Annotated in this window: 49 protein-coding genes (2 of these 49 cut by a window edge); 21 read left to right on the top strand and 28 right to left on the bottom strand. The window is 29.2% G+C overall.

Going from position 1 to position 57,671, the window contains the following annotated elements; all coding sequences use genetic code 11:
- On the top strand, positions 1–410 hold the 3' portion of the coding sequence (locus tag KFW21_04565; protein ID MDK2818703.1) for a glycerol-3-phosphate acyltransferase. The gene continues 247 nt to the left of window position 1, outside the view; only the last 410 of its 657 coding nucleotides appear in the window; the start codon falls outside the window, past its left edge; it ends in the stop codon at positions 408–410.
- 71 nt (positions 411–481) lie between these two features.
- A complete protein-coding gene (locus KFW21_04560) occupies positions 482–877 on the top strand; it encodes a hypothetical protein (GenBank protein ID MDK2818702.1) in 396 nt (131 codons plus the stop codon).
- Between the two features lie 72 nt (positions 878–949).
- Here KFW21_04560 and KFW21_04555 read toward each other — a convergent pair whose 3' ends face one another.
- The 3 genes from KFW21_04555 to KFW21_04545 all read right to left on the bottom strand — a co-directional run bounded on the left by KFW21_04555 (position 950) and on the right by KFW21_04545 (position 3,476).
- A complete protein-coding gene (locus KFW21_04555; protein ID MDK2818701.1) occupies positions 950–1,792 on the bottom strand; it encodes a hypothetical protein in 843 nt (280 codons plus the stop codon).
- A gap of 72 nt (positions 1,793–1,864) precedes the next feature.
- Positions 1,865–2,530 carry a hypothetical protein gene (locus tag KFW21_04550; protein ID MDK2818700.1) on the bottom strand — a complete coding sequence of 222 codons (666 nt, stop codon included), beginning with the start codon at positions 2,528–2,530 and terminating at the stop codon, positions 1,865–1,867.
- A gap of 1 nt (position 2,531) precedes the next feature.
- A complete protein-coding gene (locus tag KFW21_04545; protein MDK2818699.1) occupies positions 2,532–3,476 on the bottom strand; it encodes a hypothetical protein in 945 nt (314 codons plus the stop codon).
- A 165-nt stretch (positions 3,477–3,641) separates the two neighbouring features.
- On the opposite strand from KFW21_04545, the gene ychF reads away from it, so the two are divergent.
- From ychF to KFW21_04530, 3 genes are read left to right on the top strand one after another with little or no spacing between them, the layout of a single operon-like run.
- Positions 3,642–4,742 carry a redox-regulated ATPase YchF gene (ychF, locus tag KFW21_04540; protein MDK2818698.1) on the top strand — a complete coding sequence of 367 codons (1,101 nt, stop codon included), beginning with the start codon at positions 3,642–3,644 and terminating at the stop codon, positions 4,740–4,742.
- Between the two features lie 43 nt (positions 4,743–4,785).
- Entirely contained in the window at positions 4,786–6,327 is a 1,542-nt protein-coding gene (locus tag KFW21_04535; protein MDK2818697.1) for a hypothetical protein, read from the top strand.
- Between the two features lie 15 nt (positions 6,328–6,342).
- Positions 6,343–7,419: a UDP-N-acetylglucosamine--N-acetylmuramyl-(pentapeptide) pyrophosphoryl-undecaprenol N-acetylglucosamine transferase gene (locus KFW21_04530; GenBank protein MDK2818696.1), complete on the top strand. Its 1,077-nt coding sequence runs from the start codon at positions 6,343–6,345 to the stop codon at positions 7,417–7,419.
- Between the two features lie 27 nt (positions 7,420–7,446).
- Here KFW21_04530 and KFW21_04525 read toward each other — a convergent pair whose 3' ends face one another.
- Complete coding sequence (locus tag KFW21_04525; GenBank protein ID MDK2818695.1) at positions 7,447–10,233, bottom strand: tetratricopeptide repeat protein; 2,787 nt, start codon at positions 10,231–10,233, stop codon at positions 7,447–7,449.
- Positions 10,234–10,335: 102 nt separating this feature from the next.
- Between KFW21_04525 and ligA the strand changes: the two genes are divergently transcribed.
- A complete protein-coding gene (ligA, locus tag KFW21_04520) occupies positions 10,336–12,618 on the top strand; it encodes an NAD-dependent DNA ligase LigA (GenBank protein MDK2818694.1) in 2,283 nt (760 codons plus the stop codon).
- Between the two features lie 42 nt (positions 12,619–12,660).
- Here the strand turns inward: ligA and KFW21_04515 are convergent, their stop codons facing one another.
- Complete coding sequence (locus tag KFW21_04515) at positions 12,661–14,085, bottom strand: hypothetical protein (protein MDK2818693.1); 1,425 nt, start codon at positions 14,083–14,085, stop codon at positions 12,661–12,663.
- A 169-nt stretch (positions 14,086–14,254) separates the two neighbouring features.
- Here KFW21_04515 and murB point away from each other — a divergent pair, with 169 nt between their 5' ends.
- A complete protein-coding gene (gene murB, locus KFW21_04510; protein MDK2818692.1) occupies positions 14,255–15,178 on the top strand; it encodes a UDP-N-acetylmuramate dehydrogenase in 924 nt (307 codons plus the stop codon).
- On the opposite strand, the gene KFW21_04505 is transcribed toward murB, so the two are convergent.
- Both KFW21_04505 and KFW21_04500 read right to left on the bottom strand, forming a co-directional pair.
- Positions 15,175–15,780, bottom strand: a complete 606-nt coding sequence (locus KFW21_04505) for a hypothetical protein (GenBank protein MDK2818691.1) — start codon at positions 15,778–15,780, stop codon at positions 15,175–15,177. The genes murB and KFW21_04505 overlap by 4 nt on opposite strands.
- A 157-nt stretch (positions 15,781–15,937) precedes the next feature.
- The gene (locus tag KFW21_04500) at positions 15,938–17,569 is read right to left on the bottom strand and encodes a DEAD/DEAH box helicase (protein MDK2818690.1); all 1,632 of its coding nucleotides are present in this window, start codon (positions 17,567–17,569) and stop codon (positions 15,938–15,940) included.
- A gap of 395 nt (positions 17,570–17,964) precedes the next feature.
- Between KFW21_04500 and KFW21_04495 the strand changes: the two genes are divergently transcribed.
- The 4 genes from KFW21_04495 to KFW21_04480 all read left to right on the top strand — a co-directional run bounded on the left by KFW21_04495 (position 17,965) and on the right by KFW21_04480 (position 21,483).
- Positions 17,965–18,588, top strand: coding sequence for an ankyrin repeat domain-containing protein (locus tag KFW21_04495; GenBank protein MDK2818689.1), 624 nt, complete (start codon positions 17,965–17,967; stop codon positions 18,586–18,588).
- Positions 18,589–18,702: 114 nt separating this feature from the next.
- Positions 18,703–19,833: an ankyrin repeat domain-containing protein gene (locus KFW21_04490; GenBank protein MDK2818688.1), complete on the top strand. Its 1,131-nt coding sequence runs from the start codon at positions 18,703–18,705 to the stop codon at positions 19,831–19,833.
- Positions 19,834–20,029: 196 nt separating this feature from the next.
- Positions 20,030–21,181 (top strand): methionine adenosyltransferase, encoded by a 1,152-nt coding sequence (gene metK, locus KFW21_04485; protein ID MDK2818687.1) that lies wholly within the window; start codon positions 20,030–20,032, stop codon positions 21,179–21,181.
- 164 nt (positions 21,182–21,345) lie between these two features.
- Positions 21,346–21,483, top strand: coding sequence for a hypothetical protein (locus KFW21_04480; protein MDK2818686.1), 138 nt, complete (start codon positions 21,346–21,348; stop codon positions 21,481–21,483).
- 192 nt (positions 21,484–21,675) lie between these two features.
- Here KFW21_04480 and KFW21_04475 read toward each other — a convergent pair whose 3' ends face one another.
- The 8 genes from KFW21_04475 to carA are packed head-to-tail and all read right to left on the bottom strand — an operon-like array spanning position 21,676 to position 31,046.
- The gene (locus KFW21_04475; protein ID MDK2818685.1) at positions 21,676–22,293 is read right to left on the bottom strand and encodes an orotate phosphoribosyltransferase; all 618 of its coding nucleotides are present in this window, start codon (positions 22,291–22,293) and stop codon (positions 21,676–21,678) included.
- Complete coding sequence (locus tag KFW21_04470; GenBank protein ID MDK2818684.1) at positions 22,286–23,482, bottom strand: amidohydrolase family protein; 1,197 nt, start codon at positions 23,480–23,482, stop codon at positions 22,286–22,288. The genes KFW21_04475 and KFW21_04470 overlap by 8 nt, the downstream gene beginning before the upstream one ends.
- Positions 23,479–24,186 carry an orotidine-5'-phosphate decarboxylase gene (gene pyrF / locus KFW21_04465; GenBank protein ID MDK2818683.1) on the bottom strand — a complete coding sequence of 236 codons (708 nt, stop codon included), beginning with the start codon at positions 24,184–24,186 and terminating at the stop codon, positions 23,479–23,481. Before pyrF ends, KFW21_04470 begins: the two co-directional genes overlap by 4 nt.
- Positions 24,187–24,205: 19 nt before the next feature.
- Complete coding sequence (locus KFW21_04460; protein MDK2818682.1) at positions 24,206–25,120, bottom strand: dihydroorotate dehydrogenase; 915 nt, start codon at positions 25,118–25,120, stop codon at positions 24,206–24,208.
- Positions 25,113–25,871: a hypothetical protein gene (locus KFW21_04455; GenBank protein MDK2818681.1), complete on the bottom strand. Its 759-nt coding sequence runs from the start codon at positions 25,869–25,871 to the stop codon at positions 25,113–25,115. The genes KFW21_04460 and KFW21_04455 overlap by 8 nt, the downstream gene beginning before the upstream one ends.
- The gene (gene pyrB, locus KFW21_04450; GenBank protein MDK2818680.1) at positions 25,871–26,761 is read right to left on the bottom strand and encodes an aspartate carbamoyltransferase; all 891 of its coding nucleotides are present in this window, start codon (positions 26,759–26,761) and stop codon (positions 25,871–25,873) included. Before pyrB ends, KFW21_04455 begins: the two co-directional genes overlap by 1 nt.
- Positions 26,761–29,958 carry a carbamoyl-phosphate synthase (glutamine-hydrolyzing) large subunit gene (gene carB / locus KFW21_04445; GenBank protein ID MDK2818679.1) on the bottom strand — a complete coding sequence of 1,066 codons (3,198 nt, stop codon included), beginning with the start codon at positions 29,956–29,958 and terminating at the stop codon, positions 26,761–26,763. The genes pyrB and carB overlap by 1 nt, the downstream gene beginning before the upstream one ends.
- Positions 29,958–31,046 carry a glutamine-hydrolyzing carbamoyl-phosphate synthase small subunit gene (carA, locus tag KFW21_04440; GenBank protein MDK2818678.1) on the bottom strand — a complete coding sequence of 363 codons (1,089 nt, stop codon included), beginning with the start codon at positions 31,044–31,046 and terminating at the stop codon, positions 29,958–29,960. Before carA ends, carB begins: the two co-directional genes overlap by 1 nt.
- A 304-nt stretch (positions 31,047–31,350) precedes the next feature.
- On the opposite strand from carA, the gene KFW21_04435 reads away from it, so the two are divergent.
- Both KFW21_04435 and KFW21_04430 read left to right on the top strand, forming a co-directional pair.
- Complete coding sequence (locus tag KFW21_04435; GenBank protein ID MDK2818677.1) at positions 31,351–32,160, top strand: hypothetical protein; 810 nt, start codon at positions 31,351–31,353, stop codon at positions 32,158–32,160.
- 10 nt (positions 32,161–32,170) lie between these two features.
- Positions 32,171–32,560, top strand: a complete 390-nt coding sequence (locus KFW21_04430) for a hypothetical protein (protein MDK2818676.1) — start codon at positions 32,171–32,173, stop codon at positions 32,558–32,560.
- Positions 32,561–32,633: 73 nt separating this feature from the next.
- Here the strand turns inward: KFW21_04430 and KFW21_04425 are convergent, their stop codons facing one another.
- Complete coding sequence (locus KFW21_04425; protein ID MDK2818675.1) at positions 32,634–33,113, bottom strand: hypothetical protein; 480 nt, start codon at positions 33,111–33,113, stop codon at positions 32,634–32,636.
- A 180-nt stretch (positions 33,114–33,293) separates the two neighbouring features.
- Here KFW21_04425 and KFW21_04420 point away from each other — a divergent pair, with 180 nt between their 5' ends.
- Complete coding sequence (locus KFW21_04420; protein ID MDK2818674.1) at positions 33,294–33,599, top strand: hypothetical protein; 306 nt, start codon at positions 33,294–33,296, stop codon at positions 33,597–33,599.
- A gap of 65 nt (positions 33,600–33,664) precedes the next feature.
- Here KFW21_04420 and KFW21_04415 read toward each other — a convergent pair whose 3' ends face one another.
- Complete coding sequence (locus KFW21_04415) at positions 33,665–34,606, bottom strand: L-lactate dehydrogenase (GenBank protein ID MDK2818673.1); 942 nt, start codon at positions 34,604–34,606, stop codon at positions 33,665–33,667.
- A 181-nt stretch (positions 34,607–34,787) separates the two neighbouring features.
- Here KFW21_04415 and KFW21_04410 point away from each other — a divergent pair, with 181 nt between their 5' ends.
- Entirely contained in the window at positions 34,788–35,717 is a 930-nt protein-coding gene (locus KFW21_04410; GenBank protein ID MDK2818672.1) for a hypothetical protein, read from the top strand.
- Positions 35,718–35,817: 100 nt separating this feature from the next.
- Here the strand turns inward: KFW21_04410 and KFW21_04405 are convergent, their stop codons facing one another.
- The 5 genes from KFW21_04405 to sufB form a co-directional block, all read right to left on the bottom strand.
- Complete coding sequence (locus KFW21_04405; GenBank protein ID MDK2818671.1) at positions 35,818–36,309, bottom strand: SUF system NifU family Fe-S cluster assembly protein; 492 nt, start codon at positions 36,307–36,309, stop codon at positions 35,818–35,820.
- Entirely contained in the window at positions 36,290–37,540 is a 1,251-nt protein-coding gene (locus tag KFW21_04400; GenBank protein MDK2818670.1) for an aminotransferase class V-fold PLP-dependent enzyme, read from the bottom strand. Before KFW21_04400 ends, KFW21_04405 begins: the two co-directional genes overlap by 20 nt.
- Positions 37,541–37,667: 127 nt before the next feature.
- Positions 37,668–38,780, bottom strand: a complete 1,113-nt coding sequence (locus KFW21_04395; protein ID MDK2818669.1) for a SufD family Fe-S cluster assembly protein — start codon at positions 38,778–38,780, stop codon at positions 37,668–37,670.
- Positions 38,780–39,550, bottom strand: a complete 771-nt coding sequence (sufC, locus tag KFW21_04390; protein MDK2818668.1) for a Fe-S cluster assembly ATPase SufC — start codon at positions 39,548–39,550, stop codon at positions 38,780–38,782. The genes KFW21_04395 and sufC overlap by 1 nt, the downstream gene beginning before the upstream one ends.
- A gap of 38 nt (positions 39,551–39,588) precedes the next feature.
- Positions 39,589–41,034, bottom strand: a complete 1,446-nt coding sequence (gene sufB, locus KFW21_04385) for a Fe-S cluster assembly protein SufB (protein ID MDK2818667.1) — start codon at positions 41,032–41,034, stop codon at positions 39,589–39,591.
- Between the two features lie 222 nt (positions 41,035–41,256).
- Between sufB and KFW21_04380 the strand changes: the two genes are divergently transcribed.
- Positions 41,257–42,183, top strand: a complete 927-nt coding sequence (locus KFW21_04380) for a hypothetical protein (protein MDK2818666.1) — start codon at positions 41,257–41,259, stop codon at positions 42,181–42,183.
- Positions 42,184–42,504: 321 nt separating this feature from the next.
- Here KFW21_04380 and KFW21_04375 read toward each other — a convergent pair whose 3' ends face one another.
- The 5 genes from KFW21_04375 to KFW21_04355 form a co-directional block, all read right to left on the bottom strand.
- Entirely contained in the window at positions 42,505–42,654 is a 150-nt protein-coding gene (locus tag KFW21_04375) for a hypothetical protein (protein ID MDK2818665.1), read from the bottom strand.
- 113 nt (positions 42,655–42,767) lie between these two features.
- Positions 42,768–43,283 (bottom strand): peptide-methionine (S)-S-oxide reductase MsrA, encoded by a 516-nt coding sequence (gene msrA, locus KFW21_04370; protein ID MDK2818664.1) that lies wholly within the window; start codon positions 43,281–43,283, stop codon positions 42,768–42,770.
- A 38-nt stretch (positions 43,284–43,321) separates the two neighbouring features.
- Complete coding sequence (locus KFW21_04365; GenBank protein MDK2818663.1) at positions 43,322–44,074, bottom strand: nitroreductase family protein; 753 nt, start codon at positions 44,072–44,074, stop codon at positions 43,322–43,324.
- Positions 44,075–44,093: 19 nt separating this feature from the next.
- Positions 44,094–45,422, bottom strand: coding sequence for a CoA-disulfide reductase (locus KFW21_04360; GenBank protein MDK2818662.1), 1,329 nt, complete (start codon positions 45,420–45,422; stop codon positions 44,094–44,096).
- A gap of 19 nt (positions 45,423–45,441) precedes the next feature.
- Positions 45,442–46,833: a cation:dicarboxylase symporter family transporter gene (locus tag KFW21_04355; GenBank protein MDK2818661.1), complete on the bottom strand. Its 1,392-nt coding sequence runs from the start codon at positions 46,831–46,833 to the stop codon at positions 45,442–45,444.
- A 387-nt stretch (positions 46,834–47,220) separates the two neighbouring features.
- On the opposite strand from KFW21_04355, the gene KFW21_04350 reads away from it, so the two are divergent.
- A complete protein-coding gene (locus tag KFW21_04350) occupies positions 47,221–48,198 on the top strand; it encodes a TDT family transporter (protein MDK2818660.1) in 978 nt (325 codons plus the stop codon).
- A gap of 113 nt (positions 48,199–48,311) precedes the next feature.
- On the opposite strand, the gene KFW21_04345 is transcribed toward KFW21_04350, so the two are convergent.
- Positions 48,312–50,036 carry a phosphoenolpyruvate carboxykinase gene (locus tag KFW21_04345; protein ID MDK2818659.1) on the bottom strand — a complete coding sequence of 575 codons (1,725 nt, stop codon included), beginning with the start codon at positions 50,034–50,036 and terminating at the stop codon, positions 48,312–48,314.
- 280 nt (positions 50,037–50,316) lie between these two features.
- Here KFW21_04345 and KFW21_04340 point away from each other — a divergent pair, with 280 nt between their 5' ends.
- The 4 genes from KFW21_04340 to KFW21_04325 form a co-directional block, all read left to right on the top strand.
- Positions 50,317–52,458, top strand: a complete 2,142-nt coding sequence (locus KFW21_04340) for a hypothetical protein (GenBank protein ID MDK2818658.1) — start codon at positions 50,317–50,319, stop codon at positions 52,456–52,458.
- A gap of 9 nt (positions 52,459–52,467) precedes the next feature.
- Positions 52,468–54,723, top strand: a complete 2,256-nt coding sequence (locus KFW21_04335; protein MDK2818657.1) for a hypothetical protein — start codon at positions 52,468–52,470, stop codon at positions 54,721–54,723.
- 326 nt (positions 54,724–55,049) lie between these two features.
- A complete protein-coding gene (locus tag KFW21_04330; GenBank protein ID MDK2818656.1) occupies positions 55,050–56,432 on the top strand; it encodes a hypothetical protein in 1,383 nt (460 codons plus the stop codon).
- Positions 56,433–56,518: 86 nt separating this feature from the next.
- On the top strand, positions 56,519–57,671 hold the 5' portion of the coding sequence (locus KFW21_04325) for a hypothetical protein (protein ID MDK2818655.1). It continues 593 nt past the right edge of the window; only the first 1,153 of its 1,746 coding nucleotides appear in the window; the start codon lies at positions 56,519–56,521; its stop codon lies beyond the right edge, outside the window.

Here is a 57,671-nt window from a genome sequence, read left to right as displayed (position 1 = left end):
TATCTCGTGAATTAGATGCATCTTTATTTGATATCATGGAAATTTTTATAGGTTTGTTTGCGATAGCAGGACATATTTTTTCTCCTTTCTTGGGATTTAAAGGTGGTAAAGGTGTTGCTACAGCATTGGGAGTTGTTTTTGCTTGGAATTATATGGTTGCATTAATCATCGTAGGAATTTTTTCCGTGGTGTTCTTCACTTTTGGTAAAAAAATAGTAGGACGAGCATCTATCTGTGCTACGATGTTCTTTCCTTTTATAACTTATCTAATTCCTAATACAACTAAACCTTTGCAGATAGCTGCTATTATTATATGTATTATCATCGTTCTGACACATAAAAAAAATATCAAAGATTGGTATACAGGTCAAGATCTAGTACAAAAAAATAAAAAAAGAGCAATCAAATAAAAAATAATACACAAGAACATGAAAGAACATTTATTAGTTTTTTTGAAGAAAATCACCCTTTATTACAAGAGATGCCAAAAGAATTTAGACAATTATGGTTTAATAGTTACAAGTCTGTCGCTACTAAAGATATGTTATTTCTTCAAATGGAAAGGATTTATAAAAATTCCATCACTAAAAAAGGAGAATTTGTAGATTTATTAACATTTGAAATTACAGATATTCAGGTACTATTAGAGTGGGAAGAAGATTTTCCTGATAAATCTTTTGTTGCCTCTGATCCTTATTATATTTTTTATGATGGTCTTGATGACAACAAACAAGGTCTATTCTCTATAGGAGATTTGGATTTGAAAACAATGGATTTTACGCCAGAATTAGAAGTGTTTATTACTATAAAAGAAGATCATATCGCTATTGATTTTGACAATGGGGAAGCTCTAGAGTTATGGACAAAAATGAAATAATTTTTATAAAAAAAAAGACTAGTGGAAAAAACTAGTCTTTTTTGTTTGCTTAGGAGTTGAACTTATATAAAATTATAGAATACTAGTGAATTGATTGTTCCAAAGTCGTATTTTTTGAAACACTTCAATATTACTTGAAGTGTTTTCTAATTCTTGAAATATCTCTAATACTTGAGGCATTGTTAGATTAAATTTTTTAAGATTTTTTTGTTGAGATTGTTTGTCTAATTTGGTAGAAATATCTGCTAAATTCTCACCTACTTTCCAAGCAATTTTTTGAGATAAAGGTAATGTTGGTTTACTATCCTGATAAAGTTTTAAGGCTGCTATAGAATAGCGAAAAGAATCGTAATAGAATTGTTTTTGTGCCTCAAGATCACTTAAAAGCCATAGTGATTGCATACGATAAAAGATACCATCTTCTTTCATATCATTAAACAATAATTGAGATTTTTGTCTCAATTCAGTAATAGAAATCCAAGATTTTTTGAACAATTCATCTCTATTTTGACGAAGATCTTGTTCCGTTTTACCTAGTATAGTTAATAAAATAGTGAATTTATCATGCCAAATATCTTGTTCATCTTGAAAATTATCTTGAATTTTTCTTTGTAATTGAATAGAAAATTTATTTAGTAATTGTTCTATAATATTAGAAATGTGTTTTTCTTGAGTAGCTGGATGATTGTCTAGAGGAAGATTTTGAGCTAATTTGGAAATAGTATTTTCAAATATTGTTTCCTTATGATTTACAGATCGTTGTAAACTGAAAAGAGCTTCTGAAAGCTGTTTGATTTTTGATGATAATCGAATATAATAAATAAATAAAATGATTATAATCACACTAATTATAATAAAAATAAAAGGGTAATAAGATGTTGGAATCAATTTTACTAGTTGAGCTAGGTTTTTCATAATGTATCCATAATTGAGAATTTAACACATAAGATGTGTATTATAATAGTATATATTAAATATATAAAAATTTCAATAATTTTTATATTGATGAGTAATATCCCAATTTGGGTATTTTTTTAAAATATTTTCTATGATAGTAATATCTTCTACATAGTCTATACTTAAAGAGGTATATATATCAGAAGTATAAGGACTAATAGGTTCTTCTATATAGAATAAATTACGATTATTATAGATATATTGAGTAACATGTTCTAATTCATCTACAGTAGAAGCTTGTTGATAGCTTCTTTCTAATGTTTTGAAATTAATAATTTCAACCCCTGTTCCAAAAGTATTTTTTAAAAAATGGCTCAGATCACATTTTTTCTTATGGTGATATACAATTAACAAATCAGCTAAATAGGGGCTGAGAAGAGGATTGTCGCCTGTAACTCTCATTATTAAATCGTGAGAACCGAAATGTTTGGCAGCATGATAATAACGATGGAGAACATTAGTCTCATCTCCTCCAAAAATAGGAATATTAATATGATATTTAATTAAAAATTGTGTATATTGTGATATTTCATTTTCTGGTACTAATAATGCTAATATATAAGGATGTTTGATTTGTTGCATTCGTTGGATAACGCGTATAATTAATGGAATATCTAAAATATCTGTAAATGCTTTGTTAGGGAATCGTGAGGATAAAAGACGACTTTGTATTCCTATAAATATTTTTTCTTGCATTTTAAATTTTCTTAATAAATTCTATAAATAGAGGATCTGTTGTTTGTAATTCAATACCTAATCGTATCGTAGGATGTAATAAATTAATATACTGAGCTATTGTTTTTTTATTGATAGGGGTATATTGACGACCATGTATTAATTGAGATCGAAAATCATAAATTTGATTAAAGGTATTCTGAAGCTCATTCAAAGAATATAAAGAATGCTGTTTTTTTAGTTTGATCATCATATGACGGATCAAGGTCAGCTTACTAACAAATTGTCTATTCATGGGCATTTTACTATCATGCTTACTAGGATTGTGTACTAATAAAATTTCTGCAGAAATGCAGTATTGTAGAAATTTTTGTGTGAGATCAGTAAATTCATTAGTAAGTCTTAAACTTTTAGCTAGTTGTACAAAATGAGGAATATTATTATGTTGGGTTAAAATACCGTCCCAATAAGAGGCTTGTAATTTAATATCATTGATATCATCAATTAATAATGATGGATTAAGAATTAATTGTGCTGCTTTGGGTAGTTCTTTTTTTAAGGCTCTTAAAATTTCTCTAGAGCTAATGTTATTTATATCACAGATGAATCCACCAGGATTTTGGAGATAACTATTATCAGAAATATACCCGCACAAAAATCCATAATCCACCAATCCATGTTCAAAAGGAAGTTTTTTGTCACAAGTAGCAATTACCCATATTTTGCTAATTTCTCTAATAAATTGCTCTTCTAATGCACCTTCTGCACTAAAATTACCAAGAGGGTAAAGAGTATACAAAATGCGTCGACGCTCTTTGTCTGAAAGTTTGTCGCTTAATATTTTGATACTTTTTTCAAAGATTGGTAGTTCATCAGAAGATAGATTTCTTAATGTAATATTAAATAAGTGAGATAAAGTGATAGGTTGACAAAGAGATCTAAAATAAAATGTTGGATATAAAAGCATGAGATCTCCTAAATGTGATTGTTTAGTAATTATATAATGAATAATCTTGTATTTATTATACTTCGAACTGATTTTTTTATCAAATTTTAAGATGTATTTTTGCTTATATTTATTGTGTATGTTATAATAATGGAAATACAATAAACTCATACTGGAGGTTTGATTATGGGATTTTCTTGTGGAATCGTCGGTTTGCCAAATGTTGGTAAATCAACACTTTTTAATGCACTAACAAAAGCTGGAATAGAAAGTGCAAATTATCCTTTTTGTACTATTGATCCTAATATTGGTATCGTTAATGTTCCTGATAAAAGATTGTCAGTGCTTTCAGAAATCTCTGGTTCTAAAAAACTAATCCCAACAACAGTAGAGTTTGTTGATATTGCAGGTCTTGTAAAGGGAGCTTCTAAAGGTGAGGGATTAGGTAATCAATTCCTTTCTAATATTCGTGATACGGATGCAATTATTATGATGACACGTTTGTTTCAAGACGAAGATGTAATGCATGTTATTGGTAGTATAGACCCTGTTAGGGATATTGAAATAGTCTTAGATGAATTAGCACTAAAAGATCTTGAAACAATTCTTAATATCAAATCCAAACAAGAGCGACAAGCTCGTACAGGAATTAAAGAAGCTAAGATATTATTTGAATTAATGGTCGCTTTGGAACAAATTATCACAGAAGGTAAAATGATTTATCAAGCTGAACTTACTCCAGCTCAACGCATATTGACAGACGGATATCGTTTTCTTACAGACAAACCTATTCTTATTGTTGCTAATGTATCAGAAAGTGAAGTCAATGATCCTAACCAAAATATATATTGGACACCCCTCAATCAAAAAGCTCTTCAATTGGGAGCTGGTGTTTTACATTTGTCTGCTCAAATAGAACAAGAAATTTCAGAATTAGAAGATGATGAAGCCAAAGAATATATTGCAGAATTAGGTTGGGAAGATAGCGGTCTTAATAGACTTATTAAAGCTGGTTATGAATTATTAGGCTTGATTACTTATCTCACTACTGGCGAAATAGAAACTAGAGCATGGACTCTTCATCAAGGAATGTTAGCACCTGAAGCAGCAGGGATAATACATACTGATATGCAAAAAGGTTTTATTCGTATGGAAACTGTGTCTTATCAAGATCTTGTTGCCGTAGGAGCTTGGTCAAAAGCGAGAGAAAAAGGTGTGCTTCGTCAAGAAGGGAAAGAGTATATTGTTCAAGATGGGGATGTTGTGCATTTTTTATTTAATAATTAATGTTGATAATATTTTTTATTAATAAATATATAGAGGATATTAGATGGATATAATACTTGTTGCAATTTCTTTACTTACAGTTGTGCTAACAATGTCTATAGGTTATTTAATTATCCAAACATTTTTCCCTAATAAAGATCATAGGATTGAAATTTCAGATGCTTTTAATGAGACTGATTATGATAAAGTAGTTCAACTAACAGAAGGTAAAGAGCATACTTTTAGTCACTCTTCTCTTAGTGCTTATATCCATGCAGCTCAGGCAAGATCAAAATTAGCTATGTTTGAAGAAGCGATTAAATGGTGGGAAATAGCATTAATAAGATTGGAATTAAGTACAAATGATAAAATATTTGTAGAACTAGAAATTGGCGATTGTTTTTTAGCGATTAATGATCTTAAACAATCAGAAATGCATTATAGAATAGCAACAGCTTTAGATAAAAAACATGAAAAAGCAAATCATAAATTAGCTTATATTTTTTATTGTAACAATATTTTTGATATGTGTCGTAAAATATTAATACCTGTTCTCAAAAACAATCCTGCCTTGATTGATAGTAGAAAACTTTATGCAGAATGTTTGGCTTCTTTAGGTTTGTATGCCAAAGCGATTCGTCATTATAATTTGTTAGAAAGAAAGCAAGAGAATATAATTACTTATAATTATGCAAAAACATTAACAAACTTGAAAGTTTGGGATAAAGCATATGATGTTTACACGCTCTTATTAGAAAAAACACAAGACCAACATATAAAAGAATTTATTATTTGTGAATTAGTTTCTATTTGTATTTCTATGAAAAAATATCATGAAAGTTTAGGAATGATAGATTCTTATCTTAATCAAGTAAATGAATCTGAGACTAAATTGAACTTAAAATATATGCGTGCTTCTATATTTTCTTTGAGAGGAGATCATATCATTGCATTACGAGAATATAAAACACTGCATCAAGAAAATCCACTCTATAAAGATCTTGATAATATTATGCTCAATAATGAAAAATGGCTGGATTATCCGTTTTTAAGTAATTACTACACTTCTAATGAAAGTTTATTTGAATCACTTATTACTAGATTAGCTATTCCTGGATTAACTATTTTTAGAAGAACGGCTAGCTATGTAATGGGTGTTTTAGATAATAAAGTCTGTGTTTTTTATAGAGAAATGAGAGAAATTAATGATCATTTTTTAAAAGAAATAGATACTCAAATTATCCAAAATCTTTCTCATATTGAAGAGGTCGAAATTTGGTCTTTAGAAGGTAAGAAAGAGAGACACGCACAGATGAGTTATGAATATAGAATTGTATTCAAATCTGATGATGAATTTTTGGTGCAAGTTAATTTGGCAGTAGCTACAATTGATCATATAGAAGGTGGACAAGCAATGAATTTTGTGGAAGGCATGAGAAATCTTCCTGAAATAATTCCTAAGATTGAATCAGATACAGATTTAAAATTTGAACCTGATGTAGAACCTGTAATTGATCAAAATATAGATCCTATAGTAGAAAATATTTTAAATAAACAAAATAATTTTTTAGATGATGAGTTATTATCAAAAGCATTAGAACAATAATCAAAGGATACAATGATGAAAGTATTAATTGGTGGTGGTGGTACTGGAGGGCATTTGGTACCAGGAATTGCTTTGTATAAAGAATTTGCAAAACATAATGTAGAGCTACTTTATGTATTAAGTGATAGAGACAAAGCTTATGATATATTTGAATTATTAAAATCTGATGAGCGTATTTGTGTTTCATTAACAGGAATCTCTCGTAGATTATCTATTAGTACAATCAAACAATTATTTTCTATTTTTAATGCTTGGAGACAGGTTTTTAAAAAGATCAAACAATTTAATCCTGATTTTATGGTAATTACTGGTGGTTATTTATCTAATATTGTTGCATTATCAGCTTTGTTAATGAGAAAGCCTTTGTACATTTTGGAACAAAATAGTGTTGCAGGAATTACTAATAGATTTTGGGCTCATTTCGCGAAAAATATTTTTACTACTTTTCCTTCTCCTAAATTTATCCCACTACACAAAGAAATATATACTGGGAATCCTCTATTATATAAAGAATTATTAAGCCTTGAAGAATCTTGTGCTTTATTAGAATTATCATCTTCAACAAAACCGATCATAGGTATTTCTGGAGGATCTCAAGGATCTCAGATAATTAATAATCTAGTATTAAAAATTATCCCCTTTTTAATAGAAAAGGGGTATCAGATTGTATGGAGTTTGGGAACCAAAGAGTATGAGAGATTTGATAAAGAAAATTTATTATCTAGTCTTGATCCCTATCAAGAGAATATTAAAATATATCGTTTTATTACTAGAATGGATGCTTTTTGGTCTGCATCGAGATTGGTTTTAGCTAGGTCAGGAGCTGGTACAGTATCAGAGTCACTATTATTTAGGACGCCAAGTTTATTTATTCCTATTTTTCAATCACCAGATAATCATCAATATCTTAACGCTAAATTTCTTAAAGATATGTCTTGTGCAGAAATATTAGAAGAACCCACACTTACAGAACAAAAATTATTAGAAATAATTATAATGATGATGTCTAATCAAGAATACTATCATAATAATTTTTTTATAAGAGAAGAAGATCCCGCATCAACTATTGTATCTTTTTTATTATTACAATAGTTCTTATTCCTATTTTTCACGATCAATTTATTTCCATTTCTTACTTTCTTTACTATCAGAATATTGTTCTAACAGTCTTGTCTTAAATTTCTCAGCATTTTCATAATCTTCTAAGACTATATAAGTTTGGATGATATTATCTAAAGCTCTTGGATAATATAGTTCATCATAATGGGTAATAATATTAATATATAATTGTAGTTGTTCTGTATATTTTTTTTGATCGGATAACAATTTGGTAGCTTCAAATAAAGCATCTGCTCCATGAACAGGATCTTTTAGTGCATGGATATCTTTAAATACTATTATTGCTTCTTCAATTAAATTTTCTTTAATCATTTTATATCCTAATTTGTAGAGATATTTTGCTTTTAATCGAGAATCTTTGGTATAGGAGATGATTTGGTAAAATTCATCAATAGAACTATTATTATCAAATTGATTAGCAAAAAATAAACGAGCCTGTTCTGCTTCCAAAGAATCTGGATAATTTTGAATTAATTGTATACGGAGTTGTGTACTAATAGAACTATTATTAGTATTTTCAAGTATTGCTAATCTGGACATGATATCAGGAACACCAAAATGTTTTGGATATGTAGTAAGGAATAAGTTGAAAATTTCTTTTGTTTGACTACTACCAGAGTAATCTAAACTCCACGCTTCTCTTAATAGAGCATCAGATATAACAGATTTATTTTTGGTAAACATTCGTGTTTTGTTATAATATACAGCTGCTTGGTCATATTGTTTTTTGCTAAAATAACCATCTGCAAGTTTGAAGTATAAATCCACAATAAATTTACTTTGAGGAAAATTTTTAATCATATATTCTATTGTTTTATCAGCCTTTTTTGTGTTTTGTATCTCGAGATAACTAAATGCAATTTCTGCCCACAATACTTCTTCAAGATCACTGATTTCGTTAGAATTTTTGATAGCATTAAGATATTTTTCATATTTTTGAACAGCTTCATCATGACGATTTAAAGCTCTAAGTGTAGACGCTTCTGTAAGAAAGAGTTCTACTTTACGATTTTTATTATCAGTAAGTTTTAATGATTCTTGAAATAAGGAAAGTGCTTGATCAAATTCACCTATTCTAAAAAAGCTGCGTGCTTGTAATTCTTTAAATTCTGAGACGATTTCTCGATTATTGACTGTAAGAGGAATATCGTTAATATCTAAAAGAGCATTGAAGTTTTCTGCTTTGAATTCTAGTTTGACAATAGCAAGTTGAGCATCTTGATAAAATTTAGAATTTGGAAAATTAGTAACTAATTGTTTGAAAATTTCTAAAGCTTGAGTATTAAGACGAAGATTATATCTATTCGCAGCAGAATAATAAAGAGCTTGATCACTCTCTTTGGCTATTGGCCAAACTTTCCATACACGATCAAAATATTCTAAAGAACGCTTGGGTTCGTTTATATTATAACTTCTTCCTAAGGCGATAAGTGCTTGTCGTTTTAGGTATTCATTAGGAGAATTATTAATAATTTCTTGAAAATAACCACGAGCTTTTGCTTGATTATCTATATTAGCGTAAGCATGTCCTAAAAAAATCATAATTTCGTCTTTTTTAGGACTTTGTGGTTCTCGAATAAGATAATCATCAAATATTTGAATACTTTTTTTGAATTCTTTATCAAGAAGATAAGATCGACCTACCCAATATAAAGATTCGTTAGCATAGGCACTATAAGGAAATGAAGATTGAATACGGTCTGCAGTGCGTCTTGTCGCTAAGGTGTTTGTTGTTAAAAAATGTATTTCAGCTATTTTGAGTAAAGCAATAGCTTTTCGAGATCCTATATAACCACTTTCTTGTAAATAATAGATAAGAGCATCATCATAATTTTTGAGAATAATATTTATATTAGCTAATTCTGTTGACGCTCTTTCAAAATAAGATGAATTTTGATGATATTTCACGATAGTGGAGAATAATTTTTGAGATTCTATGTATTTTTTTTGGTATTTATATAATAATGCTGATTTGAAAATACTTTCATCTTGAAATTTGTTATTTATTTTAGTAATAGGTAAAAAATAAGAAAGTGCTTGTTCGTAATTTTTTTCTTGAAGTTCTATTTCTCCCATGAGACGCTGAAGAGCAATATTAGTACTGTTTGATAAAACAGTCGAAGCATAAGCTTTTGCTTTAACTATTTTATCATTAACAATATCATTTAGTGCCATAAAATATTGAAGCTCATTAAGATAAAGAGAATTTGGATATAATTGTTCAAAACTTTGTAGTAGATTACTTGCTTGTTTATAATTTTGAGAAAGAATAGTATGATAGATATATTTCATATGAGCTATTTCTTTATAGGGTGATCCTATAGGAGAATCATGAATTTTTTTGATAAAATTCAAAGCCAATGTATTATTACGAGCATCGATATTAAGTTGATATAGATCAAGAAAAGCTCTATGTTGAATCTCGATATTTTTTGAATCTATTAATGTAAGAAGTAGTTCATTTGCTTGGGGTATCTCACCTTTTTGTAAGTAAGTATTAGCTTTTAACCAAGTTATTTCGTTGGTATAAATATGATTAGGATATTTTCTTTGAAATGTAGCGATTTCTTTAAGAGTAAAAGAATAGCGTTTTTGTTGAAACAGTTGTATAATTTGTTGAAAGCTATATCGTTGAGATAAGGATGATTTGTTATTTGTAAATAATATGCTTGTATGTAATACTTCTAAAGGATCAGAAAGTCTAAGAGATATTTCTGATGAATTGATCTCATAAGATTGAGCAAAAATAACGAAGGGAAAAAAAAATATTAAACAAAATTTATACATAGTTATTTATTCTAACTGATTTTATTACTTTTTTCAAGATTTTACTATATAATACCGAAAATTAAGAATTATAAGTATGAATTTAATGGCAAGGAGAACAAGATGAGTGTTGAACACTTAAAAGAACTGAGAGTTATCATAGAGTATCATAATAGGGCTTATTATCAAAATAATAATCCTGAAATAACTGATGCTGAATATGATATATTATTTAGAGAACTTTTAGATTTAGAGCAGCAATATCCAGAAGAATTTTCTTTAGATTCTCCTGTATTAAAAGTGGGAGCTCCAGCTCTTGCAGAATTTAAATCTTATAAACATCAATATAAAATGTATAGTTTAAATAATGTTATGTCAAAAAACGAATTTTTATCATTTTTTCATACTATAATGACAGTTCCTGTTGTATCTTTAGCAACTCCAAGTATTGTCTTGGAGTATAAATTTGATGGATTAGCAATAGAATTAGTTTATAAAGATAGAGTTCTTGTAGAAGCATCAACACGAGGAGATGGAGAAATTGGAGAATTAGTAACTGAGAATATTAGAACAATACGAAATATTCCTTTGCGTCTTGATGATCAAGCTCCAAATGATCTTGTTATTTATGGTGAAATCATTATATTTAAAGATGATTTTAAAGAATTAAATAAAAATAAAATGATCAAAGGTGAAAAAGTATTTGCAAATCCTAGAAATGCAGCAGCAGGAAGTGTTCGACTTTTAGATTCAAAACAATCGGCTACTAGAAAATTACAATTTTATGCTTATGATTGTAAAACTAAAGATACAAACTCTTCATTAATATTAATGAATCTTCATACACATAGAATGGATTATTTAACAGAGCTTGGATTCTCAATTTCTCCAGAAAGAAAAATAATTCATGCTGGAAATATTCACGAAGCAGAGATTTTTTATAATGAAATTGTACAAAAAAGAGATCAATTACCTTTTGAAATAGATGGCTTAGTAGCAAAAGTTATAATGGATGAAATCAAAGATGTGTTGGGTTATTCAGATAGAGCACCAAAATGGGCTATAGCTTGGAAATTTGAAGCTGAAGAAATACAAACTATCTTGTTAGGTATAGAATATGAAGTAGGACGAACAGGAGCAATAACGCCAGTAGCTATTTTACAACCAGTTGAATTAGCGGGTGTTGTTATTTCAAGAGCTTCATTACATAATTTTGATTATATTAAAGATAATGATTTTCGTATAAATGATACAGTTATTATTAAAAGAGCTGGCGATGTGATTCCTTTTGTTGTGAAATTTGTATTGGAACAGAGACCTACTAATGCTCAAATGATTGTAGAACCTGAATCATGTCCTATTTGTAAAGCAAAGACAGTTAGGGATAAAATCATTGGTGATGAACAAGCAAGAGTGTTAAGATGTTCAAACATTACATGTGTGGGTATTTTGAAAGCTCGTTTGAAATATTTTGTATCAAAATCTGGGTTAAATATAGATGGATTTGGTGATAAAATTGTAGAAGTATTATTTGATAAAGGTTTTTTAGGTTCTTCTGAAAATGATTATATAGATTCTTTTGCAAATATTTTTAAACTAGAACAACATAAAGAAGAGTTATTTCAATTAGAAGGTTTTGGAGAAAAGAGTATTACTCAATTATTGATAAATATTGATGCTAAAAAATCTGTAGATTTAGTAATCTTTATTCAAGCTTTTGGTATCAAAGGAATAGGATCTATATCTGCTAATAAATTAGCAAAATATTTTAAAAATCTAGATAATTTGATTATCGCTTATCTTCAAGAAGGTGATGAGAATAAAAAATTGCAAATAATATTAGAAATAAGAAATTCTATAGAAGAAACATTAAAAACAAAAGATAAAATAACTATAGAAAAAATTAATCAAGATATAAACTTGAAAGTAAGTAAAAAACTATTAGATGAAAAATTATCTTTTTTGAGATCACAAGAGCTTCTTGCTGTACAATCATTAATACTAGGTGTCAGTGCAACGGAAGAGTTAATTAAATTTTTATCACACACACGCTATCATCAAGAATTAAAATATCTTTTTGATACAGATTTTAAAATAGTATATGGAGATAAATTAAAATTGTTTTTAGGTTATAATATATTTAGCGGTAAAAAAGTGTTAATGACAGGTAAGTCTCAATTTTTATATTCAAGACAAGAAATACTAGAATTCTTCGATAGTTTGTCCATTCAGATGCTACCAGGAGTAACTAAAAAATTAGATTATCTTATTGTAGGAGAAAATCCTGGAGCTGAAAAGGTTAAAAAAGCAATAGAATTGAATATAATAATTTTACAAGAAAAAGAATTTTTTGATAAATTAGATCCACATATTTTAGAGCTATATAAAAGTTCTAAGAATTTATAATATAGAATAAAAAACACTCTTTTTATAAGAGTGTTTTTTATTCTATAAAACTGTTATTTTTTGAATAGTTTTGTAACTTTTCTCACCATCATTAATTTCTAAAATAATATCGATAGGCGTTACTGAAGAAGGAAGTGATATTCGAGTATTAATATTTAGAGAATTTTCGATAATTGATCCTAATTTAGGATTAACACTCCAAAAATAAGATAAATTATTACCAAGTGAAGTAGATCCAGATATATTAAAAAAAGTATTTGCTGTTACAGTGGTAGAAGTTAGAGTGATTTTAGCTTCTGGTAGAGTGTGATTATCTGAATTGTTTTCTTTTTGTGAATATTTAAGAATAGTTAATTCATCAGTAAGTGTATCAACATAAGAAAGAAAAGGAATTCCATTTATACTTGTAAGATTAATATTAATTAGGTTATATGAGCCGATACTAGTAACTCCTAAAATTTCTAATGTTTTAAAATTATCGCTTGTTTTTAATACTTGTAATGTATTTTGTGTAGTTTTTAAAGCTAAAAAATAACTATTAGCATTTTCACCTTTTGTAATTATACCTTCTGATCCTTGTATTTTTTCTTTAACAGTTACTTCGTTTATGATTTGACCTGAATTATTGAGTGTTATTTTTACAATAGACATATTTTGACCATCAGGATTGTGTGTTGCCCATACATCGAATCCTTCAGATAAGCTATATTTTATTGTTCTAGGATTACTTGAATAAATTATAGTTCCATCAGAATTAACATTATCTGTAAAATTAAATGTTTTAAATAAAGAGCTATTAAAAAAAAGTGCTATAATTTTATTATTGATATCTATAATTTTATAAGTATTATTTTCATCTATAATAATATTTCTATGAGGAATAACTCCAGTTGGATTGATATTGTAATTACTAAGTCTTTTTTGAGTTGCAGACATAGGATGGGGGAGTATTAGAGTTCCACTACTGGAATTTTCATAATTGAAAATAATAGGATTGCTAGTAATAAGTTTGTCAGTACTATATGTATTTAGATCAGATGTACTCCAATTATTGTTTAAAATATACGATTTGAATTGATAAAATGTACTTGTTGGATCAAATTCAGTTACTCCAATTATTTTTGTCCCAGTATTGTTAGCTTCTGTATAAGAAATTTGTATTGTATCAGAAATAGATAGCGGTATAGAAGTAATATTATGTTGTTTTGTAATATTATTTTTAGAATTATGTATTAATAAACTCAATTGATTTCGTTGATTTTTATATGTATAGATTAAGTTATCCGTATTAACAAATATCGTGTAAGGTACCGTTTTATTTATTTGTATGGGAATAGATACTAAAGAAGTCCATATTGCTGAGTCTAATGTAAGTACTGGTGGTGTTGGTGCCATATAGTCACTAAATTTATTTAAATAACAACCAGAAAAAATTAAAAAAGATAATAACAAAATATTTTTTTTCATATGTAAAAGATCCTTTTAATTTTTAGTAAGATAGAATGTATATTATAATATATTTGCACGATAAATAGAAGTATATTATAATATATAATATCTTCGGATATATTAGAGAAAGTATTTATACAATTGTTTTAAATTATAGAGGTAAGTAGTGTTTTATTCAAATAATAATATGTTATTACAAGAAAAATATGATCATATTGAATATAAAAAAAATCAATACTTATCAGATTACACAACAATGCAAGTTGGTGGAAAAGTAGAATTGATGCTGTATCCTGCTTTAGTCTCTGAAATGATTGAATTGTTGAAAGATTTGGAACAAACAAATATTCCTTATTTTATATTAGGTAAAGGTTCTAATATTATTGCAAATGATGATGGGGTGGATTTACTTTTTATTAACACTCAAAAACTTAATCGTATTTATATAGATGAAAAAGATAACATGAAAATCATAGTAGAAGCAGGTGTAAGCTTATTTGATTTGAGTGTTTTTGCCTTGAAGCATTCTTTAACAGGATTAGAATTTGCGTCTGGTATTCCTGGAACTGTAGGTGGTGCTGTTTTTATGAATGCAGGAGCTTATGGTGGTGAAATGAAAGATGTCTTACATTCTTCTACCATATTTCATAAAATAAAAGGTATGTCAATTCTTACTAATGAAGAGCATCAATTTGCTTATAGAACTAGTTCTATTGCTAAAAATCAATCAGTAGTCCTCTCTTCTGTTTTTCAATTACAAAAATCACATGCTGATATTATTAAGAAAAAAATGGATGATTATAGAGAGCAAAGAGAAAGCAAGCAACCTCTAGAATTCCCTAGTGCTGGAAGTATTTTTAAAAGACCTGAAGGATATTTTACTGGCAAATTAATTATGGATGCAGGTTTACAGGGGATGAAAATAGGTGGGGTTTCTATTTCTTTAAAGCATGCAGGTTTTATTATAAATGATGGTCAAAATGCTAAAGCTCAAGATATTTTAGATTTGATCACATATATTCAAAAAGAAATATGGAAAAATTTTCAAATTGTATTAGAACCAGAAGTGAAATTTTTAGAAAAAAATGGAGAATTTAGAAAATTTTCTTAAGATTCTGTGTTTTCTAAAAAGTTGGTATATTTATCTCGAAAATTAATAAGTAAGGTTTCTGCTTCTTGATATCTTTGTTGTGACATATGATGAGTTGCTAATTTCAAAGCGATGTTAGTACCATAATGAAAATTATCATTAGTGATTTCTTCTGTTTGAAAATTTTTAAAATCTTGTTCTAATTCATTGAAATTACCAGCATCTGCTAATATTTGTTCAAATGTTTTAAGAGTAAATATATCGCTAGGATTTATTTTACTAAGTAATTCTGCACAAATTTGACATTGTTCTTTTGCTAAAGCTAATTGATTTAGTTGTAAGAATACATCTGCTAAAAGCTCGTGTACTTGTATATTATTAGGATCAGTTATTTCAAGATTTACTAAAAAAGAAAGAGCTTTATCAAATTCATTATTATGAATAAGTTTTATAGCTATATCTAAAAATTGATTGAAATTTTCTAAAGGAATAATTTTGGCTTGAGGAAGAACAAAAGATGTATTTATAATAGTTGTTTCTTGAAAAGGAGAAATTGTATTTTTTATAAATATAGGAGAAGTTGACACTTTTGTAGGATTTGTATTTTTATAAATTTTGCCCATAAAATAAGCCTCTTAATAATAATAAATATTTAATTAAGTATCGGAATAAAAATTATAATAATAATATTTTTATTAAAAAATTACATATACTATATAAAACACAAAAAAAGAGTTGAAATTTTTCAACTCTTTTTTTGTTTAAATATTTTTTATAAAATTATTTTTTATTTGCAGGTTCTACATTTACAGAGATACCACTAACTCTAGTTTTTTGAATAGTTCTATAAACTTCTTCTGATTTAGCATCAGATACTTCGAAGAATGTAAATTTATCAAAAATATTAATTTTACCAATATCTGATCCTTGAAGACCACATTCACGAACGAGTGCTTGAACAATTTCACGAGGAGTTGTTCTGTTATCACGCCCTACATTCATAAAGAAACGAACCATACCGTGTTCTGCTCCTGTATTATCAAAAGATGCATTAGAAGAAGAAGAAGATGAAGAAGATTTCTTTTTGGAATCAGCTGAACCACTTTTGGCAACTGTTTTCATTTTAAGAAGAATAGCTGCAAGAGTTGTTGCATCTAAATTAGCGATAGTACTCCAATTATTAATTTTTTCAATATAGGTATTAATATCATCACTTTCAGCTAATTTTACTAATTGTTCTATCATTCGTTTATTTTGAATTTCTTCAACATCTTTTGGAGATGGCATACGCATCATAGTTGGTTCTACTTTAGTTAATCGTTGTACAATTTTTAATTGAAAACGATCTCTACGACCTATAAAAGCATAACTTTTACCTTCTCTTCCAGCACGGCCAGTACGTCCAATGCGGTGAACATATTGCTCAGGATCTTGTGGAAAATCATAGTTGATAACTAAATCAATATCATCTACATCTAACCCTCTAGCTGCAACATCTGTTGCAACAAGAACAGTAATAGTTCCTTGACGGAATTTGTGTAATACAGAATCTCTTTGAGCTTGTTTCATATCTCCATGAAGACCATCAGCAAAAATACCATGAGATTGTAAAGCAGAAACGACTTCATCTGTTTTTCTTTTGGTGTTACAAAAAATAATACCAAGACGAGGATTTTCAATAGTGAAAATTCGTAATGTTGCTTCTAATTTCTGACTTTCATTAATATCAAGTGAAAATTGTTCTACTTTTGGAGCGGACATTTCCGCATTACTTGTTTTAATATTTATAGGATTTTTTTGAAATCTTTTAGCAATTTCTAAAATTGGTTTAGGCATTGTTGCAGAGAACATGACAGTTTGTCTATCTGTTGGAGAGGTAGATAAAATAGTTTTCATATCATCTACAAATCCCATATCTAACATTCTATCAGCTTCATCCAATATTACCATTTTAATAGCACTTAAAGAAATAGTTCGTCTATTAATATGATCTAAAATACGACCAGGTGTTCCCACAACGATATGAGCACCTCTTTTTAGAGATTTGATTTGTCTGTCTATAGATGTTCCACCATAAACAGGAACGATTTTTAATCTATTAGTATGTTTACCAATTTTACCAATTTCATCGGCGACTTGGTTTGCTAATTCTCTTGTTGGACACATAATAAGAACTTGCGTATCATCATTGTTGACATCAATAGTCATAAGAGCAGGTATTCCAAAAGCAATTGTTTTGCCTGAACCTGTGTGAGCTTGACCAACGACATCGTTACCAGCAACGATAATAGGAAGACTTTCTGATTGAATCATTGTTGGATGTTCATAGCCTAGATCGTTTAATGATTGCAGAATATCTGCAGGGAGGTTTAGATCTGTAAATTTTTTATCTAAATCGAATGTTGTACTCAAATGAATACTCCTTAAATTATTTATAATGGTCACACTTATTTTAGCTGAATGATGTGTTAAGAAATTTTAGATATGCCACTAATAAATTAACAATAGGAGGTATTTGGTTAATTTAGATTTATCTAATATATTTCATGATAAATAGCTTAAATACTATTTATTTTTCAACGAAATAAGTGGTATACACTTATATATTATAAAATAGTATATCACATTTGAATAAATTTGTAAAGAGACTTTTAAGATATTTAATGATTTTATCGTCTATATATATGACATATATACGATAATATAAAAAACAAATAAGTTAAAAATTTGCGATAAAAATTGATTTGTTAGTATAATATGCTATATATTGTGTTAATAAATTTTTTGTTTTAGAAAAGGATTGGTAAATGTATCAAAAATCAATTATTTTATTTTTTCTTGTGTATTTCTCCACTAATATATATAGTAACAAGGTAGATAATACAAATGATATTTTAGGTGCTGTGTATTCTGGAAATATAGAATATACCAAGTTTTTACTAGCACAAGGTGCTAATATTAATACGAGAGATGAAAATGGCTTCACCCCTTTGATGTGGGCTTTATATAAAAATCATACTAAAATAGCTCGTTTTTTGATTGAAAATAATGCAAATGTTTCTATTAAAAATAATCAGGGATATTCTTCTATTTTATTAGCTGCTCAAAATAATAACTACGAAATGATTGTTTTATTAGCTATTTATGGAGCTAATCTCAATGATAAAGACTTCAATGGTAATACAATATTACATTATGCTTCTAGTTTAGGTAGAAAAGAAATTGTAGAATTTCTTGTTAGTCAAAATGTTGAATTAAATACTCAAAATAATTTTGGTAAATATCCTGTAGAATATGCAGCTGAAAATGCTCATAGAGATGTATTGGATTTTCTTGTTAATATAGGGGTTTATGTACCTTATTATAAATATCCAGAACAAAATATTAGAATACCCGATACAACTAGTGTAGTTGTTGGAATAAATATATAGCAGTATATATAAATAAAAACAAGATAAAATTTTAATTTTTGTATAAAAATTCCGATAAATCATTGATTCTTTATGAATAATAGTAAGAATATGATAGTATTAAGAGGTAAGGATATGCAACAAATAGTATTATGTACAATTGTAGGATTTTTGATATCAACTAGTTCTTATGGGCAGTCCACACAAACAATGTCATCAAACTATTCACCATTACATTGGGCAGCAGCACAAGGTTATATAGAAATGATTAGAGTACTTGTAGATAAAGGGTATGATATTAATGCTCAAGATATTGACGGATTTACTCCACTTCATTATGCTGCGGCTATAGGTTCTTTTTCAGGTGTTGAATATCTTATAAACAACGGTGCAGATGTATATGTTGTTAATAATAAAAATCTTACACCATTAACTATAGCAGCAAAAGCTGGAGAACAAAAAATTGTTGATTATTTATTTGTAAAAATGCGATCTACAAGAATTGGACAACTTCAGGAACAAACTGAAAAAGAGAGAGTCAATACAGATCTTGTTCTAGCAGCTAAATCTAGATCAGAAGCTGAGCGATTACGTCAACAAGCTTCTGAATGGACTAAGGAAGCTGAATATTGGAGAACAGAAGCTGAAAAATGGACGAGAGAAGCCAATACTCTAAAAGATAAACAAATACAAATAGATTTATTAGCTAGAGAGCGTTATGATGAAATACTAACTGAAAAATTATCAGCAGAAAAAAATTATAAAACAGAACGCTTAGCTCGTAATGCTGCCGAAAGACTTTTAAGAGAACAGGGTGCTAGTACGAAAGCACAGATTCGTGCTTATGAAGCTCAATCTGCAGCACTGGCTGCTCAAAGATCTACAGATGCTGCTATTGATAATTTAGCAGAAGAATTTCTCAGACAAGGGATGATGAATAATCCTCAAAAATTGAAAGAGCTATCCGGTTCTATGAATTCAGCGTCAAATATTGTGCCTGTAGACATTCTTAATACAAAACAAAATCCAACAGATAATTTTAGTATTACATTAGATACAGTTCCTCCAACGATAGGAGCTCCTACTATATATGAAGAAGCTGTAATAGAAGAAGCTGTAATAGAAGAAGCTGTAATAGAAGAAGCTGTAATAGAAGAAGCTGTAATAGAAGAAGCTGTAATAGAAGAAGCTGTAATAGAAGAAGCTGTAATAGAAGAAGCTACTGAAGAATATACTGAAGATGAATCGTATGATGAAAACTATTAAAGAATAGAAATTATTAATAAATATATTATAAATAAATAAAACATCTAATTTAAGATGTTTTATTATTTTTAAAAATAGTAAAATTGATAATCTAGTATGTATAAAATTTATTTGTATTCAATTTATATATGTTTATGGTTAATATTATGTGATTGACATATATAATATAATATAATACAATATTATAGAGGTCAATATGTCAAAATATTTTTTTACATCAGAATCAGTCTCTGAAGGACATCCTGATAAAGTTTGTGATCTTGTTTCTGATACTATTTTAGATGCTTGTCTTACAAAAGATCCAAATAGTCGGGTTGCTTGTGAGTGTTATGCTACTACAGGAATGCTAGTTATTGGTGGAGAAATTACAACTTCTACTTATGTTGATATACAAAAATTAGCACGACAAGCAATTCGTGATATTGGATATATTACTCCTGAATTACATTTTAGTGCTGATTCTATTTGTGTGATGAATGTGATTGATGAACAATCGAAAGATATTGCGCAAGGTGTTAATAAAGGTGAAGGAACATTTTCTGCATTGGGAGCAGGAGATCAGGGAATTATGTTTGGTTATGCAACAGATGAAACTCCAGAATTAATGCCAGCACCGATACAATTGTCTCATAATATTTTAAAATTAGCAACAAAGCTTCGAAAATCTAATCAAATATCTTGGTTGAGACCGGATTCAAAATCTCAAGTTACTATAGAATATGAAAATAATATACCTAAGCGTATTGATGCTGTAGTTTTATCTCATCAGCATGATGATAATATCTCTATAGAAGAACTTCGTTCTGTACTGAAAGAACATATTATTATACCATCATTAGCATCGACAAATTTATTGGATGAAAATACTAAATTTTATATTAATAGTACTGGAAGATTTGTTGTTGGTGGACCTCATGGCGATACTGGATTGACAGGCAGAAAAATTATTGTAGATACTTACGGTGGTATGGCTCGTCATGGTGGCGGTGCTTTTAGTGGAAAAGATGCGACCAAAGTTGACCGATCTGCAGCTTACATGGCACGGCACATTGCAAAAAATATTGTCGCTGCTAATTTAGCAAAAAAAGTAGAAATTCAATTAGCTTATGCTATAGGATATGATCAGCCATTATCAGTATTTGTAGACACTTTTGGAACGGGAATTATTTCTAATGAAGAAATTTCAACATTAATAATTAAAAATTTTGATCTTTCTCCAGAAGCTATTATCAAATACTTAGAACTCACTAAACCTATCTTTACTCAAACTACCAATTATGGACATTTTGGTAAAGAAAATCTTCCTTGGGAATCTACGCATAGAATTACAGATTTAAGTAAATATTAATATAATAAGTATATTAATATTTACTTTCTTTTCTAGGTATTAGGCTATCTAGAAAAGATAAACAAGATAAAATAGCAGAAATAATTAATACACTACATTCTGATTTTCTTTTTGTATATTATGATTTCTATTCAAAATAATCCTTAGATAATAAAGAAATGCTAATGGAAGAATGTAAAAAAGCAAGATTTTCAATTGTAAATTCAGTAGAGTTATATCAAAGTGCTTGTCCTATTCTATGGGAAGAATGTTTTCAGCTAACTCATGAGGAATTTTCTTTTGGGATAGAAGCTATAAAATAAATCATTAATAATCACAAAAAAAAACACCCCCAAAATTAAGGGTGTTTTTTTGATTTGATTGATAATTTTTTTTGTATGCTTTTTTATAAATTCTATAAAAAATAGAATTTTGTATTTACTCTAAAATTATTATCTAATATTATGAAATTTATATTTTTGATTAAGTATAACTTTTCTTCTTTAATTTTATAATTATATTTTCCAAGTACGAGGAGAAGAATTCCATGCACTAGCAATAGAACATTCTATGTCATTAAGCATATTTGTTTCTCTAGCTATTTGTAATAAAGTAGAAAAAGTACTAAGAGTATGATAAGGAGTATTTTCAAAAATAGTAGTGACTTCTGGAAATTCATAAGAAAATATAGCAACAATGCCAGTGACCAATGCATTTTCAGTTAATAAATTGTCTAATACTTTTTTGGAACTAGCTCCTGTAGAAATAAGATCTTCAATAACGACTGTTTTTTTATTTGCTACTTCAGCACCTTCTACTGTTTTACCTACGCCGTGAGCCTTGGCTTCTGCTCTTACATAGGCTAATGGTTTTTTGAGATGATCAGCAATAATCGCAGCCCAAGGAATTCCAGCAGTCGAAGTACCAGCAATAATTTCAGCATCTTGAACAAGAGGATTTTCTAAAAAAGCATTAATGATAGTATTACGAGCGTCAGGAAATCCTAATAAAAATCTATTATCACAATAGATGGGACTTTTAATACCTGAGGCAAATATATAAGGAGTGTTAACATTCAATCGTACTGCTCTGGTATCTAAAAGTACCTGAGCGATTTTTTTGGTATTATCTATCATAAGAAATCTCCTTAATATATCTTGATTTTTTGAATTCTTGAGAAGAAGCATTGTATACTTCTTCTCCACCTATATAGGTACTATGTATTTTTGATGTGACTTTTCTTCCTAGATAAGGACTCCAATTGCATTTAGAAACTATATCTTTCTCATGAATAGTATATGAAGTATCTTGTTCAATAAGAACAAAATCAGCATCATATGATTCAATAATTCTCCCTTTTTTTGTAATAGAAAAAATATTTTGAGGCATACTAGAGTATAAAGATTCGACTTTTTGATGAGACCAATTCATATCTTTGGCTAGAGTGAGTAAAAGCTCTAGAGCGAATTCTATAACGGGGATTCCATAAGTGAGTTGTGTTTCTTTTTCAGAAATAAGATGAGGAGCATGATCTGTTCCCCATGTATCTAATAATCCACTGTCTAAGGCTTGAAGAAGCATGTCTTGATCTCTTTTACTTCTAAGACTGGGTTTCATTGTTAGGAGTGCTGTAGTATCTTTTTGGTTAAAAAGAAGATGATGCGGGCATACTTCTGCAAAAATAGGTAATTTTTTATTTTTGGCATCTTGGATAAGTTGTAATTCTTCTGCTTGAGAAATATGACATAAATAAAGCGTATTGTGATGTTTTTTTGCAAAATAAATAGCTTTATCAACAGCGTCTCCTTCAGCATGAACAGCTATATAATGTGATTTTGAAAAGAGATTATTTAGCACATTATCATCAGTAACAAGCATATAACCAGTGCTTTCGTTTAAGAATATTTTCAATGCTGCATATTGTGAAGGATGAGGAAATTGGAGAGAATTATCTCTTGCATCACCACCAAAATGAAATCCATAATTTGTATAAGAATTTTGTCTATAGATAGACTTTTTATGAGCTAATTCTTGGGTACTAACACACAATGGTAAGGTGTTAGGCATATCTAATATAGAGGTAACACCACCTCGTAACGCTGCTTTTGTTCCACTCATAGCATCTTCTTTTTGAGGAAATCCAGGATCTCTAAAATGAACATGTCCATCTATCATCCCACTGAGTAGTAGTCGTCCTTCACAAGCAATAATATGATCAGTAGGACTATCGATACAGGGACTAATCAATTGAATAGTACCCTGGTCAACAAGAATATCTCGTACTTGATTACTGGATAGTAAGGCATTTTTGAACAGAGTCATGATATTAAAGCCTGAGATATTTGTTCTAACATTCTTAGAGCAGCATCTTTTGGAGAGGGATCTGCTGTAATTGGGCGTCCTACTACTAAATAATCAGCACCATTTTGTATTGCTTCTTTAGGTCCTAAGACTCTTTTTTGATCGCCTAGATTAGAATCATTGAATCTAATTCCAGGACAGACAGTGATAAATTTATCACCACAATGTTTTTTGATTGTTTGAGCTTCAAGAGCAGAACAAACTACGCCATTAGCTCCAGCTAATTTACTATTTTTTGCTAAATTTAATGCTAATTTAGAAGCATTTAAAGGACTTTGAAAATTCAAAATAATATCGGAATCATCAAGAGAAGTTAAGACAGTAACGGTAAGTAATATTTGATCAACTCTTTTGACAGCTATAGATTCTTTAATCATCTCAGTTCCACCAGAAGCATGAATATTAAACATGCTCACAGAATTCAAACTAGCAGCAAAACGAGAAGCAGCTGCAGTGGTATTAGGGATATCGTGAAATTTTAGATCTAAAAAAATGCGTTTATTTTGAGATGCTAAAAATTCTAAAATAGATCCTCCAGTATTCAAAAATAATTCTAATCCCACTTTATAAAAAGAAACATGTTCTCCCAAAGTTAAAATTACTTGTTCTGCTTCGCTAGCAGTTTTAAAATCTAAAGCTACGATTAATCTTTCTTGAGCGGTCATAGATGACTCCTATGTAATATTATAGATGGGCAATGCCTATAATTTGTTGAAGAGAGCTTATATTCTCTTGATTCATATAATTTTGTAAATCTTTTAATATTTTTTGGGTAACAAGCGGATCACTAAAAAAAGCTGTACCTATGGACAAAGCATCTGCTCCAGCCATTAAAAATTCAATAGCATCAGTAGCGTTAAAAATTCCTCCACCAGCAAGAATAGGAATAGATGTTTGTTGTCTTACTTGCCATAACATTCTCAAGGCAATAGGTTTTATTGCTGGTCCAGATAATCCACCAAAAACATTTCCTAGGACTGGTTTTTTTTGTTTGATATCAATAGCCATTCCTAATAAAGTGTTAATAAGAGACAAGGCATCAGCACCAGCATTTTCGACAGCGATAGCTACAGCTCCAATATCCATAGCATTTGGAGATAATTTGACAATAAGGGGTTTGGTATGAATTAATGATTTGACGCGTTTTGTAACTTCAGCAGCTACTTCGGGGATAGTTCCAAAAGCCATTCCACCTTCTTTTACATTAGGGCAAGAAATATTTAATTCTATCATATCAATTTCTTCCCATGTATCAGCACGAGCAGCAAGAATTTCATAGTCTTCTATACTTTTTCCATTGATGTTCGCAATACGGAGATTATTAACATTTTTAAGGCTAGGAAGTATAAAAGATTCAAAATATTCAAGACCTGGATTTTGTAAGCCTATAGAATTGAGCATTCCAGAAGCAGTTTCCGCAAGACGAATTCCATCATTTCCTATACGAGCTTCAGGGGTAAGTCCTTTTAGTACCATACCACCTAGTTCATCAGAAGAAAAAAATTTTTGATAATTTTCTCCAAAGCCAAAAGTTCCAGAAGCAGCAATAAGAGGATTTTTTAGAGTATAATTAAGAAAATTAACAGATAAATTAGCCATTGAATATCTCCTGTGCAAGAAATATTGGTCCGTCTGTACAAACTTTTATAGAATTATTATCGCAATTTTTTATGACACAACCAACACAAGCTCCAACACCACATGCCATACGACTCTCCATAGAGACAAATACTTTGGTGTTCCATTTTTTATGAAGCACTTTATTATAAATAGCTTTCATCATAGGAATAGGACCACAAGTATATATATAATCAGGCTCATTAAGATCGTCTAATAGATCAGTAATTAATCCACGGGAACAATTTTCTGAATGATCTTGTGCTGTGTATTGAATATGTAAATCTGTATCAAAATAATCCAAAGTAGAGGCTTCGATTTGATGGCGAAAACCAGCAAATACAGAAACATTATTATTTGTTTTGAGTAGTTCACTGGTGAGGAGCATAGGGGCAATGCCTTCTCCTCCTCCCATAAGAATAATATTTTTATTAGTGATCTTAGTATCAAACCCTTTTCCTAAACTTCCAAATATATCTAATTTTTGTCCAAGAGATATTTTTGATAATACACTAGAACCTTTGCCACGATTTCGAATTAACAAGGATAAATTATGGGTGAGAGGATCGTAATTAAAAATACTAATAGGACGAGGAAGGATTTTTGAGTTGTCTGGTATTTTAATCATCATAAATTGTCCTGCTTGAATAGGATAAGGGAAATTAATATCAAGAACAAACAAATCAGGACTTAAATGTGTAATATTAAGAATAGTGGAAGTGATAGAGTGCATCAAAAAACTCCTAAAATATATTCTAATAAAGCAATACGAGTATACACACCATTTTCTGCTTGAGTGAAATATAATTGATAAGGACTATTATCTATGTCAAGAGCAATTTCATTAACTCTAGGAAGAGGATGGAGAATTTTGGTGTTTTTGTTAGCATATTGTTCACAAATATTTTTGTTTAAGATCCAGTCTTCTTCAAATGAAATATCAGTAGTGCTGGATATTCTTTCTTTTTGTACTCTTGTCATATAAAAATAATCACTTTTCAATCCTTCTTTGAGGGAGTTTGTTTCTAGGATTATTTTGTCTTGAAATTTAGTCTTTAAATGATCAGGTAATGCAAGTAGCAGAGGTGAAGCAAGAATTATTTTGATATCAAAATGTGCTAAGGCTTGGAGTAGGGAGGGAATAGTTCTACTATATTTTAAATCCCCTCCAAGAGTGATAGTAATACCATCTAAAGATCCATTATGTTCTAAGATAGTTGCTAAATCAAGAAGCGTCTGAGTAGGATGTTCATTTGTTCCATCACCTGCATTAATGACAGGGCAAGAGCTAACTTTTTTTGCTCTGAGTGCAGCACCTTCTTCGGGATGTCTAATAATAATCAGATCAGCATAAGAGCTGGTCATTTGAATAGTATCTTCTAAACTCTCTCCTTTTTTGAGGGAAGAGTTCTCTGCTTCAAAATTGAGAATATGAGCACCACTGCGTAAGATAGCACTTTGAAAAGATAATTTGGTTCTTGTAGAAGGTTCAAAAAATAAAAGTGCAATAATTTTATCAGAAAGTGTTTTTGAGAATCTTTGATTTTTTATTTCTAAGGCTCGGTAACAAATTTTTAAAATAGTTGTTTTATCAATATCATTAATAGAAACAAGAGATTTCATTATTTATACCCTATTGTTGTAAATAATTCTTTTATAGTAAAGTCTTGAATATTAGCATTTTTAATAATAGAAAAAGCTTTAAGACTATCGGGTGAAGTCATTACTTCCAAACCAAATTCCAAAGCTGTTCGTCTCAAATTAAATTCATTCCTTTCTATATCACGAGATGTTGTAGATATATTTACAAATATATTAAAAGTACCATTTTTCATACTCGCTTCAATTTTTTCAGTAGATTTTAAGGCTTGTACTTGTAAACCTTGCTCTTGTAAATACAAAGCGGTACTTTCTTCTGCACTAAGATTCAAACAATTAGCGGGAAAAGATCTTAATATATCTGTAATCTCTTGTCTTACAAGATCTTGTTCACAAAGTGACAAATAAATATGAGTGTCTTCCAAATGAAGATAATTTTTACGAGCAGATAAAAGTCCTTTATACAGTGCCTCTTCAAAAGTAGATGCTATTGCAGCACTTTCTCCTGTAGATTTCATTTCTGGGCTGAGTCCTACTTCTACATTCGATAATTTTTCAGTAGAGAATACTGGTACTTTGACAGCAATATCTTTGATTTTTGGATGTGTGTTAGTATAGCCGAGATCTTTTAATTTTTTGCCCAACATGACTTTTGTAGCTATATCAATAATGGGAATTCCTGTAACTTTGGCGATAAAGGGAATAGTTCGGCTGGCACGAGGATTAACTTCAATGACATAAGGTTTATTATCATGCATTACAAATTGAACATTGATAAGACCTTTGATATTCATAGCAAGAGCAATTTTACGACAATAGTCTTCTACTAATTGTTCTGTTTCTGGAGTAATACGCTGAGTTGGATAAATATTAATACTATCTCCAGAGTGTACTCCAGATCTTTCCCAATGTTCCATAATACCAGGAATAAAGATATCCTCACCATCACAAATAGCATCCGTTTCTAATTCTATTCCTTTTAGATATTTATCTATTAAAATAGGATGGTCTGTTCGTTCAAGAGCAGTAGCAAGATAATTTTTGAGTTCCTCAATGGAATAACAGATTTCCATTCCTGCACCACCAAGCACATAAGAAGGTCTTACTAAAACAGGGAATCCAAGTTCATGAGTAGCTTTGATACCTTCTTCCATAGAGCGGATATTAGTACCTTTGGGTCTTGGAATATCTAGCTCTTCCATCAAGCTATCAAAACGCTCTCTATCTTCAGCTAGATCAATTTGTTCAAAACCAACACCAGCAGTAGGAATATTTTTTTCATAAAGGAAATGAGCTAATTTAATAGCTGTTTGTCCTCCAAATTGTACAAATACATATTCTGGTTTTTCTTTAAGAATAATATGATAAACATCCTCTTCGGTGAGAGGTTCAAAATATAATTTATCTGCAATAACAAAATCTGTACTTACCGTTTCAGGGTTATTATTGATAACGATACTCTCATAACCCATTGATCTTAATGTTCTTACAGCATGTACCACAGAGTAATCAAATTCTATTCCTTGTCCAATACGAATAGGACCAGATCCAATAACGAGCATTTTTTGTCTATTAGAAACAGGTACTTCATCTTCTGTTTCATAACAAGAGTAATAATAGGGAGTGAGAGCTTCAAATTCAGCAGCGCAAGTATCAACAGGTTTGTACACAGGGAAGATATCAAGCTCTTTTCTTTTTGCAAAAATATCTTCTTCTGCAACATTCATTAATTGTGAAATAGCTTTATCTGAGAAACCTTTACTTTTGATAGTTCTTAAATGATCGGTAGTGAGATCACTAAGAATATATGTTTTGAGTAACTCTTCTTGACGAACAATCCAATCTATTTTTTCCATAAAATAATAATCAATACCAGTTAATTCGCAGAGACGACGCCACATAAATCCTTTTCTAAGAAGTTCTGCAACATCAAAAATTCTATCATCACCAGCTTTGATTACACGTTGTTTCAATTCATCTATAGTTCTATTTTCGGATTCAGGATACATGAGACCATAGCGATTGATTTCTAAGGAACGAATAGCCTTGAGAAAAGCATGTTCAAAATTACGCCCTATAGCCATAACCTCACCAGTAGCCATCATTTTGGTACCGAGAGTTCGTATTGCTTTTGGAAATTTATCAAAAGGCCATTTGGGTATTTTAACAACAACATAATCTAATGACGGTTCAAAACAAGCAGGAGTTTTTCCAGTAACTTCGTTAATAATTTCGTCTAATCCATACCCTATAGATATTTTGGTAGCAATACGAGCAATAGGATAACCTGAAGCTTTAGAAGCTAAGGCAGAAGAACGACTTACACGAGGATTAATTTCGATAACGATATAATCAAAAGATTCAGGGTGGAGAGCAAATTGTACATTACAAGCACCAATAACACCAACTTCTGAAGTAATATGAATTGCTGATGAGCGTAACATTTGAATTTCTTTGTCGGATAGAGTCTGACATGGGACAACGACGATACTATCACCTGTATGAATTCCTACAGGGTCAAGATTTTCCATATGACATACAGAAATAGAATTACCTTTGTGATCACGCATAATTTCAAATTCAATTTCTTTCCAACCTTTGATACTTTTTTCGATTAAGGCTTGGTGTACAGGACTAAGAATAAGACCTTTTGTTAGAATTTCTTTTAATTCTTCAGGGGTATCTGCGATACCGCCACCAGTACCACCTAATGTAAAAGCTGGCCGAACAATAACAGGGTAACCAATATGTCCAGCTGTGTTAAGCCCATCTTCTATAGTATGAACAATCTCACTTTTTACAATAGGTTCGTTGATTTCATTCATCAGATTACGGAAAATTTCTCTATCTTCCCCTTTTTTGATAGTGTCAATACTCGAGCCTAACATTTCTATATTATATTTTTCTAGGATACCATGTTCAGATAATTCTATAGCAAGATTAAGAGCTGTTTGACCACCAAGATTACACAAAATTCCACAAGGCTGTTCTTCTATAAATATTTTTTCTACTGTTTGTATCGTAAGTGGTTCGAGATAAACTTTGTCGGCTGAAGAGGTGTCAGTCATAATAGTGGCAGGATTGGGATTGAGTAAGATTACTTCTATCCCTTCTTCTTTGAGAACTTGACAAGCTTGTGTTCCTGAATAATCAAATTCGGCAGCTTGCCCAATAATAATAGGACCAGATCCAATAACAAGAATTTTATTAAATTTTTTCATTAGTTAGCTTCCTTTTGATAAAATTTATCTGCAAAATCTAAGTATTCTCCAAATAAAACCTTGCCATCGTTTGGTCCAGGACCAGCTTCTGGGTGAAATTGAACAGATTTGATTCCAAGTTTGTCAGACATCATTCCTTCATTTGTTTGGTCAATAAGATTTTTGTGAGTTTCTATAACATCTTTTGGTAATTTAGAAGCAAAATAACCATGATTTTGTGAAGTTACTAATATTTTATCTTTTAAAATATCGAGTACAGGATGATTCCCGCCCCTATGTCCATAATTCAAGCGAGAGGTTTCACCTCCTAAAGCTAAGGTTAATAATTGATGACCTAAACAAATTCCGACAATGGGTTTTTTACCAAAGAAAGGTTGTAAGAATTCAAGTTTGTTGTAAAGTGTTGATGGATCTCCTGGACCATTAGACAAAAAGATAATATCAGGATTCCATTCTTCAATTTCTGAACTTGTTGTGGTATAAGGAAAAACACGAACAGCACAATTTAATTCTGTAAAATTAGTTAAGATAGAACGCTTTACGCCATAATCAATAACTGCTATTTTGTACCTAGTATTTTTGGTAATAAGTGAAAAATCAAAACTTTCTTTGCAAGTAACTTTTGAGATAGCATCTTTATTGGAAAATTCACTACAAAGAGTACGAATTTGGTGTTGAGTAAGATCTTTTGTTGTAATAATAGATGTCATACCTGGATTTTCGCGAATAATACGAACCAAAGCTCTAGTATCTACACCTTTAATTCCAGGAATTTTGTATTGTCTTAAATAATTTCTTAAGGTCATTTCACAACGGAAGTTAGAAGGAAATTTACAATCTTCTTTTACAATTAAAGCTGATATTTTTGGATCTATTGATTGAATATCATCAGCATTAAATCCATAATTACCAACCAAAGGATAAGATAATGTAACCATTTGTCCATAATAAGATGGATCTGTCATGATTTCTTGAAATCCACTCATAGAAGTATTAAATACTAGCTCAGCCACAGTAGTTTCAGTAATATAACCTAAAGTTTTTCCAATAAAAATATCACCATTACTTAGTATCAATTTGGCTTTCATAGTTGATTCCTTTGTATTATTTTATATTATTTGTTATTTTATGAAAATAAGTATAAAAAAAATACCGATTGAAAATCGGTATTTAAATTTAATAATCATTTGAAATAGAAAAATTAAAAATATTAGGATAAGTAAATGTCTTAGATTTATAATCCATAAAATTTCCTCTTTAAATTATTTTAATTATTATAATATATTTTATAATAATTGTCAATATAGTATTTAATGAGATTTATTTATATATTTATTGACAAATATATATACAACCCTTTATACTGTTACATATATATAATGAGGTATGTCAATGAAAAATTTAATCTTAGTGTTAATAATATTTTTTTCACCTATAACAACGAGAGCAAATTTAGTTTTTGAATTTTTATGGGGTTATAATCTAAATTTACCCTCTACGATGACAGAATATGGTCTAGGGTCTCCTATTGTTTATAATCCTCAATGGGAATCTAGATCTTTTACAGTTGTAGAAGATTCTCCTTATTGGGCTGCTCGAAATGGAATTTGGAACAGCACTCATAAATGGGGAATAGAACTAGAATGGATACATCAAAAAATATTTTTAATTAATACAAATAGTCATATTCAGCATTTTGATATTTCTCATGGATATAATTTATTTCTTTTGAACTATGCAAATAAATTATATGCGAATAAGGGAATAGAATTAATTGCAAGAATAGGCTTTGGTATGGTTATTGCTCATGCTGAATCTATTATTGATGGTGTTTATAATGGTACTGGTGGTAAAAGCTTTACTGTGGCTGGAGTTGGAGGGCAATTAGCATTACAAATGCGTATTCCTATTGCAGACTATCTTATTGGATTTTTAGAATTAAAGTATACAGCAGGATATGCTAAAGTACCATACTCTGGAAAAATAGATCCTTCAGGATTGATAGAGCCTAGTAATTTTTATACAGGTGAGTTTCATGTTCCACATCATGCTATTCATTTTACTTGGGGTTTTGGGGTAGATTTTTATCATATGTTTAATTATAAAAGAGATTATAGTGAAACAGCAAAAAGAGCTTGGGGTACTTCGATCAGTTCTATTCAAGAAATGCAGAAAAAACGAGCTAAAAATAATATAAATTAAGGGTATTAATATGAAAAAAAACTCACTTTTATTATTATTAGTAGTTGTATCGTGTAATAAAAATGAAAATAATGAAAAATGGATTTCTAATGCGAGAAGCATATCTTTTTTTAATACAGATGGTAAATTATTAACTGTTGAAGCTAACGGAGATGTGAAAGTTCCGAAATCAGCACCCGATAGTGGGGAGTATATATTCTTTTTTGATGAAGCTAAAACAGAAATAGAGGCTTTTTATAAAGAAAATGGCAAATCTGGATATACTGGATTGAAATTAGCAGATGGTTCACTACATCGAGTAGGAACAAAAGCAGATATTACTAGTGGAGCAAGTCTTTCTGAAAAGAAAGACTTTATAGACTTTTCAAAACTAATAAAAATCTTAGGATCAAAAAAATAATAAAATTATTAAATAACAAAAAAACTACCCTCTTATAAGTAAGAGGGTAGTTTTTTTTTAATTACATTAATTCTTATTTTTTTAAAAAATCTTGAATTTTATTATAAATAGCATCTTCGGTATTTTGTTTTATTTCATAAAATCGTTCTTTTTCTTGTGAAAATAAATCTCTGTACTCACGATTTGTTTTTTTCAGAGCTTCAAGACTTTCTGAAATGACTTTTTTATCAAAAGAACTTTCTTTGAGATGGCAATGTTCTATAATATCTAAGTGTAAGATTTCTTTTTTATGATGTAACTCTTTCATTTTTTTTGCAAATTTAAAATGAGAACTCAAAAACTTCTCATGTTCTTTTAAAGCAAAAAGATGAATTTCTTCTAATAATTCACCTGGAAGAATGTTGGTTAAATGCAACCATTCCATTCTTGGAGAAAACTCTTCCATATTCATGAACATATCACAATGATATTTTTTATGTGCAAAATTCAAATGATTGTGCATCCAATTTTTAGCATCATTCATATGAGTAGCTATTTTTTTTTGAAAGTCCATAACTTCCTCCTAAACATTAATTTAATATTTTTTATTAAATTATTAATTCAAAGATATGTAATAAAATATAGAATGTCAAATAGTTAAAAAATATATTAATACTATAAATAAAATGCAGTTTATTTGTTTTTTGATAATTCTATGACTAAATATAAATATATTGCAAAAGAGGAGCTTTATATGAAAAAGTCAAAAAAACAAGTAACACAGTTTTTTAATAAAGAACTTGAGCAAAGTATTGAATTATTAGAAAAAGGGGTTAAAAAAGTAAGTTTAATGATTGAATCAATATTAGAAAATATTCCACAGCAAAAATTTAAATTATCAATGCAGAAAATTTTAGAACAAAATAATATAGAGAAAAATAAAAACCAACTCCAACAAGAATATAACCTATTACAAGAAAGTCAACAACAAGTACAGTATGAGCAACAAAAATTTCAACAAAATACATTAAACCATTATAAAGATAACAAAAATAACTGAAATGATTATTTTAAAAAAATAACAAAAAAAAGATTCCTAATATTAACTAGGAATCTTTTTTTTTATTATATAGAATGTTTTTTTAGTAATTCAAATGATTTTTGAAGTTCTGTTTCTTCTTCTTTAGTCATATTAAGTTCAACTATACCTTCAATACCATTTTGTCCAACAATAGCAGGAACACTAGCAACAAATCCTTTTTGACCATATTGACCATCTAAGTATGCAGAGACAGGGATAATAGATTTCTGATCACGAAAAATACACTTAATAATACGAACTGCAACAGCACCAATACCATAAGCTGTATTACCTTTTCTATCAATAATTTCCCATGCCATTCCTATGACTTTTGCTTTTATTTCATCAAGAGATAATTGAGCATATTTTTGAGGATCTTCTTCTCTCATTTTTAGATATGATTTACCACCAACACGGACACTACTCCAAATTAATGCTTGAGAATTCCCATGTTCACCCATCATATATCCAATCACGGAACGAATATCAATATTTCCACAAATTTCAGAAATCACTTGTCTTAGACGCCCTGTGTCAAGAAGAGTACCTGTTCCAATCACACGATTTGCAGGAAATCCACTTTCTTGTAAAGCTACAAAAGTAAGAATATCTACAGGATTTGATTGAATAATAAAAATACCATTAAATCCATTATCTACAGCTTGTCTAACAACAGAACGAACGATATTTGAATTGAGTTTTAGTTCGGCAATACGATCACCACCCTCGGGAGGTGCAGCACTTGCAGCCACACAAATAATATCAACATCTTTTAAATCTGAATAAGAAGCAGTTCGGACTTTTGATTGAGATGTAAAAAAAGCAATTGCGTTAGCCATATCCCAAGCTTCACCTTCTACTTTATATTCATTACGATCTATAAGTAATAATTCATCCGCAATTCCTTGATTAAGAATTGTAATAGCTGTACCTAAACCAACATTGCCTAAGCCAATAACAGCAACTTTTCTAGAAATTTTATTCATAGAAACCTCTTTTATATATTTATTATAGATAAATTCTATATTTAATTATAACACATTATAAATAGATATCAAATTGATAAATACAAATTTTTGATATCTATATAATAATTCAAATTCTAATTTTTTTTTTGAAAATTCCGATACTATAATTAGTGTTAATCTTGTAAGGAGATACTATAATATGGTATTACTATCTTTTTTTATATTTATAATAGCTTCTTCTTTGTATACTCAATCTACTTTTGATACTAATAATAACAAGATAGAGATATCATTTATAAAACAAAATTATCAGGGTGATGAATCTATTAATATTAAATTTTCTATTGAAAATACAGGTACTGAAGAAAGTTCTTTTGTACTTTCTGATATTTTAGATCAATCTATTGATTTTGAACTAAAAACCTCAAGAAATGAAGAAATAGAAGTAAATCATAATACAGATGTTCGATTAACAGGTGCTTTTTCAAATCCATCATTATATAGAAATATTAATCTTATGCCAGGGGAATCTTTTTCTAGAATGTTTGATCTTAGGTATTTGTATAATATTACTACTGACGAAACATTCTATGTTAAAGGGATATTTTTTCCTGATCCTGATAATAAGTCTGTTTTTATAACATCTGACAACACTTCTTTTTCACATACGCCACCATTGTTAGTTCAACAAAAAATATCAGCAGATTTAATCTTAAGAGACCAAGAATTAAAGAAATTGGTTACTTTATTACCTAGTGAAATAATTCAAAGTTTTTTTGATGCACAATTTGTGAAAGATTGGAGTAAATTTTTATTACATATTGATGCAGAACGATTAATTCAGATTTTTCATAATTACTCATTTCAATATAATAATTCTAAAGATGGAACTTTCAAGTTAGAATTAATAGAGAATTTTAAAAAATTTTTAACTATACACTGGAATATTCCTCTTATTGGTTATAATATTAAAGAGACTGTTATTCAAGGTCAACAAGCCACAGTTACGGTAGATGCAACAGAAAGTATTCGTTTTACTAGTAGAAAGATAAGATATGTGTTTACACTTTATAGAAGTACTCAAGGTTCTTGGCTTATTTCTGATTACACAGTTTTATCATTAAATTGATATGAATAAAAATATTAAACAATTAATTTTCAATTATTAGATAAAAAAACACTATTCTTCAGAATAGTGTTTTTTTATTTATTTTTATTATAGTATTATTTTAAAAATCATTTTCTGTAGATACTAAATGATTTTCTTCAATAGAATCATAGTTTGTAATAAGATCTTGTATTGTTCTCGTAAAAAGAGCAGCACACTTAACTCGAGCAGGATAATTGGCAATATTTTGAAATACTTGAAGTTTACCTAATGGTTTAATCTCGTCTTCCGTGAAAGTATTGTTTTCATCGAAAGTAATTAATCTTATAAATAACTTTAATATTTCTTCGGCTTCTTTTGTTGTTTTACCTATTAGTAATTGGCTCATGAGTGAACAATTTGCTCTAAAAATAGAACATCCATCACTATCATGTTTGATCTCAATGATAATATTATCTTGAATATCAAGAGATAATATTAGTTTGTCGCCACAAGAAGGATTGATACCTAGTCCTTTTTTAGAAGTAGGGGTGTCTAGTACACCTATGTTTCTAGGACTTTTACTATGTTCAAGAATAAGTTCTTGATATAAACTAGCTAAATTTGCTAACATTAAAAAACTCCAATAGAGATTTTGTTATTTTTTCAAAATACTCCCACTCTTCTGGGGTATTATAAATACCGGTAGAGGCTCTCGTTACAGAAGTGATTCCCATTCTTTTCCAAGTAGGTTGGGTACATTGATGCCCTGTTCTCAAACCAATATTAAACTCATTAAAAAAAGATCCTATATCATGGGGATGGATTTCATTAACTTGAAAAGAAAAAATCGGTGCTCTATGAGAACTAGTGCCAAACACTTTGATATAATCTTTAAATTTGTTAAAAGTCTCTTGTCCTAGTGATAAATGTTGGTGATCTATACCTTGTATTGTTTCCCAACCTATTGCTTCTAAATATTTGATGGCTTCTGCAAAAGCAATTACTTCAGCGATGGGTGGTGTACCAGCTTCAAATTTGCTAGGAGCGGTACTAAAAATAGCTGTATCCATAGAAACATCGTATACCATACCTCCTCCCAAAAAGAAAGGGGGCATTTTTTTTAACAATTCTTTTTTACCATAAAAAATTCCGACTCCTGTAGGAGCATACATTTTGTGTCCTGAAAAAACCATAAAATCGATATTGAGATCTTTATCTTTGAGTGAGTAGGGCATATGAGGTACACTTTGAGCACCATCGATAAAAGTATAAATATTATTTTTTTTACATTTAGCAGTGAGTTCTGTAATAGGATTAATAGTTCCTAAAACATTGGACAGGGCAGAAATAGCTAATAATTTGGTAGGTGCTGAAAGTAAGTCATCTATAGTAGATAAATCTAGTTCACCGTCTAATTTTAATGGAATAAAAGCTAAGGTACATTTGAAATCTTTGGCTATTTTTTGCCATGGTAATATATTTGCATGATGTTCCATTTCTGATATAACAATTCTATCACCTTCTTTTAGATAAGCTTCAGCAAAAGATCTAGAAAAATGATTGATTCCAGCTGTAGTACCAGCTGTGAAAATAACTTCACTAGAATGTTCTGCTCCAATAAAGTTAGCTATTGTTTCACGCGCTTGCTCATAAGCTGTGCTAGCTTGTTGGCTAATATCGTAAACAGCTCTATGAATATTAGCTGAATATTCTGTATTATATGTGGAGATAGAATCGATAACAGATTGCGGTTTTAGAGTAGTCGCAGCACTATCCATATAAATTAATTTCTGTCCATGAGGGGTATTAAAAAATGGAAACTCTTTACGGATATGTAAAATTTCCTTAGTATAGTCTTTCAATATTTCCTCCATATGTATAAGATTATTATATAAGAAATTCAATAAATATTCAAATTTTTCAAAAATATTTATTATAAAAAATAAGAGAGAAAATTAATTCTCTCTTATTTGTTGTTAGATAATTAGCTTAAATTTGTTTTGTACCAAGTAAATTCTTGATGCGTGAAATCCAATAAGCTTCTAAAGGAATTTCCATGAATGGTTCTGTAAAGAATCCATATAATAATAAAGGATAAACTTCTTTATTTGGAATACCTCGACTTTTTAGATAAAAAAGTTCTTCTGGATCAAATCCACCAATAGAAACACCATGAGAACACGCTAGCTCAAAATATTCAATATCAAGCTGAGGTCTTGCTAGTATTTGTGCATCATCACTAAGGATCATTCCTTTTAACATTTGGTAAGCATAAATATTATGTGCTTCTCCATTTGCATAGATAAGACCATTAAAATTCATCTGAGAAGAATCTAAGACAACAGTTTTAATCATTTGATTACTAGTACTATCAGCAGCTTCGTGGTAAATTCTTACAAAAAGATCACAAGATTCTTTGTTTTGTAGGTGAAATCCTGAACGAAGATCTATATGACTGTTTGCTCCTGCACAAAATCCAATAAAAGTTAAACGATGATTATCGATTCCTTGGGTGAATGTTTGAAGAGAAACATGGCTTTTTTCTTGTGCAATCAGTTCAAATAAAGGAGCTACAACACCAGTGTTGTGTTCTTTTTCTACAGTATAAATAAGTTCTACATGAGTATTATCTTGAGCATCTATATAAATCATAGGGATAGATAAACTATTATCTTCTGTATAAAAATTGAGATAAATCTGTACTTTTTTCTGAGAAGGAACATGAATATAAACTTTATCAGTTAGAACAGAAGCTTTACTTGTAACAAAATCAAGAGATATTTCTGTTTTATCACAAGTGATTTCATAGAATTTATTATCTTTAGCAAGACTAGCTTGTTTGAAATAATTTTCATGTCTATGATAATTTTTTGGTAATTCTTCAAATGTTTTAGTAGCACAATTTTCTAGAACTTGATCTGAAAAAAAAGAAAAATCTCCTTTTGTAGGAATATTTATCTTTTTCCCAATAGCTGCTTCAAAAGTAAGAGCTGATAATGTTGTAATAACATTACTATAGCGATATTCTTCTGTTTTAGCAGTGGGAAATTCAGAACTAATATTTTTAGAAAACGGTTTGAAATAAGAAACAATAGAGTTCATTATTCCCCCTTCCCATCTAAAAGAGAATCAAAACCATTCTCTTCAATGTCTTGAGCTAATTTTGGGTCATTAGAGGTAAGTACAATTCTACCCTTATGTAATACATGAATAAAATCAGGTTTGATATGTTTAAGAATACGATTGTAGTGAGTAATTAGTGCAAAACAATTGTCTTTAGAATTAAAAGAATTAATATCTTTACAAATAGTTGTAAGAGCATCAATATCCAAGCCAGAATCGATTTCGTCAAGTAATGCCATACGAGGTGTTAATAATGCCAATTGTATCATTTCATTTTTTTTACGCTCTCCACCAGAGAAACCACTGTTTACACCTCGTTTTAGAAATTCTTCTGACATTCCTAAATTATTCATTTTTTCAAGAATAAAATCATGAAAATCTAATACATCCATTCTTTCTAAGTTTTTTAATTCACTATGATTGTTATAAACAGTTCGTAAGAAACTTTCGTTATCAAGTCCTGGAATAGAAATAGGACTTTGGAAACCTATAAATAATCCTAAATGAGCTCTTTCTTCTGGTTCCATTTCTAAGATTGATATATATTCTTCAGATTCATTCATCATGAGTATATCTCCGCTAGTCACTTCATAGTCAGGATGTCCAGCAATAACTTTGGACAAGGTTGATTTACCACAACCATTTCGTCCCATAATTGCGTGAACTTCTCCCTTTTTAAATTCAAGAGAAATATCGAATAAAATTTCTTTTTCTTCAATACGAGCAGATAAATTTTGTATTTTCAACATAGTATGTTTCCTTAATTTTTTTATTTTATTTCTTTAAATTAACCAATAGAATCTTCAAGTTTTAGTTCTAGTAAACGAACTGCTTCGACAGAAAATTCAGCAGGAAGGTGTTTGAATACTTCTTGACAGAATCCATTAAGAATATAGGATACAGCTTGTTCTTGAGATAGTCCACGAGATTGAAGATAAAAAATTTGTTCAGCACTAATTTGACTAGTGGTTGCTTCGTGAGCAATTTGTGAACTTGAATTTTTTACTTCGATATACGGATAAGTAACGGCAGCACATTTGTCTCCAATTAACATAGAATCACATTGTGTGAAATTTTTGGCATTGGTAGCTGATTTTTTAAATTCAACCAATCCTCGATAAACATTTCGACTTTCTCCAGCAGAAATTCCTTTTGATACAATATAAGAAGTAGATCCTTTACCTATATGTACCATTTTAGTACCTGTATCAGCTTGCATTTTGTTATTAGTAAGTGCTACAGAATAAAATTCTCCACGAGAGTTGTCACCTTTTAGAATAACAGAAGGATACTTCCATGTTACAGAAGAACCAACTTCAATTTGTGTCCAAGTAATTTTTGATCTATTGCCTTTACAAATACCTCGTTTAGTCACTAAATTGTAAACACCACCAGAACCTTCTTTATCACCAGGAAACCAGTTTTGGACGGTAGAATAATTAACTACAGCATCATCTAAAGCAATAATTTCTACAATCGCAGCGTGTAATTGATTGGACGAGAATTGAGGAGCTGTACAACCTTCTATATAATTAACATAACTATTTTCTTCAGCAACAATTAATGTTCGTTCAAATTGACCTGTATCGACTGCATTAATACGGAAATAAGTACTTAAATCCATAGGGCATTTAACACCTTTAGGGATAAAACAAAAAGATCCATCTGTAAAAACAGCAGAGTTAAGAGCTGCATAAAAATTATCGGTGTGGGGAACAACAGATCCCATATATTTTTTAATGAGTTCTGGATGATTTTTGATCGCTTCTGAAATAGAACAAAAAATAATTCCGAATTTACCAAGAAATTTTTGATGTGTTGTTGCAACAGAAGTAGAATCAAAAATAGCATCAATAGCAACATTTGATAATCTTTTTTGTTCGTCCAAAGAAATTCCAAGACGCTCAAATGTTTTTAAAACTTCTGGATCAACTTCATCAAGAGAAGATCTTTTTGGAGCTGTATTTTTTTTTGGAGCAGAATAGTAACGAAGCTTATCAAAATCAATAGGTTCTATTTCTGTTCTAGACCAAGTAGGTTGTTCTAATTTTTGCCAATGACGAAAAGCATTAAGTCTATATTCTAACATATACTCAGGTTCGCCTTTTTTTTGACTAATTAATCTGATTATATCTTCAGAAAGACCTATAGGAGCTTCATCAGAATCAATCTCTGATTTGAATCCATATTGGTATTCCTGAGCCATAAAATCTTGTAAAGCTGAATCGCTCATAATTATACCTCTTTAAAGTTTGTTATTCATATTTTTTATTTAATATAAGATTGTTTATAATTGTACCATAATTATAGACATCATTCAATGTATACTTTTTTTTTACCTATTAACTCTTTATATTGTAAGGAAATAATTTGATGATAAAAAGTATATATTTTTCATAAGATTGATAAAAATATAAATATAGTGTATAATATATTTATATAATAGAGGGTTTAAATGAGAAAATATATTGTTGTTAGTCTTATATTTAGTGTTATATTCACATCATGTTCTATATCTGTTGATTCTGTGGACAAATCTGCAAAATCAATAGATATGTATTATTATGGGCAGTCTTTACTCACTGATCATCAACTCAAAGCTTATCAATATATTATGGAACAAAGTTGGGTTTGGGATGATAGTGAGAGTACTTCTGCAGGAGATCCTCTCAAAACCATATCATTTGAAAATACAGGTATTTTAATAACACAAGAAGAATTATTAACTATATTAATTTATTTAAAACAAGATAATGTTGAATTATATAATACTAGACCAACAGCGAGATATTCTACTTTAGATAGCAAAGGCTATGTGATAGATTTTAAGTTTAGATATGATAAGTTTCCTAATTATTCAAAATTTAAATCTGACGAAATTATTATTAATAAAAAAATCAATAAAATTCTTTTAAAAATATCTTCTGATATGACAGATGCTCAAAAAATTAAAGTAGTTCATGATGAATTACTCAAACTAGTACGATATTCTCTTAGTGCTAGTTCTCAAGGTGTTGCTGATATTAGAGGAGCTTTTATTGATTTTTTAGTACTTTGTGATGGTTATGCTCAAGCTCTACATCTACTATTTCAAAAATTAGGATTAGAATCTATTTATATTGTTGGAAATACACATAACGAAGATGGAACTCCTATAGGATTGCATGCATGGAATAAAGTTAAGCTTGATGGATCTTGGTATAATATAGATCCAACATGGAATGATCCACTAGTTGGATCGGGAATAGAAGTTTTATATGATTATTTTTTGATAAGTGATAAAGAATTTTCTAAAACTCATACACCAAATAAAGGTAAAAATGACTATCCTTTACCAGAAGGATCTTTGACTAGTTATCCCTTTGATAAAACTATTTATTAATTTTATTATTAATACTTCTTTGCTTTTTATTTAACAAAAGAGAAAAAAAGCATCTTTTATAGAAAAAACAGTTTTTGACTGATAGCGATTAAATAACATTAAAAAGAGACCTAAATTATCAAATAAGATAATTCAGGTCTTTTTTATTTATATAATGATAATTAAGCTTGTTAGTTTTTGAGCCATATTTCCGAAGTATCACGGGAACCTATTATCCCATCAGTAGTTTTTATAAGAATAAGTATCGAAAGAGTTCCAATAACTATGGGGAATTCTCTATAGACACTTGAATTTTCACTAGAATCATGAGAGTTTAAAAATTTAAATTCTTTTTTTCAAGAGTGAATTAGTACTATCTCTAGTATATATTGTACCATCTATATCTTTTGGTAATATAACCAGATCAGTATAAGTAGTTTTTCCTGTAACTTTCTTCAAAAAAGTAGCTTCTATATCAACAGGACAATACAAAAAAGCTCAAGGCTAGATATGTATGCCTTCTTAATAATATATTACATTCTATTTGTTAATATCTGATGAAATTTTTTCTCTAATTTATAATGAATTAGAAAAGGATTGGCATTTTAAATATCTGACGATTTTTTCTTACTAGCTAATTGAAAGTGTTCTTGAGTAAGATGACAATAACCATTAGGATTTTTATTAAGATAGTTTTGATGATAGTCTTCTGCTTTTGTATAGTTTTCTAAAGTTGTTACTTCAATAACAATAGGATTTTTGTACGATTTTTGTAGTTGTGTAAGAGACTCTTTGGCCAAAATTATGTCTTCAGGATCGTTTGAATAGATACCTGTTCTGTATTGTTGACCGACATCATTACCTTGTTTGTTAAGAGAAGTAGGATCAACAACTTTATAATAAAACTCTAATAATTCTAAAAGAGTAATTTTAGTAGAATCATATTCTACTTTTATAGCTTCTGTATGTCCTGTATTAAGAGTACACACTTCTTTATAGCTAGGGTGAGATGTGTTTCCATTAACATAAGCTACCTCTGTATGAGTAACACCATCTATCAAAGAGAAAAATTTTTCTACTCCCCAAAAACATCCACCAGCAAATACAATTGATTTTGTCATAAAAAACCTCTTTAATACCATGTAGTAGAGAAAAATATTTAGAAATTAAATCCTTGTTTTTTATATACTTCCAAAAGATCTTTGTTAATAGGTTTGGAATAATATTTGGATAATAGACCAGTCCAAGTTAAGTCGATTCCTTTTTGAACATAAATATTTTTCATTGTTTCATTATAATCAGCTAAAACATTGGAGAATCCTTTTGAATCATATTTATCATAATGAATAATGCCAGACAAAGGTAAACGAGGATTAACTTGTGGAAAAACATTTTCAGCAGGATAGCCTAAGGATAAACCAATGATAGGAAATGTTTTTTCGGGAAGATTGAAATCTTTGATAAGTTGTTCTGAACATTTTCGAATAGCACCAACAATAGTAGTACCTAATCCATGAGATTCTGCAGCAACGGTTATTGCTTCTGCAAGTATCCCAATATCTACTGTTCCAATTAAAAGTGATTCAATAGAATCTGTTATTTTTATTTCTGCGTTATCTATTTTCATCGCTGTTTCAATTTTGTTAAAATCCATAACAAATATCAAAAATACAGGAGCTTGCCTAATGAAATTCATAACAACCCCTGAGCTAGGCATTGTATATTCATATATTTTTTCTTTTTGAACGGGATCTTGTACCACAATTACAGAAAATTGTTGACCATTAATATAGCTAGGTGCTTGAAGCATGGCTGATAATAGATGCTCTAATAATTCTTTGGATACAGATTTTGAGGAATCAAATTTTCTAATACTTCCTCTTGCAAGCATTTGTTGAGTAGTTGAATTCATAGTTTCTTCCTTAATGATATTATTTACAAGTATTTCCTGCAATATTCAGTATATCCCATGTTCGTGAAAATGGAGGTGAATAAATAAGATCCATCATTCCCAATTCATCAACAGTCATTTTTTTTAAAATAGCTACCGCTAAAACATCAACTCTTAACACAGCTCCCTTTGCTCCACACATTTGTCCACCAAGAATAACTCTAGTCTCTTTGTCATAGATTAATTTAATATGTAATTTGGATTGATTTGGTACATAAGATGTATGATCATAATCAGTAATAAAATTAGTTGCATAATTAAGTCCTAAGGATTTTGCCTCATGTTCACTAATTCCTGTTCGTGCTATTTGAAAATCTAAAAAACGTAATGCTGAAGAACCGAGAGTCCCTTGAAATTTTGTTTTTTTATCTGTAAGAATATCACCCAAAAGACGCCCTAATTTATTAGCATTAGTAGCAAGAGGGATATAACTATTTTGATTAGAGACAGCATGTTTTACCGTTGCACAATCTCCTCCAGAATATATATCTGGAAGATTGGTTTGACAATACTCATCAATAATAATCGCTCCATTAGGGAGCATATTTAATCCTATATCTGCACACCATTTGGTAGTTGGAATAAATCCTGTAGCAATGATAACTAAATCAGCATTATAAGTGCTTTTATTTGTAATAACTTGCTGTATTTTTTCGTTTCCTTTGAAAGCAGTAACAGTTTCTTCTAAGCAAAGTTGAACACCATCTTTTTGGATACTTTCTTCTAAGTAGTTAGTCATTTCACTATCGAATACTCGTCCACTGATAGACTCACTTCTTTCAAGAATAGTTACTGTTTTTTCTTGACGAATCATTGCTTCGGCTGCTTCTAATCCGATAAATCCACCACCAATAATAATTATTTTTTTGGCAGTACGAAGGGCTTCTTTGAGTAGAATTCCATCTTTCATTTTGGTAAGTGTATAAATACCAGGTAATTCAATCCCTTCAATATTAGGAATTAAAGGATGAGCACCAGTAGAAATTATAAGTTTGTCGTAAGAAATATTTTTTGTAGTGTTAGTACTACTATCAGATACTATTACTATTTTATTAATTGGATCAATTTTTTTTGCTTGATGATATAATAATACATTTATATTATTTTTTTGAAAATCTTCTACAGATCGAACGATCATATTATCAGGATTATTAAATTCATCTCCTATATAATAAGGTAGTCCACAAGCTCCAAAAGACACAAGATCACCTTGTTCTAAAACAGTGATAGTTGCTTGAGGATTATTTTTGCGTAAACGAGATGCAGCAGACATTCCTGTTGCATTTCCACCGATAATAATGAAATTCATATATTTATTCCTTGTTTTTTTAACTATTATATTTTTCTATATTTAATGTGCCTAATTCTTTGTCAATACATACTGCTGAAATCATAGCACCGTTAACATTGCTCATTGTACGAGCCATATCAATAAGAGGATCGATAGCCAACACAATTGCTAGTAAAGGAAAATATTCACTCATGCCGATTCCTGCAAGCATGATAGATGCAGCCATAGTTGCACTACCAGGAATACCTGCAATTCCTAAAGAACCTAATACAGCAATAATAAGTATCATAAAAATAAAACTTATATCAATAGGTGTATTTGTCATAATAGCAACCATAATGGCAATCATACCTGGAAAATAGCCAGCACACCCATTCATTCCCATTGTTGAACCCAAAGATGATACGAAATTAGCTGTTCCTGTATTAACTCCAAGCTCATTCTCTAGAGTTGAAATAGTCATTGGCAAAGATCCTACAGAAGAACGACTTGAAAGAGCCATAAGAAGTGCAGGGCTAGATTTTTTGAAAAAGGTAAGGGGATTAAGTCCGTGAAAAATAAGAATAATTGCATATACAATCATCATTAAAAAACATGCTGTATAAATTAAAACAATAAATAAAAATGCTTGTTGTATGGCGGTAGTACCATTGGAGATCAAAGTGTTAGACATAAGTGCTATTACCCCATAAGGCATGAATTTGACAATAGTCATTGCCATAGACATTACAATTCTGTATAGAGCATCAATTAGATCAGCGAATAAATCTAATACACGTTTGTATTTTTCTTTAGAACGCATAATACGGGCAGATGAACCTACTAAAGACGAAAAAATAACAATAGCTATAACATTATTCTCATTCATAGCTTTGATAGGATTGCTAGGAATAAGATTTAAAAAGACTTGAACAAGAGTGATTACTTCACGAGATTTTCTTGTTGTTTGATCTACGATCATAATATTTGATCCTAAATTGGTAACAATAGACAAGAAAACACCTATCAAAGTAGCAATACCTGTAGTAAGCATTAACCAAAATAGTGTGCGTTTTACTAAAGATGAAATATTAAAATCATTTTTTAAGCTTAAAATTACTTGAATGAGTGATATCATAATAATAGGAAATACTAACATTTGAATAAATGCTACAAAAGCAGATCCAAATAAGCCATACCAAGTAATTGTTTCTTGCATCCATGGAGTAGATTGAATAATTGTAGTGTCAGGAAATTGAGCAACTACTTGAATTAAAAAGCCCAAAGCTATTCCTAATACAAGTCCAATAAACATACGTATAGAAAAAGATATTTTTTTCTTTTCTAATAAATATATGATGAAAAAACAAGAAATTAGTAGCGCTATAGCGATAAATGTTAGCGGGTCTGATAACTTAAGAAAATTAGTAAATAAAGGTTTTTGTAACATATGAATACTCCTGAATTTTATATATTAATAGTTTATATAATATTTATAAGTATAGTATACTATGATTATTATTTCTGTGCAATATACATATTATAAAATATTATACTATATATACTTCAGACTATATTTTTTATTTTATCTTAGGAAGATAATAATGATTAAGTGTAAAATCAATCATTATTATGTATTTATTCATCATATATAAATAAATAATATAATGATATTTAAAAGAAATCTTTTTAAAAATATTTTTTTTCAAATTTGATTTTTTATTTTTTTATTCTTATAATATTTTATCAAAAATTTTTATTATAAAACTGAAATAATATCCAATTTATATAACTCGGGTTAATATTATAATTATTGAATTTTATAAAAATAAAATATATGATCAGACTCATATTAAAAAAGACTAGGAGAATAATTTTGAAACAAAAATTAAAACGGTATCCTGTTGCATTAACAGGAATTGCATTAGGTATCTCTGGTTTAGGAGGTGCTCTTGCTACTATATTTGGTAATGGTATATTGTATTTATGTGTCATGATTGCTGCCTGTCTTTTGACAATTATTCTTATTAAAAATCTACTATATCCTCAGATTTTATTAGAAGAATTGAGGCATCCTACAGCTAGTGGGGTTGTACCAACTTTTGATATGGCATTAATGATTATTGCTTCTGTAGTAGTAAATATTAATCCGTTATTAGGTAAAATATTATGGTGGATAGCTATTATATTACATGCTATTTGTTTAGGATTTTTCTTAAAAAATAGAATTCAGAATTTTACGTGGGATCATATAATTCCAAGTTGGTTTGTCCCTCCTATTGGAATTGTAACAGCATCTGTAACAGGATCTCAGATGGGATTTCCTCTTGTTAGTCAATCTATTTTTTATATAGGTTTTACATTTTATCTAGTAATGTTACCAATGATGTTTTATCGTGTGATTTTTGTTAATCCTATAGAAGAAGCTAGACTCCCTTCTTTTGGAATTATGGCAGCACCACCGAGTTTGTGTTTGGCTGGTTATTTAACAGCTTTTCCAGATCCTAATATTCTTATTATAGCAGTATTAGTTGGATTGGCATTATGCAGCACTAGTTTGGTGTATATGTCTATGTTTAGAATTTGGAAAATTAAATTTTCTCCAATGTATGCTTCATATACATTTCCATTAGCAATAGGGTCTACAGCAATGATCAAAACAGCTGATTATTTTAATACTGTTAATCATGAATTTTATACAATCTTTAGAATAATTTCTTATGTAGAATTAACTATAGCAGTCATTGTTATTATTTATATATTTATTAAACTTCATATATGGGTGTACCATAATATACATAAAAATTCAGAATAGTGATTTATATAGAAGTATTCATATTCATCTATGAGTATTGATTAGAATTTAATAATTAAAAAAGCGTAAAAAAAATCAGTTCTTTATAGAACTGATTTTTTTATTTAAATATTTTATTTTTCGTTTAAGATCATCTCAAATAAACTTTTTGCAGCATCTTTAGGACCACTTTGTTCGTGTCCAGGAATACCAAGTTTAGTATGTATCATTCCAACTTTAACTTTTTTATTGAACATATCTTTAAAATAAGCATCAATAAGAGTTAGAGTTTCTTCTTGTCGTTGTACAGGACCAAAAGGATTTGCGAAGAATGATTCTACAATACCTGATTCTGATGTTGTTCCTTTAGCCATCCGTTTGCCAGAAATAAATACCTCTAAGGCATCATCTATTTTATCAAAGAAAGTAATAGCTTGCTCAGAATTAGAATAGTTATTTGCATATAAGAAATAATCTACTGGTTCACCTGCGGTTATTTCTTCGTAAGTTGATACTGGAATAATAACTCGAGCATTTATTTTATCAGGATTCATAAAAATAGATCTATCGAGTTCTTTATAAGCATAACCTTGATCTAAATCATCAAGACGAACAAAAGCACCAATTTCAGTTCCATAAGCAAGAGGCTTACCTTCATTTAGTTTGAAGATTCCCATATCATCAAAAATAATAACCATTTTTTGTAAATAATCTTGAGTAAGAGATCGGAAGGCTTCTAAGCTTTCTGATTTTCCAGCTCCACTATCTCCCATAATAACGACATTTTTGTTAATACCATTTTTAAGAGTAATTTTTACCATAGCACCATGTATAGGAAGCTCTTTATTTCCAAGAGCTTTGACATTATGAAGGGTGAGAAGCATTTTTTTCATATAACCAAAATAATCAATATCATCACTTTTGTTAATAAATCCAACCATAATATCATTTTTTTTATCATGAAAAAAATCGGTTTTTAATTTACTATCTTGATCATTAAAAGCATAAACATAGACCATATCTGGTTTTTTGTTCTCATATTCTGTAGGAGCAGCAGTTTCAAATAGATTACACAAAGTAATCCCTTGAGACATAAAATCTCTTGGAAAATAAGTAAATACAAGATACGCACCAACTTTGATAGGATAACAAAACCAGTCATTAAGATCTAATTGAATGTTTTCTATAGGATTATAATTTATTTCATTAAAAGTACCTTTACGCGTATTCATTTTGGGATAAACAATAAAAGGAGGCATTAATACAAGTTCTTGAATGAATGGTATTTCATTGATGTTACCATAGTTAGATGGACATTTCCATGGGACTTTAGCCAGACTTATACCTGCATTTACACTACTGCGTGATTGACGAAGAACCATACTAACTTTGAATGACACATGTTTTTTGATACTACGACGAGTATCAATTATAAGGTTTGTTAATTCATCAATAGCAATAATTAATTCTCCTTTAGCAAGTCCAGAACGAGAATTTCTATCATAATAAAAAATAGCATACCTTTCAATTTTTAACCAAAAAGAATAAAGCTCGTCTATAAATGTATTGAATTTCGCTATATCTTGGATGAATTTTTTATATAGAGGATATTCGTCATCAAGTTCTTGGATAGATAATACTTTGAGCATACTAACTAAGACTTCTTGTAAATCTTTTTCGTTATATATAGAAGTGAGATAGCTGTAAACAATACTTCTATTTTTTTCACTAACTTCTAAATACATATTAAGTATACGGTTGAAACCTTTACTCTCTAATAATTCAAAAGAAGAGTGACAATATTTTAAATTAAAATCGAGTAAAGCACCTGCTCGTATAATATCAAATTCTTTTGGCATAAATTTCTCCAAATATAGTTATTATATAATATATTATGACATATTACAGTATATTATAGTATATTATGATATACTTAGTCAATCATATGTTTGTAAATAATTAATAGTAGTCGGCACTAATTTAAAATAGATAAGATTAAAGATTGACTAAAACACGATTTTTTGATATAATTAAATTGAGTTTTATTTTTTCAACTCATTAAATTCACTATGAAGGAGGATTTCTTACAATATCAACATGTTATTATTATTATTAAAATTTAGATTTGTGAGGAAAACAGTGCGAAAATATTTATTATTTATTTGTTTAATTTTTGTATCATGTTCTCAAACTTTTTTGGAAGAAACACAGAATGCTGTTTTTATCAAAACTAAAGTATCATACAATGCTTTAGATACAGGTATACTTCTTGAATGGGAAACCCAATGGGATTTTGCAAGAGTGAAAGTGTTAAGAGGGATGAATGCTAACAGTTTGTCAGTTTTCAGAGATAATCTAGCTCAAAATACATTGCTAGATACAGAGAGTATATCTGGACAAGATACATACTATCAAATCCAAGCGTTTAATTCTAAAAATAGATTGATAGGGCAATCTGATGTCTATAAGGGACTTCGTTCTTATAAACCTTACGATCAAATAATGGAACCAACAAATTTAAAAACATACATAGCGCAATATTCAGATAAAATTGAAATTTTTTGGGCTGGAAATTCAACCGATGTTTTTAGAGTGTATAGATCTATTAGTGCAGCAGGTGTTTTTACTGAAATAGCAGAAGTTGCTTTTAATTCCTCTGAAGAGTTAAAATATATTGATTATAAAGTTGATTCAGGATCACATTATTTTTATAAAGTTTCATCTATAGGTAAAGATTTGAATGGTATTATAAAAGAAAAATTATCAACAGGGTCACCTTTAGAAGGTTCTACTAAAATAGCTCCAAAGGGAGTTAAAGCTATCAGTACTGTTGGTGGTATTGCATTATCTTGGGATAATGATATTTTTTCTGATTATTACCAAGTCTATCGATCTGAAACGGAAGAAAAAGATTACGAATTAGTTGTTCCTTTTATAAAGAATGCAAAATATACTGATTATTCACTTCCTAATTTTACAGGCACTGTAGTTGATGGAGTTTGGACTTATCCTTCTTATTATTATAAAATCAAATCATTTTCTAAAGGTCAAGAATCAGGATTTAGTACACCTATTGTTGGGCAAGCAATCGATCCTGCAGACTTTTTACCTGCATCTGAGCTTGATATTCGTCTAGACAAATCTGTTTATCCATATCAACTAATTTTATCTTGGAAAGCTATAGATCATAGTGCTGTTACTTATCGTTTGTCTAAAATTGATAATAATAATATTACAAATATTATTATTGATAACACTTCTTTATTAGAATATACTATACCTAATGAAGCGTTTGGTTCTCAATGGGAGTATAGGTTGCAAGCTCTTAATAATAATATAGGTAATTTACCGGGTGAGGGTACTTCTAAGTTTTATACTAGTTCATCTCCAGCACCTCCAGTAATAGCTACTATCTCTACTAATACGCGTATTTTTATTACTAATACCTCAGAGGTCAATGTTGAATCGCATGTATATTGGGGATCAGATACTTCGATGGTAGGGACTGTTAAAAAAGAATGGCTTATCACTTCTATAGTAGGGAATATTGACTTAACATGGGATAAGCAAATATCATCTGAATATATTGATTATTATACCATATATAGAAGAAAAAAAGGTACAACAAAATTTGAAGTACTAAAAGATAATCTAACATCATTGGCATACTCGGATATATCTTTGACGAAATCAGAATTACAAGGATCTGGTGTAGGTATTGATTTTGTATATCCTTTTTATGAATATCAAATCATAGCGACTTTTGCTGGACAAAAAAGTGCTCCATCTACAATTGAGTCAGGATCTGCAATTAATCCAAGTGATATTTTACCAGCACCTGATTATGTTAGTATTCCGGCACATTGGGCTGATGGTAATGGTTTTGGAAGAGCAACATGGGCTAAAGGACATCTTTCTCCAAAAGGTGTGGAAAAAGTAGTTGGTTTAGGTGGAGCTAATCATATGTATCTTACATGGGGTGATGTAACATTAGCCTCTACTTATAGAGTAAGACATTCAAGAGGTTCAGCTCAAGATAATTGGATTGAAAATTCTGAATATCCAGCTAATGGTACTAAAAAAGATTCTGTGCAATGGTTTAATAATGAAACAACTACAGAATCAATGACAGGATTGTATGTATTCTCTGATTGGTTAGGGTATTCTGTAGAAAATGCTTCTTTTGATGTTGGTTCTATTAATGGTGCCGCTGGAAATCTTCTTGGTGATGTGCGAGGTATTTGGTTTACAGAACCGGCTACTAAGCCAGCTCATTATTAGGATATTACTATGAAAATTATTAATAATTTATTTATAATACTTTTGATAACTTTAAGTAGTTGTCAAATATCAAGTTTAACTGATGAAACAGCGAATCGTTTTGTAGCTATAGCGACACAAGGGAAATTCGATGATAAGATTCAAATATCATGGATCAAAACTAAGTATTATGCTAATTTTGTAGTACTAAGAAGTTCTTCTGAAAATAGTACTTATGTTCCTATAAGCTCTCGTATAAAAAATGCTGAATTAATAGATACTGATATAGTCAAAGGTATTACATATTATTATAAAGTTCAAGGTTATAATAGTGTTGGTACTGCTATGTTCTTAACAGAATCAACAAAGGGTTATGCTGGAGCTGGGGGTGGATTTGTTTCACCAAGTGATATTACTATAGACACAGGAAAATCAACAAAATCTTTGCGTTTGGATTGGAAGAGAGTTGATAATGCTGTCTCTTATGAGATTGAAAAAAGTAAAGATAATATTAATTGGAATATTGTTGATAAAGTGGTATATTTACATTATATAGATTCAGATGTCAAAGAAGATGAGGTATATTATTATAGAATTACTTCTTTGGATAAAGATGGGATTCCAAGTCCAAATCCATCTAAACCCATACAAGGTGCTGTATTTAGTGCTAATTTGGGTCTAAATTCATTAGCAGGTATATACAGTGATAAAATAGTATTAACTTGGAATAAATATCAATATGCTACAAAATATCAAATATTTCGTTCTGAAAAGTTAGATGAAAGTGGAACGCTCATTAAGACAATTGACCATACAGAAGCAATGGAATATATTGATAAAGATGTGAAAGCTGGTATAATCTATTATTATTATATTATCTATAATAATAATAGTGCGATTAATCAAAGCTCTATTATTAGAAGTTTTCTCAAAACTGATCAAACACTTGAAAAACCATCAGGATTTACAGCTTCACAAGGTACTGATCCTCTAAATGTTAATTTGAATTGGACAAAAGTTGACGGAGCGACTTCTTATGAAATTGCACGATCAACCTTAAAAACAGGACCTTGGGAAGTTATTGTACAAACAACAGAAACCTCATACAATGATAGAGTGTCAGATAGTTCTTATACTTTTTTCTACACAGTAACAGCTTTAAATCCTCTCCCTGGAACATCGTCAGATATTAAAGAAGGGTGGGCAAATAAACCACCTATTAATATTACGACTTCAGATTCTTTTGGAGAAAAAGTAGTTATTACTTGGGATAAAGTTGAAAATGCATCTTCTTATACAGTCACTTATTCTGATACTCTTATAGGAACTTATGAAATTGTAGGAAGCGTAAACAATACTAGTTCTAAGAGAATATCTATAGATCATGTATATGATATAGGTAGTAACTTATCCAAAGAACTTTTTTATAAAATTCAAGTTAATACTATAAATGGACAAAGTGTACCATCGAACCCAATAAAAGGTATAATCAAAAAAATAGATGCTCCTCAAGACATAAGAGTGATAAATAATAAGACAGCTACCAAATCTATGACAATAGCTTGGACTAGAGTCGAAGGAGCTCGTTCATATAATATTTATAGAGCTATATTAGATAATAGGAATTCAGATCCTAATAAACTAAACGAAAATCATTTCAAATATTTGGGTGCCTCTCAAAATGCTGCTTATACCTTAACCTTTAATACTTATCCTATTAGACGCTATGTTTATATGGTTAAAGCAGTTGATGGTGGTGGAGCAATGGGAGTATTTAGTAAAACAGATGTTGTATGGAGATATCCTGTTGATTTAGAAGATTTTGCTAAAGATGTTGACTTAACAATTATAGAAGCACAAACACAAATTAAAAACTTTGGTGGATTCGGAAGTTCTGCTGTTATAAAAGGTAGAGCTCAGGGAGATTATGACTATGCAGCTGGATTCTCTTCAAGAAATAATTGGCGTGCTTATTCTAGCTTTGAAGTTATCATTAATGGACATCCAGAAGTTAAAGTTGATGTAGCAACTATGGGGGGAGCATTATGGGGATCTATGGATGTTATTGGTTTGTATACGGGAAAAGTTACCTATAAAGGACTTAATGCTAAAGCTGGAGGATTTGTATTTGCAGGTGCAATGATTTTTGAATATAATCATCCTGAAAAGGGTGTATTGAGTGAAGAGTGGCAATACTCCAAGGCTGGGGCATTACTAGACTCTGTAGTTTTATTTGAACAAGAACAGCATCCAAAACCTCCAAATATTGAGAATGGACACGGTTAATTATTTATAATAAAAGATATTCTATATGCGTGTTATATGTATATAGAATATCTTTTTCATTATAGTATAATTTGTGTTAATAAAAAAATATAATTATATCAAAACATTTTTCATGTATAGTTCTCTAATTATACAGGGATGTCATATAATAGCGTGATTTACTATTTGAATCAATCTTTTTCTAGTTACTTGAAATAATTAAAAAAATTGAAGTTAATTTTGAAAAATATATAAATAAAATTTCAGTAGTATAAGTAAATACCGATGATAATTGAGTATTTTAATTATCAATCATAATACTTAAATTTTAAAAAATGGATAAAATTATGTTAAAAACTATAATAACATTTCCGCTTTTCATAATAATATTTTCTTCATGTTCTATTATTACTCCAGGAATTTCTGGAAGTCAACAATTACAGATACGTACATGGAGAAATGAAACGCCAAATATACTTGAAAATATAAGAAGAGACACTTTTGCTCTTGATGTTGATGCTGAAAATATTATTGAATTTGATGTAAAAGTTTTTAGTAATGTTGTATATGTAGCATATACAACAGATCAAAATATTCAGACTTCAAAGTATCCTGATATTAACACATTACCTAATTCTCTTCTTCCTAGTATTACTCCGATAGATAAAATTTTGAAATATTCAATTATGGAAACAACAACTACTATTCGAGAAGTTTATTGTAGAATAACACCATCTACATCTGTTATTTCTGATCCAATACTTTTTAATCAAAGAACTCAAAATAAAAAAGGTGTTTGGTTTAGAATGTTCAAAGGAACACTAGAAGGAACGGATCGAAATCCGACATTGACTTGGGAACCTCTTATTATTACAAAAGATCCTATGGAAATTGGAGAAATAGTTATTTTACCATTATATAGACAAACAGCAACAGTCTTAGCTATTACTAATAATTCTAAAGTTATGGTTTTTAATGATGTTGATCGTAATGGAATCATAAATATTGTGGAAAATGATTTATTAAAAAAATCTTATAAAAATATAAGTCAATTAAATACTTGGGTTAATGGTACGAAAACTTATGTTTCTTTAGTTGCTGATAAACATGTTATTACTGGTTATTATAATAATTTATTATGGATTCCAACAGTAGATAGTATCTTTAATTTTGATATTCAAAAAATGCAAGTTACAATGGGTGCAGAATTTGCTTATAGTGTTTGGATGGATAATACAAAAAAAGAAGTTGTTGTTGCTATATATCAAGAAAGTTCAAATAACAAAAGACGTTGGCTTGAAATAGATAGAATCAGTGCTGTAGAGCATCCTAAAATAAATATATCTACTTATAAAAACAGTTTAGGTGCACATGAAGATATATTTATTGGTACAGTAAATCAAAATCAAGATTTTTTTCAATTATTTACTGTAAAAAATCTACAAACATTTTTCTCAGGGCAAATTATTACTGGTTGGAATGAAAGGTATACAATTACAGGGAATGAATTAGGCCAATTATTATATGTTCGTGCAAATGCTAATCAGCAATTAATTTTTGCAGGATTGAATATATTTAATCAATGGGATCCTATACAGCTTGTTTCTCCACCTCCTGTGAGTATTCATCCAAATTCTCTAATACAAGGATTTTTCTTAAATAATAGTTATTCTTTAACAGTTTTTAAACAAGAAAATGGGTCTATATATTTCTTAGCTGGAATTCGATAATTTTATTGTTATTTACAAATAGTTGATAAAATTGTATAAAATTAAGTACCATGTTATAATTAGTTATAATTATAAAAGGTTTTTATATGGTATTAGAAGACAATCTAGTCGAATTAAATAAACAAGAAATTTTCCATCAAATTGATCGTGAAATATTATCTAAGAAAAATAATGAATTTAGTATTATGCAAAAAACAAGATCTAATTATAAATTTGTGTTGTATTTAGATTTGATCGCTTGTTTAATAGCAATATTTGGAGCGATAGTAGTATATAGTGTGTTTAAAGAACAACAAGTACGATTAGTTTCAGGGCAAAATGGTGTAAAAGTTTTGGAAACTACTTTGATAGAAGAAATTAATAAACAATATGAACAAAATCTTCTTTTGAAAGAATTGGAATTACAAGAATTACGTAGTAAATTAGAAAATATAGAACTAGAATTCTCTAATATTTTATTAAAAATACAACAAGAATCTCAACAAAAACTTGAAATTGAAAAAGCTTTATTACAAAAAGAATTACTATCTAAATTAAGTGGAAAAAATCAATTAGAGCAGGATTTATTACGACAGGAATACAATCAAAAATTAGAGTTAATTAAACAAAATATTGATTTATCAAAAGTAGAAAATGAAAACATAGAAAAAAAGAAATTCGAACAATTTCAAAAAAATTTACAACAACAAGATGAATTACAACGACAATTAGAAGAAGTTAAAGAAAAATTAGAATTTTCTAAAGAAAAATTAGAAACAATAGTGATAAAACAACCTCAAGTAGATATAGAAAAAATATATAAAGATAAAGAATCTCAAAAAATAGAGCAAAGAATTTTTAAATATTTTATTAATATACAGCAAAATATTTCAGAAAAAAAATATGCTCAAGCTGAAATTTCACTAAATAATATAGAGAAAATATATGAAAATGATTTATCTCATCAATATCTAAAGAATAGAAAAAGAGCTGATTTGTATTTTATATCTTTAAATAGAGAATTTATACAAAAAGATAAAGAAGTAATGAAACTTAATAAAAAATTAGATATACAAAGCAACCAAATTAAATCATTAGAACAAAAATTTATTACACCTAAAAATTTTGAGAATACTAAAGATTCACAAATAATTATTGATAAAATAAATTTTTTTATAGAAAAAGTTTCAAATAATAAAGTGTCGAAAAAAGAAATTGAACAATATATTAAGAACATTAATAAAGAATTACCAGAAGTTA

This window comes from Spirochaetota bacterium (assembly GCA_030154445.1).
GTDB lineage: Bacteria > Spirochaetota > Brevinematia > Brevinematales > Brevinemataceae > Brevinema_A.
This window is presented reverse-complemented; position numbering and strand designations above follow the sequence as displayed.

Coding starts and splice junctions, on each gene's coding strand:
- KFW21_04560 (MDK2818702.1), top strand. CDS start 482: ATGCCAAAAGAATTTAGACAATTATGGTTTAATAGTTACAAGTCTGTC.
- KFW21_04555 (MDK2818701.1), bottom strand. CDS start 1,792: ATGAAAAACCTAGCTCAACTAGTAAAATTGATTCCAACATCTTATTAC.
- KFW21_04550 (MDK2818700.1), bottom strand. CDS start 2,530: ATGCAAGAAAAAATATTTATAGGAATACAAAGTCGTCTTTTATCCTCA.
- KFW21_04545 (MDK2818699.1), bottom strand. CDS start 3,476: ATGCTTTTATATCCAACATTTTATTTTAGATCTCTTTGTCAACCTATC.
- ychF (MDK2818698.1), top strand. CDS start 3,642: ATGGGATTTTCTTGTGGAATCGTCGGTTTGCCAAATGTTGGTAAATCA.
- KFW21_04535 (MDK2818697.1), top strand. CDS start 4,786: ATGGATATAATACTTGTTGCAATTTCTTTACTTACAGTTGTGCTAACA.
- KFW21_04530 (MDK2818696.1), top strand. CDS start 6,343: ATGAAAGTATTAATTGGTGGTGGTGGTACTGGAGGGCATTTGGTACCA.
- KFW21_04525 (MDK2818695.1), bottom strand. CDS start 10,233: ATGTATAAATTTTGTTTAATATTTTTTTTTCCCTTCGTTATTTTTGCT.
- ligA (MDK2818694.1), top strand. CDS start 10,336: ATGAGTGTTGAACACTTAAAAGAACTGAGAGTTATCATAGAGTATCAT.
- KFW21_04515 (MDK2818693.1), bottom strand. CDS start 14,085: ATGAAAAAAAATATTTTGTTATTATCTTTTTTAATTTTTTCTGGTTGT.
- murB (MDK2818692.1), top strand. CDS start 14,255: ATGTTATTACAAGAAAAATATGATCATATTGAATATAAAAAAAATCAA.
- KFW21_04505 (MDK2818691.1), bottom strand. CDS start 15,780: ATGGGCAAAATTTATAAAAATACAAATCCTACAAAAGTGTCAACTTCT.
- KFW21_04495 (MDK2818689.1), top strand. CDS start 17,965: ATGTATCAAAAATCAATTATTTTATTTTTTCTTGTGTATTTCTCCACT.
- KFW21_04490 (MDK2818688.1), top strand. CDS start 18,703: ATGCAACAAATAGTATTATGTACAATTGTAGGATTTTTGATATCAACT.
- metK (MDK2818687.1), top strand. CDS start 20,030: ATGTCAAAATATTTTTTTACATCAGAATCAGTCTCTGAAGGACATCCT.
- KFW21_04480 (MDK2818686.1), top strand. CDS start 21,346: ATGGAAGAATGTAAAAAAGCAAGATTTTCAATTGTAAATTCAGTAGAG.
- KFW21_04470 (MDK2818684.1), bottom strand. CDS start 23,482: ATGACTCTGTTCAAAAATGCCTTACTATCCAGTAATCAAGTACGAGAT.
- pyrF (MDK2818683.1), bottom strand. CDS start 24,186: ATGACCGCTCAAGAAAGATTAATCGTAGCTTTAGATTTTAAAACTGCT.
- KFW21_04460 (MDK2818682.1), bottom strand. CDS start 25,120: ATGGCTAATTTATCTGTTAATTTTCTTAATTATACTCTAAAAAATCCT.
- KFW21_04455 (MDK2818681.1), bottom strand. CDS start 25,871: ATGCACTCTATCACTTCCACTATTCTTAATATTACACATTTAAGTCCT.
- pyrB (MDK2818680.1), bottom strand. CDS start 26,761: ATGAAATCTCTTGTTTCTATTAATGATATTGATAAAACAACTATTTTA.
- carB (MDK2818679.1), bottom strand. CDS start 29,958: ATGAAAAAATTTAATAAAATTCTTGTTATTGGATCTGGTCCTATTATT.
- carA (MDK2818678.1), bottom strand. CDS start 31,046: ATGAAAGCCAAATTGATACTAAGTAATGGTGATATTTTTATTGGAAAA.
- KFW21_04435 (MDK2818677.1), top strand. CDS start 31,351: ATGAAAAATTTAATCTTAGTGTTAATAATATTTTTTTCACCTATAACA.
- KFW21_04430 (MDK2818676.1), top strand. CDS start 32,171: ATGAAAAAAAACTCACTTTTATTATTATTAGTAGTTGTATCGTGTAAT.
- KFW21_04425 (MDK2818675.1), bottom strand. CDS start 33,113: ATGGACTTTCAAAAAAAAATAGCTACTCATATGAATGATGCTAAAAAT.
- KFW21_04420 (MDK2818674.1), top strand. CDS start 33,294: ATGAAAAAGTCAAAAAAACAAGTAACACAGTTTTTTAATAAAGAACTT.
- KFW21_04415 (MDK2818673.1), bottom strand. CDS start 34,606: ATGAATAAAATTTCTAGAAAAGTTGCTGTTATTGGCTTAGGCAATGTT.
- KFW21_04410 (MDK2818672.1), top strand. CDS start 34,788: ATGGTATTACTATCTTTTTTTATATTTATAATAGCTTCTTCTTTGTAT.
- KFW21_04405 (MDK2818671.1), bottom strand. CDS start 36,309: ATGTTAGCAAATTTAGCTAGTTTATATCAAGAACTTATTCTTGAACAT.
- KFW21_04395 (MDK2818669.1), bottom strand. CDS start 38,780: ATGAACTCTATTGTTTCTTATTTCAAACCGTTTTCTAAAAATATTAGT.
- sufC (MDK2818668.1), bottom strand. CDS start 39,550: ATGTTGAAAATACAAAATTTATCTGCTCGTATTGAAGAAAAAGAAATT.
- sufB (MDK2818667.1), bottom strand. CDS start 41,034: ATGAGCGATTCAGCTTTACAAGATTTTATGGCTCAGGAATACCAATAT.
- KFW21_04380 (MDK2818666.1), top strand. CDS start 41,257: ATGAGAAAATATATTGTTGTTAGTCTTATATTTAGTGTTATATTCACA.
- msrA (MDK2818664.1), bottom strand. CDS start 43,283: ATGACAAAATCAATTGTATTTGCTGGTGGATGTTTTTGGGGAGTAGAA.
- KFW21_04365 (MDK2818663.1), bottom strand. CDS start 44,074: ATGAATTCAACTACTCAACAAATGCTTGCAAGAGGAAGTATTAGAAAA.
- KFW21_04360 (MDK2818662.1), bottom strand. CDS start 45,422: ATGAATTTCATTATTATCGGTGGAAATGCAACAGGAATGTCTGCTGCA.
- KFW21_04355 (MDK2818661.1), bottom strand. CDS start 46,833: ATGTTACAAAAACCTTTATTTACTAATTTTCTTAAGTTATCAGACCCG.
- KFW21_04350 (MDK2818660.1), top strand. CDS start 47,221: ATGATCAGACTCATATTAAAAAAGACTAGGAGAATAATTTTGAAACAA.
- KFW21_04345 (MDK2818659.1), bottom strand. CDS start 50,036: ATGCCAAAAGAATTTGATATTATACGAGCAGGTGCTTTACTCGATTTT.
- KFW21_04335 (MDK2818657.1), top strand. CDS start 52,468: ATGAAAATTATTAATAATTTATTTATAATACTTTTGATAACTTTAAGT.
- KFW21_04330 (MDK2818656.1), top strand. CDS start 55,050: ATGTTAAAAACTATAATAACATTTCCGCTTTTCATAATAATATTTTCT.